Source organism: Melioribacter sulfuriphilus (assembly GCF_052656625.1).
Genome location: NZ_JBQXXK010000001.1, coordinates 113,168 through 167,332, shown reverse-complemented (window position 1 = coordinate 167,332; position 54,165 = coordinate 113,168). Strand labels below are relative to the sequence as shown.

Below are 54,165 nucleotides of genomic sequence, written 5' to 3'. Positions count from 1 at the left end.
TGAACGCCGCCGTAAGGTCGGTAAACAAAATTATAATTAATAAAAAATAAAATCAACATGGCAGATAACCTCGAACAAATAAATGCCTTAATCGACAGTATCAAAGAACGATTCCTTCCGAACCGCAAATTGATGACTGCAATTGCAGAAGAAATGTATGCCTCTGTTATAAATGAGTTTCGTACTCAAGGTGCTGGCAGCGGCGGCTGGAAAGCTCTCAAACCGGCAACTCTAAAACAGAAACGAAGAAAAGGTTTTGCCGAAGCAATTCTGCAGGCACGCGGCAATCTCTTGCGGTCAATTCAATCTTCAGCTACTGAGTCCACTGCTGTTGTATCAACAAATCTCCGTTATGCAGCTATTCATCACTTCGGAGGAACAATTTCAATTGCAGCAAGAACTCGTACTTTGTTCCATCGAACTGATAAAAAAGGAAATCTGCTTAAACAACAAACCAATAAAAATTTGCTAATCTTTGCTAAGAAAAGTCATAAACAAAAATCTGCTTATACATTTGGACAACATGCATACAACATCTCTATTCCTGCGCGTCCGTTCATGATTTTAACCGAGCCTTATAAAAACAATATTATCAACATAATAAAGAGGCATATAAACGGCGTTAAATGAGGATTAAACTGAATCATATATACCGCTGCAAGCGATGCGGCGCGCGATACGTTATAATGCGCGGACGCGGCTTTAGAAGTTATTTGCCCGTGGAGCTGAAAGACGGGTCGGAAATTTACGACAATCGATTCGACAGATATAAACACACGAGTCATTTAATAAATTGTCCGGGTCTCCAGGCGCAGTGGGAAGAAGTTAAATCGATGATATACGCCCAAGAGAAGGAAGAAGAAAAAAGATTGGCTAAAGAATCCTTAAGATAGCTATTTGGATTCATTATGATAATAGGATTCTGTAGGTTTACCGCTTATTCCCATTCCGGTCGCAGTTTTTCCATAAATTCGAATTCTTCGGCATATTTTTTCTGCTGTTCGATGTTAACGTAAGGATGTTTTGCGGCATGATCTTCCAGCATTTTTTTTGCATTTAAAAGGTCTTCCCGAATATGATTCATGGCGGTGCGATTGTCTCCCGTTGTTTTCTTTTTCTTATCCATGCAGGGTTCTCCCCCTTCCTTTTGTCTGTCAGGGAAATAATTTTGCATATTATCCGCCTTTCTTTTTAATTTTTAAGAACTTTGTTCTGTACTGCGCGTATTTTATGGCGTCGTATGTTGAATTCAAAGTGGCGAATAATCCGTATGAGAACAGCAGCGTGAACAACACAATAAATATTTTGCATTGGTCTTTATCCCCAAGGCTTAACATGTACGAAGTTGACGCCGATAATATAATTGAATAAATCAAAGCGACGAACAGAATCATCAATGAAAATTTGAAGGTTCCTATAATTGCGGTATAATCCCCTTCTTCATCAAGGAACCGGACGAAGTCGTCATCCGACGCGGATATTATTATTGCCATGGCGGCAAAGAATACAGAAAATACGATTGACAATACCGATATGCCTATATCATATAATTTAACGGCAAACTCGTTGGATATAGTCGAAGGGATAAGAGCAAATAATAATACCGACAGAGCTAAGGCGACAATTAAATCCCATGAAAATATTATATTTTTAATCTTCATGCTTAAACCTGCCGAATATTTCCTTTATTTTTGCCATCAATATCTCGAGCGCTTCAGCCGGCTTAAGATTGTCTCCCGGCGCTTTTGCCGTTACAGGATTGTCGCCTGTCTTGACGGTTTTTTTCTCTCCGTCCATTTCTCCTGTAACGGCAGCCTGGCCGTAACCGTCGTCCGCCATTGATATTTTACTGTTTATTTCCTCATCATCAGTTATGTTTAAGTTCCCATCTTCTTGCGCTTCGTAATATTCTTTATATTTTGACGCTCCTAATTTTTTAAGTCTATCGTCTGTTCTTTTCCATATATCGCGGTTATTGGGATTCGATGGATGAAGATATATTTGCAGCTTTAGTACCTTTTTGAATTTTTTAATCGCTTCGAATATTTTTTCTTCTTCATCTATCGATTGTATTTCGGCGCTGACGAACATACCTTCCAACGAATGTTCAAAAAGCTTACAAAAATTTTTCCTAAATATTTCTTTAGATATTATTACACCGACCGGATGATAAGTTATTAGCCCCGAGTTGATATGAAGAAAAAATCTGGATTTAGCAAGAACGTAATTATTTATTTGTTGTTCTTCTAAATTGTGAGTTTCCGGGTTGGCAACCTCTTCATTGTAATTTGGACTGTATTTTACCAAATAGCCGTGTATGAATGAACCATGTTCGCTGTCGATCTCCTCTATATCGAAAAAGCCCCAGTTAGTATCTTTATGTTTCCAGATAATATTAGACTTAAGCGCTTTTAGTAAGAATTCTCTTTTATTTTCATAATGGGCTATAAGGTTTAATCTTCCAAAATAATATGTTATATCTCTTATATTCGGAGGCATTGCCAAACCATAGAAGCTTTAATAATTTTGAAATAATATTCTCATACCCGGTGAGTTCATTGCGCCGCATTTTTATATGCGTTAATATACCGCTTATTCCCATTCCCGTCAACAGAAGTCAATCTTTTAACGCTCTGCCCGTTTGTTTGTACAAGCTTATATTCTGCTCTATCACGCGCGCTATGCCAAGGCATATCAGCAATACTATTACGCTCGTTATTACGGACGCAACGCCCATCGAGAATAGCGCCGGGTTCAATATCCGTTCGAAACGTTCGCCGTTGTAGACCCATTCGAACGCTCTGCCTATTAGAACGAATCCGCCAATGAAACTGAGCGCAAAATAGATCCATCCCATCGCTTTAAGCCAGATTGCAATCTCCGAGGAAAAAATTCTTTTTGCCGCCGTTATTTCCCGCCTTTCAGCCGCTCTTGCGCCTTCTAGGCTTTCGCCGCATTTTGCGCAGTCTTCCGCTTCCGCCGCATTTGCAGTTCTGCACACCGGGCATATTATTTTCTTGTCGGTCATGGATTTTAATATGTCCAATTATTTTACATAATCTCTAACAAACATCATAATATTATTAATATGTTTAGAGCTTAATTCCCTTTCTATTGATCTTGCAGCTCCTCTAATTTTTAATTTAACAACTTTTGCATTTGATATTTTCTCAAATAATTCTTTAGAGGCTTCATATATAGCAATCTCCTTTATAACAGGGCCAGTATAACCTTCGACTACCTCTCTATGATTGTTGCTGCCATATCCGTTTAGTTCCACTCTATCGCCGTCAATCAATAATATCAATGATGCTCCTTCGCGAATGAACAACCAATCTTTATCTGTGTATTCCGCATAGAATTGATATTTCTTATTACCATCCCTATCAATGAATATTTGCGGGTTAAACAATAAAGAGCTTGTAGGTATTATAGCATTATCCGGCAAATAATTCCCATGCATCCTTATTATCTTATATCCGTCAAATTCGTCTTCTATTGTATCCACGCCATAAGTGTAATAACTGCCAATCGACGCGCAGGCGCATATTATGATTGTAATGAATATAGATATTATACCCTTCATTTTCCCTCCATATAAATGATTTTATGTAGTCTTTGATTTTTTATAATCAAGAAAAGCGTCCAGTAACTTCTCAAGCTTTTCTATCTCTTCACGCAATTTGAGATTCTCTTCTTTTAATCTTTGATTTTCTTTTATTAGTTCTTTAATTCGTTTCATTATTGGATGGTCATCATTGCTATGGCGTGCTATTATCTTTACCATCTCCTGCGTCGTTTCTGCATATCTCCCAGTAAGTAACCATGAAAGGTCACATCCTAATTCATTCAATTTAAGTAATATATCCGCACCGGGTTTAGATTCATTTCTTAAATAATTATATAGACTTTGTGGCTTCATATTAAGTGATGCAGCTAATTCTTTTATTGCTCCTTTTTTACCCCATTTTTCTATTGCAAATATCCTCAAACGCTCTCCAATATTTTTATTTTCTGCATTCGGTAATTTATTTATTTTTTCTGTTGACATATATTATGAAATTTCCTACTTTTGTTTAGTCACTATATTATGATAAATAAAAATAAGCTTTTATAATGAATAAGCCTATTAAATATCACAACTTATATAACAAAGCTGAAATAGCACGTAGACTTAAAATAGATCGTGCTTTTGTATCACGCGTGATGCGCGGGAAACAGTATAATAAAGCTTTATTAGAGCGCATTAGAAAAATAATAAATGATGCTGCGAAACTATCTTAAATAAATTAACAAAAAATGTCTATTAAAATTTTAACCGGGCATGTAAAAATTTGACGAGGGAAATTATAATGTCAATCCCAAGGTCGTTAAAAGAAGCGCTTTACAACACAATACATCGTAACAAAAAATCCATTAATGAAATTGCAGAAGAATGCAGCTGCAGCGCGTCGGTTCTGTATCGCTATTGCGCAGACGAGGATACGACCAGCTACGCCGACTTTCCGCTGCGCCGGCTCATTCCGCTGCTCAACGCCACAAACGACGATTCAATCTTAGATTATCTCGAAGCCCGCCGCGGAAGAATAGCTTTCCGCATTCCCAAAGTTGCAATAAAAAAGATGGACGAAGGAGTAATTGTGGAAGAATACCAGAAAGCCACGATCGAAGCCGTTGCGGCATTGAGAAAGTTTTTGTCCGAACCAAATAAAAAAAATTTCGACATTGTCGAAGACGCATTGATTAACTGTATGAAGTCAACTGCGTCCTGCAAAAAATATTGCGACAAAAAAATGAGCGGTCAGCTCGAAATGAATTTGTGATATTTCACAAGGGACACAAATGAAAAATGTAAATATTTATTTACAAATGAAAAAAGGAGGATGATGCCATGAATACATTGCTTCCAAATTATTCCGACACACAGCTTTTTCTAGAAATAAATAGTACAAAAGCGGAAATTGATTCAATTGAAAAAGAGCTTTTGGTGTTATGTTCGCTTATTGGCACAAATATAGAAAGACTTAATCTCGCGAAATCAACATTGATCGATCTGGAATCAGAATTAGAACGACGATCTAAAAAGAAAAAATAACTAACAGATCGGGGATTTTTACAAAATGAATATGAATAGTAATATAACTTTAATAAGACGGGAAATGCCCGATAGAAAAGAACGCGCTCTGTCAATTATAAACGCAATCCGTCATAATATATACGATGCTTTTTATCAAATGCAGATCTTAAGGGATGAAGAATTATATAGAGATTTAGGATACAATTCTTTTCAGGAATGCCTTATAAACGAACTTAATGTAAAAAAGACGACATTTTATGATTATCAGAAAATAATCGATAAATTCTTGCCAGAAGCTACAAATTTAAACGATTCCGCCATAGCGGAATCTCATCGGGTACCGATAAAAAAGCTCATTCTTCTTTCCCGACTCCCAAAGCCTCAAACGTTACGTTTGTTTAAAGAAGGAAAAATAAGCATAAGAGGACGGGAATTTACCATAGCCGAAATAAATAAACTGCCGTATGAAAAATTAAAAGTTTTGGTAACGAAGAAACATAAATATATTGACGAACAAGAAGAAATTGCGGTTACGGTTGAAAGCATAAAAAAGATAGAAAAGAATTTAGAGAAGAAATTAAATTCTTTCTTGGCGGCCGTATATGCTTGCAATCTTATTTCAGAGGCATCCCAAGAAATGATACAAAATTTAGCAGACGAAATAAGCAAGATTATTACGAATAATCTTAACGCAAATAAACGATGAAAATTATTAAAAAATTTCCGGAATCAGTGAATTCTTTATTGCGCGCTAATAATAATTCGGTGCGCAGTTCACATTTCGAGGATGATATTAAATCTCACTCCCTTACAGACGAAGAAGAACTACAATGCAGCGCGTATGTGGGAGTAATTAAATTGTATCTTGAATACCTAAATAAAAACGGCAAAGGCAAGGAATCGAGGGAAAAGTTTGTTAATATCTACAACGGCGGGGCGTATCCGGAACTGATGAAATACACCGGAGCAATAGGCAGCTGGAAAACCATCGAACGCTGGAAAGTGGATTATAAACGCTCCGGAAACGACATGCGCATATTCATGAGAAGCAAACGCAAACGAGGGATGCAGGTTACTCCGGAACAATCGGCAATCCTTATCAAGTACGTCCTGAACCCAAACAAACCTATAATTTCCGAAGCGATACGAATGGCAATAGAAGAATTCAAAGCAAAAGATATTACTCCTATTCTGAGCTCCCAGACGTACAGGAGATATTTGGACAAATGGAAAGTTGAACATTACGCCGACTGGGTATTCTACCGCGAAGGCGAACAGGCTCTTGACGACAAAGTTTTGCCCTACCTGGAACGCGATTACGACAGGATAGAAGTCGGCGATATTATAGTAGCCGACGGTCATAAGCTGAATTTTGAGATTATAAATCCCTACACCGGCAAGCCCAAACGCATGATGCTTATACTCTACTTCGACATGAAAAGCTCGATGCCCCTCGGATGGGAAATAGACCCGAGCGAAAACACTCAGGCAATCAAATCCGCTCTGCGACGTTCGATTATACGGCTGGGCAAATATCCCAAAGTAGTTTATATGGACAACGGTCGCGCTTTCAATGCGGATTATTTTACAAAGCCTGTCGAGATGCTGAACATTGTAAGCACATTCGAACGTCTCGGTATAAAAACAATTACCGCGATTCCGTACCACGGGCAATCGAAAACAATCGAGAGATTTTTCCGTACGTTCGGGGAACTGGAACGCCTGGCGCCGACATACGTAGGAGCGTCGATAAGCTCTCAGCCGCCGAGGATGCACCGCGGCGAAAAACTGCACGTTAAGCTATACGAAAAATTAATGAGCGGCACGACCATCGACATCTTTGCGGCGCATAAAGCGATAGCGTGGTGGTTCGATCAATACGCCCACAGAGTTCAACAGAACGGACATCTTAAAGGATTGACGCCGGCGGAAGTGTTCGAAGCGGGCAAAGGACCCGGTGTGGACAAAGAAGAACTCGACTTTTTGATGATGAAAACCAGAATAACAACCGTATACCGGAACGGCATAAGGATGTTCAACGGTCACTACTGGAACGAAGCTTTATTCGGCAAAAAATGGGACGAAGTGCTCGTGCGCTACGACATTCAGAACACCGATTCGATTTACGTTTACGATAAAAACGATAATTTTATATGCAAAGCCGAACGCGTCGAAAAGGTTCATCCGGCGGCGGTAATACTCGGCGACGAAGAAGACGTACGTCGGTTCCGCGAACGAATTGAAATGAAAGCGCGGATGAAAAAACCGATTGTATCGGACGCTCGCGAATTTCTGAAACAAGAGGTTTACCCGGCGGTTAAAGAACAATTCGAAACGAACGTGCTTCAGATTGAAGCCGGCTCGGAACGGCAAAGCGCCGCGGATAACAAACCCGCAAAAATAAAAAAGAAAAAAAGAGATTTGATCGACAGCTGGTCGCTTCCGGAAGACGCAAAGATTAAAAACATAGATTTAATACCTAAAGCAGCGGAGGGCTGAGGATGAAGAAAAAATCCGGAATGGAAAAGTTTTTGGAGCGCGTTAAAAAACAAAAAGCGCTCGGCATCATCTACAACATTCCGAACGTGGACGCGGCGTTGCTGGTTAACCGTCTGCTCGACGAAAAGAAACACATTGTAATCAACGCCCGCGACGCTTACACGTCTGCAATGCTCAAATACCGTCTCGGTTCCAAACTTAAAGTGAAAGGGCTTTCGTTCAACATGCTGCCTGAACTCCTTCAGGGGAAAATTATTACGGTCAACAACGCGGATATGATTAAAGAAAGCTATGCGCGCGTGTTCGACGACTTCCGCCGCTACGGCGTTCCTCTTCTTCTTCTTATGCATTCGGATTCGGCAATGAAAGACTTGCGCAAATGGCCGTCTTATACGCGCGTGATGACCATAGAGGCGGACTTCAAACTGCTGAATTGAATTTTTTAATTAAGCCCGCGGCTGCTGAGCCGGCAAGCATAGCCAGCCGCGGGGATTAACCTCACTTCAGAGAAGGAGGACTTTAAAATATGTCAAATCTCTCAAACGAGCAAATCCGGGCAATCATCGACCGTCTGATTGAATTCCAGAAGAACAATCCCGCTTCAATCTCGTCGGACCGCGCAGTCGGAAACAACACCGGCTACAGCGCGACAACTATTAATCAATTCAAAAACGGGAAATATCCAGCAAGCGGATCGCTCAGCGAAATTGCGCTTAAAGTTGCAAATTATCTCGATAACGTTTCTGCGTCGCAGCAGGATTACCTCAATCGCGGCACGTTAAAATTTGCAATGACCACAGCCGCTTCCCACATTTTCAAAGCGGCTCATTATGCATTAACCCAGGGAACTATTTCCGTAATAACCGGCGTGCCGGGATGCGGCAAAACTCACGCAGTCAAGGAATTCAAACGACGCAACCCGACATCGGTTCTTATCGAAGTTACGCCGTTGGTAACAAGACGCAGTTTAATCGAAGACATCTGCAACGAAATCCGTATTCCCGTTTTCAATTACAAAGGGGACAGACCGGTTCCTGTTTCTTCGAACGAACTTTTCCGTTCGATAGTAAACGTGCTGGGCGGCACGAAACGTCTTCTTATAATTGACGAAGGCGAAAACCTTACGGTTCAATGCCTTGAAGTAATACGCCGCATTCAAGACTTTACAGAAATCGGTATGCTGCTGTCCGGAACAGGCAGACTGCTGGACCGTCTGCGCGGCACGCGCAAGGAATTGCAGCAGCTCTTCAGCCGCGTCGGTTATCAGAAAGAAATAAAAACTCTTGAACTCGACGACGTGCGCGCAATAATTGACGTTAATTATCCGGAAGCAAAAAAATTCGCCGCAACTTTCCTGTCGCTCTCAAAACATAACGGACGCTATTTACAACATCTTATTTCGCTCGTTAAGAAGACCTCTTACGAAACCGGCGAGCCTTTGAGCGACGATCTTATAGACAGCGCGGCAAGTTCGTTATTAACATAAGCGAGAATAAAATGAACATTGAATTCACAGAGCACAGCTGCCAGAGATTCTGCGAAAGGATTAATCCGAATCTGTTAAGTATAACGGATTATAATCAGCGATTAAGAGCGGCTAAACGCTCTCTTAAAACAATATTGAAAACGGCATATTATATAAGCGACAACGAACGCGGAGTTCTTTTGCGCAGCAATCTTTTCGGGTGTGACATTATTATTAAACATAAAAAACTTATTACCGTCTACGCTACTTACAAAAACGGAAAAAGGAGAAAAAAATGTCAGAATTATATGCGGCAGCGTTAAAGCGGCTGCACAATGACATAGAAGAACTACTTTCGCAGCTGAAAAAAGTGAAGAACGATAATTACATGCAGTTATACAAAAGCTTGCAGCTGCAGAGACTAACCGAAGCCGAATACGATCTTATCCGCTGCTCGATAAAGATAAAAGACCTTATAGACCTTGAAGAAAACGAACTGAACGGTGATGCATTATGATGCGCGTCAGCCCGGAAACAATAGAACGCGATTTGAAAGAGCTGCAGGAAGCTCACGGCAGCGATTTTATAAGGACCCTTTGCGCCGCGGTAATATACGAATATTGCTGGTGGAACTGGCGGCAGATGAAAGACGGCATTACTAACGATCCGGATTTCATTGAATTAATTAATAAGAGGAACGGTCATGAAAAAGAACAATCAATTGAAAGTTGAAATAAACGTTTCTGACATTCTAGACGCGGTCTCGCCGGTCGATCTGATAGACAGACTTGCTCAGGCTGTATACAAAAAAATGTATGACGTCCCGTGCGAGAGCGAACGCAAGGAAATAATAGCCGCATACTGCACGCTCAAAAAGCTGCACGGCAAATTGCTCGAAGGCTGCGTTTATAACGACAGACGTATGAGAACAATATCGGTGAATTGAGATGTCTTTTAAGCAAAACATGAGAAAGCTGGAACGCATACAGAGATTCGGCGTAACAGTAGATCTTCCTCTGTTCAATCAGAAGGACGTTCCGGAAAAGAAGAAGCTGCCGGCATGGATATGGGACGGCAAGGGAATAAGCCGCCGCGCTTACGACGCATTCAAATCGCAGTTTGCTCAAAAAGAAATAGAATACCTCCGCGCCGTTCTGGAACTCGGCGGCGAAGCTACTGATAACGAAATTGTAGAGATCCTCGGATGGCCGCCCGGATACGTAAGCGCCAGACGAAACGCTCTTAAAGAGCTCGGAGTTATAGTTTCTTATGGCAAAACAAAACTTGGACCAAGCGGAGTGCGGAACACCGTCTGGTCGATTAACTTTCAAAAACTTTATCTGATAATAGAGGAGGCGGAATGATAATAGCGGCAGCTTTTGCGTTGGGCTCTCTATTCGGTCTCATAATAGGCGGAATGCTCGCATCCGGGAAAGCCGAAGACCTGGTCAGAGAAAATTATATGCTTAAAAGGGAAATAGAAGAATTACATCATAAAAACAAAGAGGAATGCGATGCAACTGAGAAACTTTGACGACGTAAACAACGCTCTGCGAGAAATAGCCGAGTGCGATTCGTTCATTGCCGACCGCGAAATTAAGATGAACGAAAAAATTAACGAGCTGAAAAGCGCATACGAAGAAGAAACCTCCGAAGCGCGCGCGCGCAAACTTGCGCTCGAAAAAGAACTCGAAAAATTCTGCATCAAAAACAAAAACGAGTTCGGAAGCGCGCGAACCAAGAATCTCCTCTTCGGTAAAATATTCTTCCGCACCACGCCGCCTAAAGTGAGTTTTCTTAACCGCAAATACACTGTAGCAACGGCTGTAGAGCTCGCTTCAAAACTCTTTAAGAACAAATACGTGCGCATCAAGAAAGAGCTCGACAAAGACGCAATACTGGCTTCGTATGCCGCTAAGGAAATCGACGACGAACGACTCGCTGCCATAGGCTTGAAGATAGACCAGCAGGAAAAATTCGGGTACGAAATTAATTGGGAAAATCTGAAAGAGTCATGACGGCGGCAGGCAGAAATATCGAACCGGTTACCAGGACGCAAATAATCAAAATTCATATTGCGGCAAAACAATTGAATCTTTCGCGTCAGCAGTACGAAGACATTCTTTCCGGCTTCATCAAGCCGGACGGTTCGCCCTGCACGAGTTCGAAGGATTTGGACCGCAACCAGGCGGAATATCTTCTAAGGATATTCCGCAAACTCGGGTTCAAGGAAACGAAACGCGGCAGAGTTCTTAAATACGAAGAATATTCGCGCCGCGACTATCGCTTTGCCGAGCCGCGCCAAATGCGGCTTATAGACGCGCTCTGGCATACGTCGCCGAAGGTGCGTAACAAAACCGACGCCGCGCTTAATCACTTTATTAAACGAATAGCCGGAGTGGATCACATCGGTTTTCTGCTTAAGAAAGACGTTCAAAAAGTAATTAAAGCCATACGGGAACTATGACAAGAACGATATTAATATCATTCGTATTATCGATATTCTATATGATAATAACGCTTGCGGTAATGCTTGTTATGTTGATGTTTGCAAACGCGCTCAAGACAATAATCTCGAAGCTATACGAATCGATATGCAATGAGATATATAGATTCATTAGCGGAGCCGGCGATGAATAAATACGACTGGATCAAAGAAATCGAAAATTACAAAGACTACTTTACTCCCGATCAGCGCGATCTGATTGATCTGATCGGATTCGATAACTACATGAAAATCCATGAGCATTTTGAAAAGACTAGCATACACATATCTTCCGCGCCGATAATGATGTTGAAAAAAATCTATGCGCAAAAAAAACATTCCATCCCGTATAATATAATTGCTCGAATTCTCGGCGTATCCGAAAAAACCATCTACAACTGGCGCGAAGAAAAAAATTACGACAATTACGATCTGTTCGAAGACAAAGAATAGGAGCCGCGATGCTGTATCTTTTTTGGAAAACATTATGGAATTTATTCGCCAAAGACAAATTTATCGTAAACAAAGGCGGATTGACAATATATCTGTCGTCCAATCTGCCTTTCGGCGCACAGGGAGTTTTTACAGGGTTGAAGGGCGCTTTCGTAAAATTTGTATTCTACAAAAACACAAACATAATAGCCTCGGAATATACCGAGCGCGTAATTAAGCATGAATATACTCATTATCTTCAGCGCAAGCGGCTGGGCTTTGTCGGTTTCTGGGCTACGATTATCTGGGCATACATTTGTTTTTGGAAAACTCACGACGAAAAACCGCTGGAGCGCGAAGCCGAAGAAAACGAATTTAAATAGAGCCGCTAAGATGAGATTTGACAAATACGACATACAGTTAATAATAGCCTTATTCTTCTACGTTTTATATTGTTTCCTTCTGTTCATAGGGATATTATAAAGTTAACCGCGAGGGGCAAAGCGGTCCGCCTTAGCCGCAATGGGACATCCGCCGTCCCCGCCCCTCAATTAAATAAAGGAGTTATTATGAATGATATAAAAGGCATACATGAGAATGACGAAAAGCGATTAAATAAACTGCATAAGATAGATAATTACGAGGGGCTCTTGAATTTTATAATCGAGTATGTGTTTGAAAATCAAATTCACTTGAACGAATATGACGAAGTTACTATCCATTTCTATAAAGAGATAATAAATCAATATTATAGAATCAAGGAGAGTATCAATGAAACAGATGAAAATTAAAGAATATATCGATTTACTGCGCGCGAGGCACGGCGAAAAAATAGAAGATTGGAAAGTAATATGTCCAATATGCAAATGCGAGCAAACAGTTCAGGATTTCCTCGACGCCGGCATAGATATAAAAGACGTATTCAATTACTTCGGGTTCAGCTGCATCGGCAGATTTACCGAAGCGAAAGGATGCGACTATATCTGTAGAGCAGATAGAGTATTCTTAGCCGTAAAACATATTAACGACCATTTTTTTGAAACGCCATGGCAAAAACTACATAATGGTAATAAGCCCGTCCTTGATATTGATACAAATATCTATGGCGGAGGTTATGATGTCGGGAATGCATGGCTAAGAAGTGTTATATATTCAAACATCCTAGGCAAATATATAATGGCTTATGTAGGCGATAGTAATTATTGCTGCATAACAATAACATCCCGATTTGGGATCGTAAACGAGCGAAGAAAAGAGCCCGGAAGGAGAATAATTACGATAAATTTTTCTCCTGGGAACAGATTAATAATAACATAATGAGTCGTTATAACTCTGATTAAAAGCCTTTCCTAAGCATATCCCTACATTAATAAACTGCCATATTGACATAATCACACCGCTAATAATCGCAAATAATTACAAATTTCTGATGGATATGAGAATTTTCATAACTTATTGAAATCCAATTGGTTACATAGATACAATAAAAAATTCAATTTTGTGTGATTTGATTCGATGAAAAACTGTGATAAAACTGCCCTATAAAAGCCTTAGAACCACTTCAGAGAGCCTATTAAACGCGATTATAAGCCATTAAACGCTATTTTTAAATTGTTTTTATAAGCCGTATAATAGCTGATCATTTCTCATTTTATGTGCAAAAAAAGCCTTTTTTGTTGTAAAAAGTGTAGTTTTTCTCATTTTGTAATTTTTAGCGTTTATTTCTGTATCTTGTTTAATTATATGCACTTACATTTATTTTTTCTATCATTTCTATTTCTCATTTTACACTAAACTTTATAATTAGCCGGACTCTTTTTTAAAAGAAAATAAATTTTCTTCTTGACACCTGCACATTTGTTCACTATATTTGAAGTGTACAAACGAGCACTATAATGAAAAAAGAAAATATAACAGAGAGGCAAAAAGAGATTCTCGATTTCATCCAGGATTATGTTGATTTTAACGGATATCCGCCCACATACAGAGAAATCGGGAAACATTTCAACATCGCCAGTACATTTGGGGTCAAACGTCATATCGATGCTTTAATTAAAAAGGGATATTTGAGCAATGAAAGCGGTGCCAGCCGAACGCTATCAATTATAGTAGATAACACACGAGAAAAATTAAATTCGATAATTGATATACCAATTGTGGGTCGTGTAGCTGCCGGAGCCCCGATTCTTGCCGAGGAAAATATCGAGGGCAATTTATCCCTGGATAAGAATCTCGTAGGCAACCGAACTGAATGTTTCGGATTGAAAGTCCGGGGCGACAGTATGATTAATGCCGGAATTCTGGAGGGCGATCTGGTTATAATTCAACCACAGCGAGAAGCTCAAAACGGCGATATTATTGTCGCCTTGCTACACGACGAAGCAACGATGAAACGCTTTCACGTTGAAAACAATAAAATCTACCTGATACCAGAAAACGACAATTATGAACCTATTGTAGTCGATAACCCAGAAGAATTTACAATAATTGGAAAGGTAGTGGGCGTATTTCGCAGCTACCATTAAAAGAGGAGAATTTGATATGAAAACTTTATTGTTTTCTACTGCAATTTACAACAGAAACAAAATTTCATTTTTGTATGGACTTACTCCTTTCACCGTTGAACCGTATTATATTACTCGAAACCGTCGTGGTAAAAAAGTGCTCTACGGAAGGATTAATGGCACAAATGAAATAAGAAGTTTTGAATACGAAAAGATTTCGAATATAAAAATATTGGGCATGCAAAAATTTTCACCCATAATTCCAATAATTCCTCTGTGCAATTAATATGATAAAGCGAAATATGCATAGGGAACTGGTCGAACTCCTCGTAGACCAGATAAGAAGTCAAGGGTATATGATGATAAGCCGCAAATACGGCAAATACCTACCACCACCCTCTCCTATCGATCATCTTGAAATCGATGCAGTTGCCCGCTATAAAAAGAAAATTGCCATCGGAATTACTTTGACAGATGAAGAACTCGACAGTAAATCGCTGGAATCTAGAATTTCAACTCTTTTAAGAGGCAAAAGGTCGGCTGCACAAATTACACTTTTTATCGGTGTCCCAAAACTTTCGCTACCAAAAGCAAAGATTGCATTCTCAGCTTTGCCCGAAGAAATTAGAAAAAGAATTAGAGTGGTTCCGTTATCCGATTAATTTTTTTATTTTCCTTTCATTCATAATTTTTTTATAGCACCTGTATGAAAAAGAAGAAAGAACCCACAATCAAAAAAGCTCCTTTCTATTTCTGGATAATCATGCTTTCGATACCTATTATCTTTATTCTGCTACTTGAATATACACTTAGAATAACTGACTACGGCTACTCAACCGATATGTGGAGTGAAGTAGAAAAAGACTACTACACACTAAATCCCAACGTAGGCAGAAGGTATTTCACCAATATCAAGATTATACCTACTTCAATAGGAGACGTCTTCAAAAAAGAAAAATCCGATAATTCTTTAAGAATATTCGTACTTGGAGGCAGCAGTGCGGCAGGTTATCCTTACATGCCGATGGGCTCTTTTTCAAGGTATTTGAAACGCAGACTCGAACTGAATTATCCCAACAGCGACATTGAAGTAATAAATCTCAGCTTAACTGCAGTTAATTCGTATACAATCAAAGATTTTATCGAGGGAGTCCTGGAACAGAAGCCCGACTTAATTTTAATCTATGCCGGTCATAATGAATATTACGGAGCACTTGGCGTTGGCTCAGTAGAAAGTATTGGCAGTTCGACAACAGGCGCCGATATAATAATTTTTTTAAACAAATTAAAGATCACTCAGTTAATTCGGAATATTATTCAATACGTTTCAGAATTATTTATCGATAGCAAACCTAAAAGTAGTGGTACACTAATGTCACAAATTGCCAGAGAAAAAGTAATCCCATATAATTCGGACAAATACAAAGCGGGTTTATTGCAGTTTCATAAAAATCTTGAAAGAATAATAAAAGTTGTAAAAGCTAATAAAACTCCTCTTATTTTATCTACCGTAGTTTCGAATCTGAAGGATCAACCACCTTTCATATCAACTGACGAGCAAGGATTACCGAGAGCAGACAGTATTTATAATATTGCTTTTAATTTATTCAAAGAATCAAAATTCGATGAAGCCGATTCTTTATTCAGATTTGCAAAGGATCTGGATGCACTCCGCTTCAGGGCACCCGAGGAAATAAACCGAATCATTAAAAAACTTGCGAAAAAAAATAACGTTCCTTGTGTCGATTCGGATTCATTACTTGCTTCCCTGTCGCCCGGTAAAATAATTGGCAATAATTTAATGACAGACCATCTCCATCCTACTCTTGAAGGACAACAATTAATCGGTAATTTATTTTATGAACGAATAGCTAACTTAAAACTACTCCCAAAAATTCCTCCTAAATATCCCTTTGAAAAGCAGGATAGTATTACACGCTCTAATTTCTTTTTTTCAGAGCTCGATTCAGTAATTGCGAATTACAGAATCAAAATACTCAAAAACGATTGGCCATATAAAAAGACAAAAAAGAAATTGAACTATAAAGAAATATTAAGACCACTTACATTTATTGATTCTATGGCATATCGAGTAGTTGCTAACAAACTTACATGGGCTGAGGCTCAAGATATAACTGCCAGACATTTTTTAAGTACTGGTGATATAAAAAAATTTATCAATCATATTGGTTCTTTAATTTATCAATATCCATACATAAACGACAATTATAAATTACTTGAGGCACTAACAATCGATTTTCTTAAAACAAATCGGTTTGATGATGCTTTAAAAATATTGACTCTTCATTATAATCTGAAACCAAATGCATTTTGCACTAAATGGATTGGGCAAATAAAATTAAGCAATGGAGATATAAAAGAGTCAATTAAATACCTTGAAGAATCGTTTTCGTACGATGCAAACGATCAACAGGTAATTTATAACCTCTCTGGTGCCTATGCATTAAATAAGGAATATAAGAAGGCAATTAAATATGCAGAGATGCTTCTTCGAATTAATCCTGAGTATCCTGGCCTACAAAACTTATATTTCCAATTGATGAACAATCGAAAGTACCTTAAGGCATCATTAAGGAGTGGTTAATTATTGGTTGGAATTTGCTGCCCCGCAAGGATTCGAACCTTGAATTCTTGATCCAGAGTCAAGCGTGTTCCCATTACACCACGGGGCAAAATTAGCATGTCAAATTTATTAATTCGGAGTCTTCTATACAAATAAAATCCCCCGAATAACGGGGGATTTTTATTTTAATTTCCCTGTCCCTGTCGCTTATTCAGCCAGAATGGGACATCACCTACATCCCAAATAGTCTCATCCTCGTGATCTACTATCTTTATCCGACCTAAAGTTGAGAACGGTCCATTAACAGGGTCATATGGATAAAACCATTCGTAAGCTCCAGTTGATTTATAATCTCTTATAAGATTCGTCCACGAGTAACCGTTATCAAGACTGTAGTAGATATCAACAGAAGATACAGCGTAAGACGTCCATCTTATATCCATTGGGTAACGGTCGGGATTGTCCGTTGTAAAGTATTCTGTTTTATCGCTCGGGAATTCAACTCTTATCATTTTATTTTCTCTAATCGAGAAATAACCATCTGTAATATCACTTGCCGTAACGCCTGCATCGGCAGATGAAATCTTTATTTTGCAATTATCCGAACTGTCGGGTCGAGTAGAATCGAGTCTGCCCGGTGCCCAGATAAAACTTCCATCGTTTTCTGTGCTCTCGGCTCCTGGAACCGTATGCCAGGTACCTCCACCATTCGTTGACCATTCAATTCTGACTTTGTTAATATTATTCGCATTCCACCTAATTTCATAAGGATGATAATGCTGAACATCGGTAGTACTTACATGATACTTACTAACAAGCCACTGTTCTCCACCATTGGGCACAAGTACCTTTATTGTCGGTGGTTCTTTTACTTTGAATACACCATCGCAGTAATCAAGCGGCGATCCATCCACTGCATCGCTGATTCTGATAACATAATTATCTGATACAATCGAAAAACTTGCCTCATATGAACGGATACCACCACCTTCATCATATCCTGAGACACTGTCAACAAGAACTTTCCAGTCGAGCTCACTCGTAGTGTTATAAGGATTAAATTCTATCTTCACATATTCAATTCCCTGCGACTTCCATTGTATCTTAAATTTTTGTCCTGATAATATTTCTACTCCAGAAGTTGGATAAATCACTTCGATACTCTGGCTTGGTTGAATAGAAAATGTCCCATTGCTTTCATCGGCAGGAATTCCATCCTGACTATCTTTTATTCTTATTTTACACTGAGTAGAATTTACATTGACTACTGGATTCCATTCATATGAGCCCGAACTGGGATAATTACTTACAATGGTATGCCAGGTTAGTCCATTATTTATTGTATATTCAATGTCTACATTATTTACAGCTTTCGAGTCCCACTGAATATTTTGTGACGTTCCGGCCTGCCATTTTTCCCCGCCATTTGGCAAAATCACACGCATCGTTTGCTCAACTTGATTTGAAATCTGGAAATTATTGTCAGAGATATCAAATGGTACTCCATCCGACGCATCGCTTATTTTAATTCTGCACTGTAACGAATTTGTATTCGGAATACTGTTCCATACATAAGAGCCGATACTTTCGACTGAATTGGCTATCGTTACCCAATCTGCGCCTCCATTTAGCGTATACTGAATTTTAACATATTTTACATTTTCGGATGACCATCTTATTTCTACTGGAGTTCCGTAGAAAAGGCTCTCGCCACCGTTAGGTTCAAGAACTGTTATATTTGGTTCCGGCTCAATATTAAAGAAAGCGTCGCTTTCATCGCTTGGACTGCCGTCAGACGCATCGCTTATACGTATTTTGCAATTTGTGGATGCTGTGTTAGGTATTTTACTCCAGTTAAAAAATCCTGTACTTGGCGTACTTTCCACAATTGTATTCCAGCTTATTCCGTTATTAAACGTATATTCAATTTTTACGTTTTCAATTCCAGCAGCATTCCAGTGGATATTGTAACTGCCACCTGCAGTCAACGATTCGCCGCCATTTGGACTTGTAACCTTAATTAACTGATTTCCTCTATTCGTAATTGAAAATACTTCATCCGAGACATCTGATGGAATTCCATCGTTAGCATCGCTTATTCTGACTTTACACAATAATGAGTTTACATCAGGAATATTTTTCCATGCATAGAATCCCGTACTTGGAGTGCTTTCGACTATCGTCTTCCATGAGGCACCATTGTTAATCGAATATTCGATTTTAACATTTTCGATATTAGTCGATTTCCATAATATATTATCACTTGAACCGGTATACCACTGTTCTCCTCCGTTTGGAGTTAAAACAGTTACACTTGGTTCGGTCAGCACAATAAAAGTACCGTCGCTTTCGTCAATAGGCGAACCTCGGTCGTAATCGAATATTCTAATTTTATATTGATTCGATGGGACCGTAAAACTTGCCGGATATTTACCGCTTGAAGGTGTTTTTTCAACAAGTTTATCCCAGCTAATCCCATTATTAGAGCTATACATAATCGTTACATTTTCAACTCCAATTGAATTCCAGCGAATTGTATCGAGCACCCCGGCAGTCCATGCTTCGCCACCATTTGGATAAACTACTTCGATCTTGGGTTTAGGAACAATTTTAAATACTTTATTACTCTGGTCAACAGGGTTGCCGTCTTCAGCGTCTTTAATCCTAACAAGGCATTGTGTGGAAAGTCTATCAGGTACATTCCATTCGTATGCTCCTGAATTTGGAACATTCTCCGCAATTACATCCCACGTAAGTCCATTATTTGCCGAGAATTCAAGGCTTACTTTTTTAATGCCAACAGAAGACCACGTGATATTCTGAGCTGTTCCAGCCTGCCAGCTTTCACCACCGTTGGGACTTGTAATTTCAATTGCCTGACTGATTTGATTTGTTATCTGGAAGGTACTATCGGATACATCCCACGGTTCTCCATCGAGAGCATCATAAATTCTAATTTTGCATAATTTTGAATTCAGGTCCGGTATATTCTTCCATTCATAAAATCCCGTACTGGGAAGTGAATCCTCAATAGTAATCCATTCATAACCATTATTTACTGTATAAGCAATCTTTACATTCTTAATATTTTCAGAGAGCCATTCGATTTTTTGAGTTGAACCGGCAAGCCATATTTCACCACCATTTGGCTCCAGTACTTTAATTTGAGGTTCGGGTAAAATTGAAAATACATTATCGCTTTCGACGTAAGGAATTCCATCTTCAGCATCTTTAATACGTATTCTCGCTAATGTAGATGGTGTATTCGGCACAGGTTCCCAGAAATAAATTCCAGTATTTTTTCTATCTGTAGAAATATAATTCCAGTGATTTCCGTTATCGGTAGTATATTCGATAATAACCGAATCGATTCCTGTGCTGTACCATTTAATTTCCTTCGAAGTGCCTGCCTCCCATTCTTCGCCACCCACAGGACTAATAAGTTTAAGACTTTCGTTGCTGCTTCTAATTATACTAAAAGTAGTATCGCTTTCATCAAAAGCCGTTTCTTCTATATTTGTAATGCGAACTTTACATTGACTTGATACCAGACCTGGTACAGGAAACCAGATGTAGATGCCCGTATTCTGAATACTGTCGGCAATCATAGTCCATTTGTTGCCGTTATCTATTGAATAATAGAGGCTAATCAATGAAGAAGTAGTTCCGCTCCATTTGATTTCGTACGATGTACCCTCTACAATGACTTCCCCTCCGTTTGGGGCAATGATTTTCAAATTTTCTGAAACACTGCCTCCACCGGGACCTGTAATGTCAGATTCTTCTTTTAATTTACATGAGGAAAACACCAATAAAATTACAATTAAAATAAAAAATGATTTTTGCATTTTTTCCTCGGTAAGATAAATAATTATTACTGGTTTAATTTACTAAATTCATTTATTTTTATTAAGTAAAAACTCACATAATCCGTGCCTTTAAAAAATGTTAAATTCGGGCTTAAAAAATTGTTTAGTACATTTTTACATGTCATTTTTACTTTTCAATATTACCTTTATAAAAGCCCAGACCCCAGTTTTCAGTCATACAATTGGAAATTTTACATCTGCACGTTCATTTTCAATTGACCATGCCGGTTCAATTTACGTTGTAGACATTTCAACAAATGAATTGCTTAAAATCGATTCTGTCGGTACAATAATAAAAGTTGTCGGTGGATACGGCTGGGACAATTATACATTCGATTTCCCCGCAGATGTACATTCGACTCTATTGAACGTGTATGTTGCCGATAAATACAACGACAGGATTCAAATTTTCGATAAGGATTTGAATTACATCACAACTTTATCAACATATTCATCCGAGCCTTTCAGGCATCCAATCTCAGTAAGTGTATCGAATCAAGGTGATGTATTTCTCATCGATTCCGACAATAGTCGTCTCCTTAAATTTACATCCGACGGCCAGTACCTTCTGGAAGTTGGTGGAATTTTAGCAGGAAATTCAGTACTCGAAAATCCGGAAGCCTTCTCGATTATCGACAATAAAATCTTTGTACTCGATACACAAAGCCTTTTTATATTCGACCTGTGGGGAAATAACATCGCCCGAAAGGACTTCGACTTCGACCCGATAAATATTAATGCTACCCCAACCGGATTAACAATTAACACCTCAAAGAACATTTATTATGCTTTTAACAACCGGGATTTACTAAATCTAGAATTCAAAAATTTTTCCCCTAATATAAGTGAGCCCATTACCGACTCGATATTATTTGACCAAAAATTATATATTCTCACACCGAAAACAATTTATGTCTATAAGTTAGTAAAATAGCGTGAAATTAATCTATCGTTTAATATTAACTCTCAGCCTTTTTATCTGGTTTCTCTTATTATTATCGGAATTTTGGATTTATAATTTACCTGAGTTTATATACCTATTACCTTTCGTAAAAAAAACATTTTCGGTTGTTTGTCACCAAAATCCTGATAGAACTATAATCTTTGAAGGTCATTCTATATTGGTCTGCGCTCGATGCAGTGGTATTTATGCAGGAGCTTTAATTTCCTCGCTTGCGACTCTTTTATACGGAAAGATCTTACTAAAATCAAATAAACCGTTATATATTTTTTCTCTCCCAATTATAATTGACTGGTTACTGGTATTACTTGGCGTAAAAGCATACTCCAGAACTGTGGCGGTCATTACCGGCTTTCTTTTTGGTTCGGTAATATTTTTATATTTTTACAGCTCATTAAACAAGAAAAACAGTGATACATGAGAAAACATCTACCCGCAATAGTCAGCGGATTTGGCGCCGGGGTGCTTTCGATAGTTCCTCTTGCCAAAGGATTGACATGCTGTGTTATAATTCCTGTTGCGTCATACTTAGCACTCGTTCTTGACAGAAAATCCACCAGAGATAGAGGTAGGATACCAGCTTCAAGAGGATTTATAATCGGAATTATGACTGGAGTTTTTGCTGCCATTTTTGGTTCAGCATTCGACTTAATGATTACATTTATTACACGTAGTAACGATATTGTAGCCTCGTTTCCTGAATTTCAAAAAATGATCAATTCTTTTCCTGTGAGTGAAGACATACGAAAAGAGATTACTCGGATGTTTCAAAATTTACGCAATGATATAGTTACAACCGGCTTCTCATTTGTTTATACTATTTCGGTTCTTATAAATAATTTTGTGATAAATACATTGTTCGGAGCTATAGGTGGACTTACCGGAGCACAAATTATCAACAACAGAATAGGGAATATAGAGGAATGATAGCTGCATTATTAATGACACTCCATTTAATTTTTGTAACCTATATTTTCGTAATGAAATATCAGGAGGAGTCTCTCGGCTCGGCTTTTCTGAATGTTGCTTTGATAATCATATTATTTACTGTTGGCTGGTCGATATCTAGTAGCATTGTCAAAATATTTTTTAATAGTGAAGGGATAAGTCTGGAATTAAATGCCGACACACTCTCGTTAATTTTATTGACAATAGGTGAATACTTTTTTTATCGATTTTACTACGGCCATAAGTCTACTGCAACCGATAGGGAAATGTAATTATTGCCGTTTGTTCTGTTTGTTTTGCATTCTGGGGTAGGGGTTCAAAACGCCACTGACGGAGGGAGTTGATTGCCGCCATTTCAAGTTTAGCATCGGCTTTTATAAGTGGAATAATTTTACCAACAGTACCGTCGGGCAAAATTGTAAATTTCAGTTTCACGTCGATTTCTTTTGAAACGCCTTCGGGATAATCTGGTAAAATGTAGCTATAAATTTTCCTGATTCCTTTGCCGCCGAAGTCGAGTTCAAAACCAAAGCCTCCTACTCCCTCGCCCGTAACTTCGGTTCCACTGTATTTATTTTCCTCTGTAACTTTGCCATCGTTCTCAATCTCTTTCGTTTTTTCTTCGTTCTTTTTATCCGCTCGTTTCACAATATTATCTTTATCTTCAGTGCTCGATTTGGGCAGCTCAACTTTCTTCTCATCTTTTTTTGATTCTACCTTCTGCTCTTTTGACTCTTCATTGACTTCGTTTTTTGTAACTGGACCTCTGCTACCTGCAAAAGTACCCGTACCAAATCCAACTGTTATGTAATCTTCCTCTTCAAGATTAACAGGCAAATGAATAAAAGCAAAGAGAACAATTAAAACTACATGGAGCAAAAAGGAAGCTAAAAAGGAATTTTGACGTAATTTATCATTCATACTCTGCTTTCTCTGTCTCGATTGTAAATTTATCGATGCCAACACCTTTAGCTGCATCGATTATACTAATAATAATGTCAATATTTACTGATTTATCGGCTCTTATAATAAGATTACTTTCGTTAGTTTCTCTTCTCAGAATATCAAGACGACCTGCAATTCTTTCAATTGAAATTTCTTCGTTTCCGAGAAATATTTGATTACCTTCCGTGATGGTAACAATTAATTTGGCCGGGGCAACCTGTTCGTTATTTTTTGCTGATGGTAATTTAATTTTCACTCCGGTTTGAATGACGAACTGCGAGGTCAACAGGAAGAATATCAAAAGAAGCATAACAATATCTGTAAGCGAGGAATAGGCAAATATACTCAACGGTTTATTATTGGTTTCGAATTTCATGGTTAGCCTCAGAGATTAATTTCTTCGTCGTCATCAACAATTCCTTTTCCAGTATCTTCGAGAATATCGATGACGTCAGTAGTAACGAGTTCAATGTCCATAACTAATTTGCTAATAGCGCTTACGAAATAGTTATAAAAAGCGAGTGCCGGAATGCCCACAATAAGACCAAAAGCTGTTGTGATTAACGCTTCCCAGATACCGCCTGCAAGGTCGGCAGGATTAGCTGAACCCTGCAATTCCTGAATCTTCATAAATGCTGTAATCATACCGGTAACCGTACCCAAAAATCCGAGTAAAGGCGCAATGCCCGATATCGACGCCAATATCGGTAATCCTTTTTCAAGTTTAGCTATCTCCTGCCTTCCAGCGCTTTCGATTGCTTCGACAACACGTTGATGACCGTGTCTGTACTTTTTTAATCCTTTTTTGACGATATTCGACACCGGAGTTCTTTCCGCAATACAAATTGCTATTGCACCTTCTATATCTTTCTTTTTTAACATCGTCCTTATTTTAACCAAGAATGCCGGGACATTTACTTTAGCTTTTTTTAGGACGATAAATTTTTCAATTATAATTGCAACTGCAATCAACGAGCAAGCTAGGATTAAATACATTACCCAGCCACCTTTTAGAAAAATTGAGAGTAAATCCATAATTTCCTTCCGTTATATTATTGAAAATTTTGCTCGTAAAATTTACGCGCTTCGGCTTCACTATTAAAAGGGCCGACTCGCACCCGAAACCATAACCCTCCCTTTTCTGGAATATTTACTTTCATAATAAAGGAACTATATCCTTTGCGCTTCCAATTTCCTACTTCGTCTATTGCTTTAGATTCGTTCCTCCAGGAAGAGGTCTGAACATAATATTTTGCTCCATCCGAGAAAATAGTTTTATATACATGGATATCATTTTCAGGACTTATATATAAAGCATCATCATCTACAGTCTGGCTTGTTGGGGTACTTGTTTTTTTGTTTAATTTATCTTCCAGTTTAGCAACCCGCGGAAAATCGTCCTCAACTACAGACAGATTTTCATCGCTTATATTTTCGTTCTGTTCTTTTTCAAGCGATGCAATTTCATTTTTATCCTGATTTTGCGTAATCGAAGCACTCTGTTGTTCGACAGGAGTTTCCAGATTTGATTCCTTGTTACCTTGAAAAAATAAATAAACTACACCGACAAACATTACCAAAATAAACAAACCAAGTATTCCATATTTAAAATATCCATGTTTCTCTTCATCCTCAATTTCCTGTTCGTGATCATACGTATCCTTAGCTGGAGTGCTTTTGTAACTTTCTTCTTTTTGCTCAATGAATTCATACTTTGTAGAAACTTTTGCTTCCTGCAGTTCCTCTTTAATTGTTGTTTCGAGTTTTTTAAACAGATCTTCAGAAACTGGCCGAGTCGATTTCAGGATATCTTCCTCCTTAACATCTTCCATTTCTTCATCAAATTTAGAGTCGTCGTAATTTTCCAATTCGTCTCTTAGCTCATCTCCCCAGTTCCATTCTGTATTTTCCTGAATTCTTTTTCTAAGCCCAAGAAATTCTTCCTCTTCTTCATCGACCTCTACATCAAGTATCTCCTCAGTGTTTTCAATTTCAATTCGTTCTTCCAGATTTTTATAACGATGTTTACCCAATTCAATTTCAATTTCGGTCGTAGAATCTTTCTCGTCATTTTCCGTCGACTCAATTTCTAATTCATCTTTCGATTCTTGCTCTTCGTTGTCCTCTTCCTGTTTTTCTTTCTCATCCTCTGGATTTATTCCCTCATCCTCTTCTTCCAGCTGATTACCAACTATTTTCTCCAGTTCTATATTATCATCAATCTGTTTTTTTTCGCCCTCAATCAATTCTTCTAAGTTTTTGGTAGTATCATCAATTTTGTCCTTTCCATTTAGTTGCGACTCGCTTTCTGGTTCAATATTTCCTTCAGGTATTTCAGTACTTAGATTTTCGAGCAGATATTCCAGACCGAACGCATCTTCTTTTTCATCGTCGGTTTCAGTCGAAATATTATTTTCTGAAACGTTAAATGAATCATAGTCTTCCAGTAATTTGCTCGGTGTTAAATCGCTATCTTCAAAATTTTCGGGGTTTGTATCCTTATCTTTATAATCGATAATGTTATTAACTACTTCTTGTGTAAAATGTTCTTCATCAAAATTAAGGTCGGCAGTAAGTTCCGATAATTCAGTTTTGATATCGCTATTTGTTCCAGATATTTCACTTTTGTAATATTCATCCCAAATATTTATATCAGGTATACGTTCCGATTCAGATAGGAGATCGTTGATGCGCTCTCCTATTAATTTTTTGAATACGATATATGAAGCATCGGCATCCTGCCCCGCATCTTCACCAATTGGGATTATTGGCTTGCCTACACCAATGCTAAACGTTTCCGTATCCTCGTTTGATTCATCGTAAAAATCCATAGGGATATCGATAGAAAGAAATATAACTTTATCTGAAATACTTTCTCTCAATGGGGAAAATAGAATTTCCTCAAATTTATCGACCGTTTCGTTATTCTTCAGCTGGAAGAATCCCAAACCGGGTATTTTAATGGTTAATCCGGGTGCAAGCTGCTCACCAAGTTTCTTGATAAAAATCGTAAAAGCAAGTTCTCTTTCACTCGAGGAAACACCAAGCAAAGTAGATATTTTCTTTTTCAGTTCGTCAATTGTCATAATAAATTCGTTCTTACCATCTATAAGTTGCACCCCCGATCAAATCAAACGGCTTTTCACGATAATTCGGATACACAAAATTACTTTTATTCAGGATGTTTTGAAAATCGATCCAGAGATATAAATTATCAAACAATTCGTAATCTATCTTAATTGACAAATTATGATAATCGGGAAGAATATTATTATTGTCAATATCAGTAAAAGCTCCCTTCATAAATAGATATGACAGAAAAATATTTAAATTGCCGATAATTTCTTTGATGTATGTGGCGCTTAATTTTAGCTTTGGCTGGAATGGAATTTCCATATCGGCTGAATTGGTAATTTTATAGTAACCCACTTTAAGATTGATATATCCAGGGAGCCTGGAATTTAAGATAAATTCGGCTCCTCCTGAAAAAGTATTAACGTCGTTCTCGGTTATAAGATCATAAAAGCCAGTTTGCGTTCTATCGAGAAAGTAATAGAAATTATCTGACGACTTAAATTCCGTCCAAAGACCCGCCGTAAAAATATTCTCGATCCCATAATTGAGTCCGGCCTTAAATGCAAACTTGTTGTCAAGAAAGATATTATTGGTTGAGATATTCTTTAAATACGGATTCTGTTTATAAAGGGAGTGAAGATCAATAAATTCGGCTTGCGGTTTATATTCGGCAAATGCTGACATTCTTTCATTCAGTTTGTAATTCAAAATCACAAACGGATAGAGTACAGAATTATCTTTATCGGATGTGTATGTAATTCCTCCTGTTAAAATCAGGTTGGAAAGAGAATATAATTTTATAAAACCTGTAAAGGAATAAAAATTTTCGCGATAATTTAGATTTGTATGGTCTGCCAGTTGTCTCTTTAGAACGGCACTACCACCTAAAGAAAAAAGGGAAAAGTTAACAGACATTTCAGCTTTGCCAGAAAATAACTTTTCGTTCAGGTCGTAATTGTTATGTCTGAATTGTTGACCATTAAAATCAAAGTCGAAATTAATATTTCGAATAAATTTGTTTTTAATGCTCAAGTCGAATTTTATTAAATCGTTTTTGCTTAAAGAATCTGGCGTAACGGCTCCGAAATATTTATACGAAAATCGTTCATATAATCCACCGAGTCTGAGAGATGTTCCTGGTAAAAATTCGGAATTCGGACTCACGAAGAAATCATTTTTCAGAGAGATGCCGGAAGTATTGTAATATGCATAATCAGTATATTCTTTGATATTTTTACCCCACACGTCGAGTCCAAACAAATAATTGTCAAAAGGAGCCGACAAATTCAATTCACCGGTTGGATAAGTATACAAACCCAGACCTACTTTCAATCTTCCGATATAATAATTATTGGTGTTTATTTGGGGTACTTTTTTAACAGGAACGGTTTCAATAAGTACGGGTATAAATTCGGGTGAATAATTAGGCAATAGAAAATCTTTAGTGATAATTGGAATTAATTCCGGTTTGGCTTTTTCAGCTTTTGGTATTTGAATTGATTGACTTCCGGTAATTACAAAGTCTGGCAATTCGATACTCTTTTGCTCTTCCTGAGCCATTAAAAAAGTCGATATAACAAATAATAAGAAAATAATACGTTTCATAGCAGCTTCAATTTTTTATTTGCTTCGTCCGCATAATCTCCGGAGTTGTGTCTTCTTAAAACCGCTCTGTACATTTCTCTGGCTAATTTTTTATCGTTTAATTTGAGATAGCAGTCCCCAAGTCGGAGCAAAGACTTTGTAAACCACTCGTCATAAGCAGCAAACACAGACCTGATGCGAACAAAAGCAGTTATTGCCTCATTAAACTCTCCTTGCTCCATATAAGCTAATCCCAGCTGATATTGAGCTTCAGCCCCAATATCGTCTAATCGTTTTTCCGCAACCTCCTTTAATAAAGGTATTGCGTTTGCATATCTTTTTTGTTTCAGTTCCAGCTTTGCCACTTCTACTTTAGCTTTGTCAGCAAAGAGCGTACCATCATAATAATTTATCACCTTCTCAAATGTCTGGTACGCTTTATCCAGAGAATTGCTCTTTGCTTCGATTAATGCTAGAGTAAAAAGCAATTCGGGCATTCTTTTCGATTCGCCAGCATTAGTAATTACTTTGTTCAACACTTCAATAGCTTTATTGAATTGATTCCGTGTTGAATAAAGGTTCGACAATTCTAAAGCTGCCGAGATTGAAATGTCCGATGTCAGAGATAAGTTAAGCACCTGGTTGAAAGCGTCTATGGCGAGTGTATCATTTTTTGTATTAACAGCGCTTTTACCCAGCCAGTAATATGCGTTTTTTAAAATGTTGCTCTTCTGGTATTTATTTATAAAGTCGTAGTATGCATTAATGGCTTTGTTGTAATCGCCTATGCTGTAATAAATATCACCCTTCTTCAAATAAAACTGGTCGCTATATTTTTGATCCGGGTATTGTTTTATAAAATCATCAATTACTTTTATGGCTTTTTCTATTTCGTTTTTGGCGATGTAAGCATATTGTATGCCATTGACTGCGTCGATTATGTATGACGTATTGGGGTACTTGTTGAGTACTTTGCCATAATAAACCAGTGCCGAGTCATACTGCCCCATATTGTAGTACGAGTCGCCTATTGAATAATAAGCAATCGGGATCAGTGTTGAGTTTGGATATTCCTTAATAAGCCTCAAATAATTATCGATTGCCCAGTCGTACTGGTTCTGCTGGAAATAAATCCATCCGATAACATATTGAGCGTCGTCGTTATAATTTGAATGTGGAAATAATTTTTGCAGGTTGGAAAATTCGATTATAGCTTGAGCTGTTTTGCCCGCCTTATAGAGTGCCTGGCAATATTGATAATAATTTTGAGCATTAGTAATGACATTTTCTTTTTTGAATAAGTCCTCGTATATCTCACTGGCTTTTGTAAAATTCTTCATACCGAAATAGCTATCGGCCAGTCTCAGTTTAACTTCTCTGCTTATTTTTTCGTTGCCGTATCTTTTTAAATAGTTATTAAAATAATAGACAGAATTGGGAAAATCCTTTTTGTTGAAATAAGCGTAGGCTTTACCTATCATTACTTGCTTATGTAACAATGGATCGTCGCTTGATACAAGATTATAATGTTTGATAGCTTGTTCGTAATCACCCAGAGACATATAAATTTCGGCTATGTAAAAGTTTACTTTGTCCTTCTCGAAATCTCTAAATTTATTATACAAAAAAATGATGTCGTCAAGGGCTTCGCGGTATTTATTTAAATAAAATTCAGAAATGCCTTTTCCCAGTTTAGCGCGTTTATATGAATCGTTGTGGTTATTGTTAATTCTCAATGTCTCGCTGAAATAATTTCTTGCATCGTTATATTTTTTTTCATTCAACTTAAGTTCGCCGAGCATAGTTAGCGCGCGGCTTTTAGTTTCGATGTCGTTTGACGCTGCCGCATTTATTAATACCGATTCGGCATCTTTTTGTGTTGCGAATTCAAATAATAAAGCTCCTTTACTCAAATTTACTTTTGAAGCCAGAGGATGATTCGGATAATTTTCAATAAACTCTCGATAGAGCTGTTCGGCTGATTCCCTGTCGTTCATATATCTTTTAGATTCGGCACTCCAGAACAAGGAAAAAACGGAAATTGTATCATTGCCTGTTTTATTTAAATTGTTGAATATCTCATAGGCGCCTTTATAGTCTTTGGTTTGAAATTTTATCCATCCGATGTTATAAAAAATTTTTCGTTTTGTCTCTTCCGAAATATCAGTAGCAATTAAGCTCGACATTATTTTTTCTGCTTTATCGTATTCACCCAATCTCATAAAAGCATTGGAGAGATAATAATCTTTTTCAACTTTCAATTGGTCGCTTAAATTACCGAGGAGAGGATTAGTCAATTCGAGAGTGGCGGTGGAATAATCGCCTATCTTAAAATAACAGATACCGATACGTAATTGTGCCAGTGGAGCCAGTTCGCTATTATTGTAGTACGACAATAGTTCGTCGTAATTGGAAATGGCTTCCTGATAATCGCCCAATTTTTCGTAGACTGTGCCCAACGAATAGATGGCATTCACGAGATGTTTGTTTGTCTGGGCATTCGATATGCTTAAGTTGAAGTGCTCTACTGCTTCATAGAATTTATTTTCTGCAGCATATGATTCGCCAAGCCAGAAATAGGCTGTACCCTTATGACTGCTTTCAGGATACTTTTCGATGAAATAAAAAAGTCGTTCCCTGCATTTTCGATAGGCTCCAGTATGATAGTAGATTTCACCAAGACGTAGAAGTGAGAGTTCATGATAATTTGAGAATGGGTAATCGGAAATAAGAGTTTCAAATTGAGTTGCAGCCGCCGCGTAATCAGATGTTTTTATTAAACTTTCTCCAGCATAGTATAAAGCTACCGCTTTTAATCTGTCGTTTGCTCCTTCAGAATGGATGATTAATGAGTAGTAGCGATATGAGTCGGAATAATTTTTTTGATTGTAAAGCTCTGTTGCTCTATCAAGAATTTCTTCTAACGACTGTGCCTTAACAGTTGCGAGGCAAAACGTCAATAAAGATAATAATATTATTTTTTGTTTCATTTAATCCGAACTTTTTATAAGAACTATTAAATATGCCTCGAGAAAATTAATCACAATTGTATAAAAAATAATGATAATATGCTTATAATTTAGTTTCTTATACAAACTCCTGTTAGCTACGTTCCTGATTTAAATAAAAAAAAGCCGGCTCAAGGAGCCGACTTTTTATTAGTTTATTTTCAATTATCTCAGGAACTTCAATTCGTATTCGGCGAGTTTTTTGTATTGCGGGTCTTTTTTAGCTAGTTCAAAATATTCTTTAGCTTTTTCTGTATCCTGCTTTTGTTTTAAGGCAAGACCTTTGTAGTAATAAGCTGCGCCTTTGAGTTTGGAATTCATTGAAATTACTTTATCGGCAGCTTTGATTGCCTCGTCGTAATCACCGTTTTCGTATAATGTATTAGCCAGTAATACGTAAGCAGCATCGAATTCATTAAACTTAATTGCTTCTCGAAGCTGCTCGATAGCTTTCTGATAATTACCGTCTTTTTTGGATGTTTCGGCTAATTTTACATATGCTCTTGCAATATTTTCATTAGCCTGATCCTTAAGAGATTTTTTATTTGTAAGTTCTGCAAACTTTTTGAATGCTTCGACGGCTTCCTGATATTTTCCTTCGAGAAAATATGTACCGCCTAATCCGTTATAAGCGAGATTGAATTCGGAATTACTTTTGATGGAATTTTTGAATGCCTCTTCTGCTTCGGATAATTTATTTTGTTTTTTATAAGCAACTCCTAACTGATAGAATATTCTGTAATCTTTAGAGAATTGAAGAGCTTCATGGTATTTTTTTATAGCATTTTCGTAATTGCCGGCTTTAAGAAATTGATTTCCTTCGTTGTAAGCCTTAGCTGCTTCCTTTGGCATCTCCTGAGCATAAAGTGAAAAAGCAATTAAAACTAATGCCAGTGACAAAACAAAAGAGCGGGTTTTTTTCATGATGTCATCCTCATCTTATTATAAAAAGAGCTTGTGCGGAAGGCGGGACTCGAACCCGCACGCCCTAACGGGCACTACCCCCTCAAAGTAGCGTGTATACCAATTTCACCACTTCCGCATATTAACGGGTCAAAAAATAATTTCATATTATCAAAAATGCAACCCAATTTTAAAAGAACTGGAAATTTTTATCTACCCCGCTTCATCAGTTTTCGAGCCATATCTCGCCGAAACGTGTATTCAAAAACAATCAATCTGGCAATTTCTTCTGCGTCAAGAATTTCTTCCAGACTACGGTAAAATTTTTGTTTTTCCTCGTTGATTTTCACATCAATAGAATTAATTTCGGCGACAGCTTTTTTGTAATAGTTTTTATCCTGATTCTTTTTTTCGAGATTAGTTTCCAAATCCTGAACCAAGTCGTTTCTTTTTTCCAGTAGTTTTCTAACCTCATTTCTATATTCATTCCTCTTTGCAAAAAATCGGACAGACTCTTCCTCGTTCAGATCGAGAATTTCGATGATCTTAGCTTTTTCGAACTGATCAAATTTTTTATACTCTTCCCACCCTTTGCGCTGTTGCCATTCGTCTTGTGCATATAAAGCAAAGCTTGTAAGTATGATAAGCATAATGATTTTTTTCATGATTTCACCTTTTGTTTTATCATTGTTCATTAAGCAGCAAATCAGTATCAATATAAAGTTCTGTAATCAAATTATCGTCCGACAAAAGATAATCAACCAGCTGGTTGTCTTCAACATCTACTGTTTGAATATCTATCGTATAATCATCTGTAAAATTATCTACAGTTAGATAATCAGTTACCAAGTTTCTTATGATTTCTTCCTGCTCTAAAGAATAGTTCATTTCAGTGTTCAATGGGGCGTTGAGAAATGAAATAATTAATGTGAATGCTACAAATACGGAGATAGAAAGAGCATATGCAATTTTTTCGAAAACAACTCGCCCCTTACGTATATTAAGCCTTTCTCTTACCCTGGGAAGAAGATTAATAAAATAGCTTTCGTCCACCTCAATATTGGAGCAATCCCTTAAGCGTTCTATTAATTTTCCGGCTTTATCGAACTCCTCTTTCATACTGGGGAGATCGGATATTTTTTTCTCCAGCAATTTCTTTTCTTCTTCGGTCATTAAATCCGAATAATACCTTAATATTTCTTCACTTATTTTCATTGTTCATCAGCTCCATTATTTTTTTTATTGCATGGAAATATGTTGCTTTCAGTCCACCTACGCTCGTTCCTGTTATCTGTGAAATTTCTTCATAAGAAAGTTCATCAAAATTGCGCATAACAAAAACCTGCTTTTGTTTTGGTGGTAATTTTTTTATTACTTTTTGAAGACGTTCCAATTTTTGTTTATTGTCGACATCTTTAACAATATCAACCTCCGATTTTAAATCGAAATCTATGTTGTCGTCATCTATCGAGAAAAATCTTTTTATATTTTTTCTTTTCAAAAGATTGAGACTTCTTGTAGTAACAATTCTGTATATCCACGTAAAGAGCGACGATTGAAAGTTGAAAGTATTTAACTTTTCATATATCACAATCAGCACTTGTTGTGTCACTTCGTCGGCATCGAGATGATCTCCCAGCATTTGTCGTGCATGCCAGTAAATCCTTTTCTGGTACTTTCTGACAATTTCATTGAAAGCAGTTTCATCCCCTGCCTTAAATCTATTTACCAGTTCAAAATCGTTATCTTTATTCATAGCATAAGTATTGACTATTTAATAGACATTTTAGCCGTCATTAAGGTTTAATTAAACCTACCGAAAGAAGCTGATGTCAAATGATCGAATTCAAAATTAATCAAGGAGACAACAAAATGAAAAAATTATTTTCACTCGTATTGGTACTTTTGCTTGTAGTGCCGGCCTTAAACATTGCCCAGCCTTTTGATGGAAAAGGTCGAATGCCCCTTTGCGATAAATTGAATCTGACAGAAGAACAACAAAAACGGATTGACGAATTAAGATACGAATTAAGAGAAAAACTAATCGATCTTAAAGCCGAACTCCAAAAGAATCGTCTTGAATTGAGAAAAATGAAATCTCAAAGTCAGATTGACGAAAAACAATATATGCAGCTTGTCGAAAAGTCCAATACTTTACGTTCAAATATAAGAACCGAAACCGCAAAGCACTGGCTGGCTGTTTATAATTTACTCGACGACAACCAGAAAGAATTATGGGCAAAATACAGAAACGATTATTACGGGTTTGGTAAAAGATTCAACAATAATTATTGCGAAGGCCAACCGCGCTTCAATAGATGGCGCAGATAATCGTGAGCATAAAAGGTACCCTTTAAGAGAAGGGTACCTTTTTCATTTCAGTTTAGTGGGTCTAATTTCAATTTCACTTACGAGAGCATTTCCAGGTAAGTTGATAATCAAAGCTACTGTTTCTGCCACTTCTTCGGGTTTTAAAGCTCTAAAAATCTCCTTAGGCGCAACAGGCGTATCAATAATCATATCTGTCTGTACAGAGCCTGGACATACAGCAGCAACGCGTATATTAAATTCTCTCAATTCGAGCATTAAGGATTTTGTAAAACCCATTAAGGCATGTTTTGTAGCCGAGTAAGTAGTGCCGTAGACAAATGGATTCTTTCCCGCTAAAGAAGAAATATTAACGATGGTTCCCCTTTTATTCTCTATCATAAAAGGAACTACGAGTTTAGTAAAATTGAAAACTGCATACATATTAACATTCATCTGGAGCATAAAGTCGTCAAAAGAAGTGTCGACAAATTTTTTAAATATTGCTACACCTGCATTATTAATCAAATTGTCCACTTTACCGAATTTATCGATAACGTCTTTCACAGTATATTCAATAAAACTTTTATTCGAAACATCTCCCACATAAGAAACAGCTACTGCTCCCTGATCCGACACAATTTTTACTGTTTCCTCAAGTTTATTTTTATCCCTGCCAATTAAGACCAGTTTACCGCCGTCTTTTGCCAACCTAATTGCAATTGCTCTACCAATTCCCCTTGAGGCACCAGTTACAATAGTAACTTCATCTTTCATTCCAGATCGCCTTCCTTAGGTCTGAGAATTATTTCTTCTGTTACAATATTACTTTTTAATATAGATAGGTCATAAATAAGATTTGCAATTTCCCGGGGAGGCATCATTCTGTGCGAATATTTTTCAAGAATTGAACTGTCCCATATTGGCGTTTTTGTTGCACCCGGAATTACATTAATAATCCTGATGTTATACTTTCTCACTTCTTCGCGGAGAACATTAAGATAGGCATACAATCCACTTTTTGATGCAGAATAAGCACTACTGTTTTTAAAAATTTTCTTAGTAACTACCGAAAGGATGTTGATAATGGTTCCTTCTTTTCTTTGAATCATATCGGGCAATATCGATTTGATTGTATAGATTGATCCGAGCAGATTTACTTCGATAATTTTCTTAATAGTGTCAATCGAATCATTCTCTGCCTTTTCAAAGGAAGTAAGGCCTGCATTGTTTATTAAAACATTGATTTTATAGTTGGAGGAAAATTCCCTGTAAAAATTGTTTACCTCTGTGTAATCCGAAACGTCGAGTTTTGAAGGGACAATTAATGGATTTTCGGAAGTTAGGGCTTCGAGTAAATGAAGCCTTCTGCCAGTAGCAATCACTGTATGATTTTTGCTGGCAAATGTGAGAGCCAATTCTTTCCCGATGCCGGAACTTGCACCGGTAATCCATACAGCTTCTTTTAATTCTTTCATCATATCCTCTTTTGAGCAATGAGATTAAGAAATTCTGAACGAGTGCGAGTATCTTCTGAAAATAATCCGTGCATAGCACTTGTGGTAGTGATAGAATTTTGTTTTTCTACTCCGCGCATCATCATACACATGTGATAAGCTTCAATTACAACGGCTACGCCTGCGGGATTTAGATACTCATCAATTGTATCAGCAATTTGTTGAGTCATTCTCTCCTGAACCTGTAACCTTCTTGCAAAAGCATCTACAATTCTCGGAAGTTTACTCAGCCCTACAATCTTTCCATTAGGAATGTATGCTATATGAACTTTACCGAAGAAAGGAAGCATGTGATGCTCACACATACTGTAAAAGTCGATATCTTTAACAATGACCATCTCATCGTATTTTTCTTCGAAAATGGCACCGTTAAGTATCTCCTCGATTTTTTTGTTGTAACCCTGCATCAGGAATTCATAGGCTTTAGCTACGCGGTGAGGTGTGCGTTTGAGTCCTTCCCGCGAAGGATCTTCACCAATTTCATTTAGTATTGCAAGGACTGCATTTTCCACCACTTTTCTATCCAACTTATTCTCCTCTATATTCAATATAGTTGTTCTCTGTTTCATAAAGTTTAACTGAGTAGAGTTTGCCCTCTGGTATTTTGTCGACAAGCTGTTTCCATATTTCGGACACGATTGTTTCTGAAGTTGGAATTTTATTCTTCAAAAACTCGACATCTAAGTTGAGATTTTTATGGTCGAGCAGGTCGATTACATTTTCACGTATTATCGACTTCAATTTTTTCAGGTCAATTAAATAACCGGTTTTAGGATTTACTTCGCCCGCAATTGTTACTTCGAGAATGTAATTATGTCCGTGTCCGTTTGGATTGCTGCATTTGCCATAAAGACGATAATTTTCTTCGTCACTCAGCTCTGGATTATAAATACGGTGTGAAGCCGAAAATACTTCTCTTCTTGTAATGTAAATCATTTCCCGTAATCTTGAATTGCTTTTAATACTTCTTCCGAATGTCCGTTTACTTTTACTTTCGGAAAGATCTTAATTATTTTTCCGTTTTCATCAATAATTACGGTTGTTCTTTCAACTCCCATATATTTCTTTCCGTAGAGCGACTTTTCCTTCCAGACCCCATACTTTTCAAGTACTTCTTTTTTTTCGTCGCTCAATAGAATAAAGGGGAGTTTATATTTGTCAGCAAACTTTCTGTGGGATTCTACCGAATCTGGACTAATACCAATTACGACAGCGTCTATTTTCTGAAAATCCGGGAAAGCATCCCTGAAGTCGCATGCTTCTTTTGTACAGCCGCTGGTATTATCTTTTGGATAAAAGTAAAGCACTACTTTTTTACCGTTAAAATCTTTCAAGGATATCTTTTTGCCGTTTTGGTCGGGCAGAGTAAAAGCTGGGGCTTTTTTACCTTCCTCAATCATTTTTTACCCTCAATTACTAAATTTTGTTTAATGTTTCTTTTATAGCATTGTAATTCGGTTCTTCGCCTGCATTTTCTAATACTTCGGCGTACTGAATGATGCCGTTTTTATCAATTACAAATGCGGCTCTTTTTGAAACTCCATTCAGGTCGAATTTGCCGGGCAACCATACGTCGTAATAAGCGTCATATAGTTTTGATACTTCTTTATTGAAGTCACTGAGCAGAGGGAAGTTGAACTGGTGTTTATCTGCCCAGAGTTTCTGGGCAAATGGACCATCAACACTTATAGCAAATACCTGTGCGTCAAGACTTTCATAATCTTTCATGCTGTCGCGTGTCGAGCAAAGTTCTTTTTCGCATACCGAAGTGCCGACAGCAGGGAAAAAGAGCAATACGACGTTTTTCTTCCCCTTATATTCTGAAAGTCTGTATGTTGTACCGTCTGCATTTTTTAATGCAAAGTCTGGTGCTCTGTCACCTATATTTAAAGCCATATTTATACCTTTCTTTTTATGATTTACGTCCAATTTTAATTTTCACTTGAAATTCCACATTGCCGTCTGAAGTCATTCTTCCCCTTTGTTCAACTACTTCAAACCAGGCGACGGGCTTTTCTTCATTAGCTTCTTTAAGAACGTTTTTGATTGCGTCGGAAATGCTCTCATTCGAAATTCCGACTCTTTCAATAACTTCAAATGATTTACTCATATAAACTCCCTCATTTTATTTTTAGTTCAAAATTAAGAATAATTATTTGCCGCCATTAATTGTATGTAATAAATAATCAATTATCAACCTTACTCCGAAACCTGTATTGTATTTTTCAGTATATGAACTTGATTTATGTTTTATTGCAGGTCCTGCAATATCGATATGGGCCCATGGGATGTCGGGTTCGACAAATGTTTGCAAGAATTTAGCAGCGGTGATCGCCCCGCCCCAGCGTGGGCCCAGATTTGCTACGTCTGCAATTTCACTTTCAATCATTTTTTCGTATTCACTCCAGAATGGCAACTGCCAGAGTCTTTCAAATGTCGTTTCGGATGCTTTCAATAGTCCACTTGCCAATTCATTGCTTTCAGTAAACAGACCTGCTGCGATTTCACCCAGAGCGACCACGCAGGCACCCGTTAAAGTCGCTAAATCAATTATCTCTTGCGGCTTTAGTTTTGAAGCGTAATAGAGAGCATCTGCAAGAATTATTCTTCCTTCGGCGTCCGTATCTTTAACTTCGATGGTTTTACCAGAAGCAGATTCAATTATATCTCCTGGTTTATATGAATTTCCACCAACCATATTTTCGACAGCGGGAATTATTCCGATTAACTCAACGGGAAGTTTTAATAATGCGGCTGCTTTTATTGCTCCAATTACTGCTGCACCGCCTGCCATGTCAGCTTTCATATCAAGCATACCAGACGTTGGCTTGATCGATAGGCCACCTGAATCGTAAGTTACACCTTTCCCTACCAGCGCAATTTTTTTCTTGATTGTCTTCTCCGGTTTATAATGAATTATAATCATACAGGGGGGATTGCTGCTTCCGCCTCCTACAGCTAAGATTGCATTCATTTTCTTCTTTTCGAGTTCCTTCTTATCCCATACAGCAACTTTTACACCTGGCAGTGCAAGTTCTTTTTTCGTGCGCAAAGCCAGTTCCGACGGCGTTAATTTAATTGCAGGTTCATTAACCAGATCCCGTGCAAGATAAACCGCATTCATTATATAATTCGTTTCATTCAATACCTGTTTGAGTAAATTCTTATCTCGATAATGAAGATTAACTTCAAGCTGTGTAGACTTTTTAGCATTAGTTTTGTAACGATCGAATGAATAATTGCCAAGGTGTAAACCTTCTGCCAGAGTACGAAGAAAGTGTTTTTCTCCGATATAATATTTTTCAAAATCTGTAAATTGTGGAACAATTATAGTAATTGAATCTATCGGTTCATTCTTTAGTTTGGGTATTAAACCTGCAAGATAATCACGAAAAAAATCGGAATTTAATTTTTTGTCCTTTTTTATTTTTTTAAGAATAACAGCCACAGGTTCGTCTTTAGCGGAATGAAAAGTAATTTCGCTGGTTTCTTCCTCGAGAAATTTTTCTTTATAAAGGGGATGAATATTCAAATCCAGAAGTTGAAAGAAACTATTCAGTTGGTTATTCAATCTTGGTGTATCGATAAAGAATTTCAGAAGGAGTGATTTTTTGCCAAATTTAATTTCGTCATCTTTTGCATTGATTTTAAGGTCAAATAACATTTAACCTCCAATATATTTTTGAGCTTTCAGTATAACATCATTTACTACTTTATTCATATCTTTATCGTAAAGTCTGGCACCGGCAGCATTTATATGTCCACCACCTCCGAATTCAGCAGCCAATTTATTTACTTTAATATCTCCTTTAGAACGGAAACTAATTTTAATACCATCGTCCAATTCCAGAAAAAGTAGACCAATTACTACATTTTTAATGGACATACAATATGTAACAAAGCCGTCTACATCGCTCTCATTGACTCCGTACTGATTTAGGTCGTCTTTTGTTATGATCATATATGCCAGACTGCCTTTCAAATTGGTATTTATATTACTAATTGATTTGCCGAGCAAGCGCAAAATATTAAGGTCAGTTTGATTATAAATTTTGTCATAAACTTCGGTAGGATTAACACCTTTTTGAATAAGCTCGCCAGCAATTGTGTGGATCTTTGGTGAAGTCCTTTCGTAACGGAAAGAACCTGTATCGGTCATAATAGCACTGTAGAGCTGTAATGCTATCCGATAGTCGATTTCGGAAATTTTAGTAGATTTAATAAAATCGTATAATATTTCACCAGTGGCAGCGGCATTCGTATCCACCAACAATAAATCAAAAGAATTTTCGGGTTCCTGATGATGATCGATGCATACCTTCCTGGCTTTCGAATTTCGCAAAACGTTTTCCATCCTTTTTGTTCTGCTTATACTATTCAAATCGAGGAACAAAATTACTTCGCAGCTTAAAATGTAATTGTCGTGTTTTTCGGGATCATATTGCTCCACATCCCCGTTTGCATCCAGAAACTTAAGGTTGTTTGGTGTTGGGCTATAATTAATAATTCTAACTCTTTTATTTAATTTTTGTAAAAGGAAGAAGCATGCAAGTTCGGAACAGATTGCATCCGCATCGGGATTAACATGCGAGGTAATTGTAAAAGATTCGTAAGAATCCAGAATATTTTTCAATTCGGTAAAATAGTTCATAACAGAAATTCTTTTAAGAAATAAAAATATTGAAATGGTGAGAAATAAAAAAAGTGGGGGCTGCAAACTCTGCAGCCCCCTATTTTATTTTTGTTAAACTTCCCAGGTGTTCACACTAAACATTAAATTATTGTAGTCGCCTGCGCCTTTTTTTGATTTGACATAATCAACCTGCTTCCAGTATTCCTCATCGTAAGTAGGTTTGTTAATCTGACGGAATACTCCAACGGGAGTTGGCATATTTTCGATATCGATAAATCTTGCCAGTATGAAGCCTCTTGTGGGATTTGTGTCGAATTCGTCGTGTACCCAACAATCGTTAACAGAATGTTTTCCATCATTAAGATTAATAACCACAGGGTTCAGTCCATCCAGCTTAATTCCTTTGTCCTTATTTTTACCGAATACCAACGGTTTCCCGTGTTCGAGATAGAGGACATAGTCTTCTTTAGTATTTTTGTCAGTAAGAGGTGCATAAGCGCCGTCGTTAAAGATCGGGCAATTTTGATAGACTTCAATAAAAGCAAGACCTTTATGCGAGGCAGCTCTTTTCAACATTTCCTGCATATGTTTGGGTTCTCTGTCGATAGTTCTGGCAATAAATGTTGCACCGGCAGCATCAGCAAGTTTAATTGCATTAAATGGAAAATCAACTGTACCATAAGGAGAAGATTTAGTAATCTTTCCTTTTTCAGACGTAGGAGAATACTGCCCTTTTGTCAGTCCGTAAATCTTATTATTAAAAAGGACAATTTTGATATCGATGTTTTTTCTGCAGGCATGTATGAAATGATTTCCACCGATACTCAATGAATCGCCGTCGCCTGTAGCAACCCAGACCTGCAATTTTGGATTAGCCAGTTTTACACCCGTCGCAATTGCAGCAGCTCTGCCATGTATGCCGTGGAAGCCATAAGTATTCATATAATATGGAAAGCGGCTCGAACAGCCGATACCCGAAACCCAAACTATATTTTCTTTCAGTTCACCGAAATCAGGAGCTGTTCTCTGAACCTGTGCTAATATCGAATAATCGCCACAGCCTGGACACCATTTAACATCTACATCAGATGCAAAATCTTTGGCAGTATATTTTGGTTTTATCTCAATATTCTTAGTTTCCATTAGTACCTCCAAGTACTTCATATATTTTACTTTCAATTTCGGCAACTTTGAAAGGACGTCCTTTTATTTTGTTTAATTGAATGACGTCTTTCAAAAAGCGACCTTTAATCAATAATGCAAGGTGGCCTGTATTAAGTTCTGGAATTAGTACCTTGTTATATCTATTGAGTACATCTTTAATATTTCGTGGGAATGGATTCAGATAAGTCAAATGAGCATGAGCTACCTTATAACCTTTTTTACGAACATTACGAATTGCTTCCTTAATAGCTCCGTATGTACTGCCCCAACTAAGGATCAATAAATCGTCAGTTTCGTTACCATCTACTTCAAGTTCAGGAATATCATTTGCGATATTATCAATTTTCTGTTTTCTGATTTTTACCATTTCTTCGTGGTTATCCGGTTCGTAGCTGATTGACCCGTAGATGTTTTGTTTTTCTAAACCACCGATGCGGTGTTCCAGGCCTGGGGTACCTGGTATTGCCCAGGGTCTGCTCAATTTTTCGTCTCTCAGATAAGGATAAAAACCTTCAGGGTCGGTACGGAATTTAACATCGATATTCGGTAATTCATCATATTCCGGAATTCTGAGGGGTTCAGAGCCCAATGCCAGATATCCATCTGTTAAAAGAATAACTGGCGTCATGTATTTAATCGCAATTCTGGAAGCCTCAATTGCAGAGAAGAAACAATCCGCCGGACTTTTTGCTGCTAAGACTGCCACAGGTGCTTCGCCGTGCCTTCCAAAGAATGCCTGTAATAAATCGGCCTGTTCGGTTTTTGTGGGCAAGCCTGTGCTGGGTCCACCTCTTTGAACGTCAACTACAACCAGCGGTAATTCAGTCATGACAGCAAGTCCAAGGGCTTCACTTTTCAAAGAAAAGCCAGGTCCTGAAGTAGTTGTAATACCAAGTGCACCTGCAAAAGAGGCGCCAAGTGCAGAACTAATTCCGGCAATTTCATCTTCAGCCTGGAATGTAATGACATCATAATTTTTGTACTTACTTAATTCATGCAAAATTTCTGAAGCCGGCGTTATTGGATAAGAACCAAGGAATAATTTTAAACCACTTTTTAGTGCAGCCGTGATAAAGCCTAGGGCAGTAGCCTCGTTACCCGAAATATTTCGATATTTTCCTTTAGGTAACTCTGCAGCTTTAACTTCATATCTTGTTGTAAAAATTTCTGTAGTCTCACCGAAATGATACCCAGCCATAAGAACTTTTTTATTGGCTTCCATAATTTCGGGTTTATTCTTGAATTTTGTTTCAAGCCAGTTAAGAGTTACCTCGATGGGTCGATTGTACATCCAATACATTAAACCGAGAGCAAAAAAGTTCTTACACTTCTCCTTATCTTTTACTGAAAGGTCCATATCTTTCAGTGTTTCCATAGTCATCTGTGTCAAGGGGATCTGAATCACATTATAATTACTTAATGATCCGTCTTCGAGAGGATTTGAATTATACTTTGCAAGGCGTAAGTTTTTATCGTCGAATGAATCGATATTAACTATAATAGTGCCGCCTGGTTTTAGATCAGGCAAATTAACTTTAAGCGCAGCTGGATTCATGGCCACAAGGACGTCAGGAGAATCTCCTGGCGTTTGAATATCACTACTACTGAAATGAAGTTGAAATCCACTTACACCCGAAAGCGAGCCTGCAGGTGCTCGGATTTCAGCGGGAAAGTCGGGCAGTGTGCTTAAATCGTTACCTGCTATTGCTGTAGTTTCTGTAAACTGTGTCCCGGTTAATTGCATACCGTCGCCGGAATCACCAGCGAATCGCACTGTTACATCTTCAACTATTTTACTTTCTTTTGCCATTTTTCTTTCTCCTAAATAAGTTAATTTATCTTTTTGTCGATTATTAAAATATGAAAACTATATTCAAAATTAAATGCCTATTTTTATTCAACTAAATTTATAATTTCAAAAAATTCTTCCGGCTCTAAAAAACCTGTCAATCTTTTTATTTCCCTGCCGCTTGAATCGATAATTAATATGGTAGGCATACCAAGAATATTAAATCTGTTCCTGAGTCTTTCAGTTTCGGCAGACATTGTTTGTGTCATATCTACTTTAAAAAGTCTGAATTCTTTCATCTTCTCGGCAACTTTACTATCTGCAAAAGTAATAGCCTCCAATTCTTTGCAGGGGATGCACCAATCGGCATAAAAATCGATGATGATTTTCTCTCTATTATCAAGCGATGCCTGATATTTTTCATCGGAAAAACTTTCCCATGGCAATTCAGGTTTGGAGGAAGGCACCAATGAATAAATCGACACTGCAAGCACAGCCAAAGAAAAAATAACTTTAAAGATTTTAAAACCCCTGATGTTATTTGCAGTCTTATCGAAAACCAATAATATCAATGCCGCCACAATACCAAAAACTGGCAGGAAGTAAGTATTGATATCTTTTGGGAACAAGGGGGCAATAAAATAGACAGCCATTCCGAGGAGCAATAATCCGAATATATGTTTGACACCTTCCATCCAGTCGCCTGCACGTGGTAATTTTTTAATCTTACCAGAAAAGAGTGCCAAGAAGAGATAAGGTAGCCCGAGACCCAGAGCCATTACAAAAAAGAGCCAGAATCCGTATAAAGGGTCGCCTTTTGCTGCAACGTATGTAACCAGTCCCAATACAAAAGGACCAATACACGGAGCCGCAACAATACCCATCGTTAGTCCCATAAAAAATGCCCCGAAAAATCCTGCCTTTGCTCCTCCAGCTTTCATCACCAAAGAATCAGGTAGCTTGAATTCATAGACACCAAACTGGCTCAATGATAGTGCAACGAAAACTAATGCTATCCCAATAATAATTATTGTATTCTGTAAAAGGCTTCCAAACACTGCCCCGCTAAGTGCTGTAATTACACCAATTACTGAATAAGTTATAGCCATACCGAGTACATACAAAACTCCAAGAAGGAACAGCCTTCCTGTTCTGCCTTCGCTCTGACCTCCAAAATAACCAACAGTTATTGGTATTAATGGATAAACACAGGGCGTAAGGTTCAATGCCAATCCTCCCAAAAAAACAAACAAGAGACTCAGCAGTAGACCACTCGATTCCAGTGTAGATGCAATAGTATTCTCATTATTCTGATCTATGTTCGTCTTACCAAAATCGATAGTTCCCATTATCTCCGAATTTAATTCAGTTATAGGCGTATCTTCATTGACAACTTTTATAAGCAAAGTATCGGTCAAACTCGTTGGTGGCAAACAACTTTGGTTATTGCATGCCTGATATGTAATATTTATTGGGATTTGATAATCGCCTTCTTTAAGACCGGCATCTATTCTTAAAAGAACACCGATATATAGAGTGCCGTCGAACACTGAAACAGGTTTTTCTGAAAATTCAAATTTCAGATCTTTTGAAGTGGGATACACAATCTCAGCAAACTGGAATCGTGGATCCACACTTACAAGATTTGTTGGTATAAGAAAATCTTCCTTAGGCTTATCAGAATTGATATGCCATCCTTCGGAAATTTCGAGTTTAACAGCAAATTTATAATTTGAATTAGGATAAGCTATATCCTGACCTTCCACCAATTCCATCTTTACAATATTTTTTTGCAAACCGAATTGTGCTGATATAATGAGTGGAAGGAAAAGAACTAAAAGAAGTTTTATTTTCATAGAGCTACCATTTTTTATGTAAACGATTCGATCAATCTTAAAAGTTCATATATTATTTTCTCCAACCCTGCACGATTGGATACCGCCTACCGTAACCGAATGCTTTGGTTGATACTCTTAATACCGGCGGAGCCTGTTTACGTTTAAATTCATTCAAGTCGACCATTCTCAATACTTTATAGACTGTATCATAATCGTTAATCTCTTCGTTAATTTCATTAATTTCATTTTGTTCTTCCAGATATAGCTGCAGTATACGGTCGAGGATTTCATAGGGTGGGAGTGTATCCTGGTCTTTTTGGTTTGGTCTTAATTCAGCAGAAGGTGCTTTTGAAATTATTTTTTCAGGAATAATTTCCTCATTTCTATTTATATATTTTGCAAGTTTATAGACTTGCGTTTTATAAACATCGCCGATGACTTCTATTGCGCCACACATATCGCCATACAGAGTTGAATATCCCACTGCTAATTCGGATTTATTGCCGGTTGAACAAAGTAGATAACCGAACTTGTTCGCAATCGCCATTAAATAAATTCCTCTAATTCTTGCCTGTATGTTTTCTTCCGTAACATCATACGGTTTGCCTTCGAAGATCACGTTTAGCATTTCCAAAATTTTTTCGTATACAGGCTGAATTGAAATTATGTTGTGTGAGATGCCCAAATTTTCGATTAGTTTCAGAGAATCGTCAATACTGCCGCGACTTGAAAATTGTGAAGGCATAAGTACAACATGAACATTTTCTTTTCCAAAAGACTGAACTGCGATATAGGTCACAAGAGCAGAGTCGATACCTCCGCTTAAACCGACCAGTGCTTTATTAAAACCAGTTTTTTTACCGTACTCGCGCAATCCCATAATCAAGGCATCGAGTATTTCTTTTTCAAATGATGACTCGATTTGAGTAACTTCCTCGTAATTAGCTGTAGTATCGTAGATAAAGTAATCTTCCTCGTAGGTTTTACCCATCATACATAATCGACCAGTAGAGTCAAAACACATGCTAGCGCCGTCGAAAATCAAATCTGTCTGTGCACCCACACAACATACATAAACCAACGGTATTCTGTCGTTTTTTGTCAAGAGATTTAGCATATCATATTTTTGTTTTCTCTTACCATACGCATATGGACTTGCTGAGATATTAATAAGTAAACTGGCACCTAAATCCACCTGTCGTTGTACAGGGTCGATTTCATATCTTCTTTTTTTCCAGTAGTCAGCATCGTTCCATATATCCTCGCAAATGGAAATACCAAGTATTTCATTTTTAAATGGGTGTACCTGAATTTTCTTTGCGGGCTCGAAATATCGAACTTCGTCAAATACATCATAGTTGGGAATCAATGATTTACTCTGGACAAATTGTATTTTCCCTTCGTAGCAGAGTAATGCAGAATTATAAACTCCTGTACCGACTACTTCCTGATAATCTTCCGTTATCGAACCGAAAATTAATCCAGTGCTATTGGTTAATGAAGCAATACTATAAGCGTATTCAGAAACTGCACTTCGAAATTCTTTTTTTTCAACCAGATCGAGCGGAGGATAACCGGGGAGAAATAACTCAGGAAAGACTACAAGGTCAGCGCCATCTTCTGTTGCTTTTTTATATCCTCTTACAATTTTTTCTTTGTTCCCTTGTAAATCTCCAATAATCGGATTAGCTTGAAAAACGGCAATTTTCATAATGTTATCATATTGTTGTACTAAAATTAGTAACTCCTGAATAGAATTCAAACTTTTGGTTAATTCGATCGTCTTAATAATCGAAATTAACCCAAAGGAGGTCGTCATGCGGAAACAATTATATCGCTCCAGAAAACATCGAATCTTTGGAGGTGTAGCCGGCGGTTTGGCAGAATATTTTGAGCTCGATCCGGTTCTCATAAGGGTTATATTTGTTATAGTAGCATTAATTAGCGGATTTGGTTTTCTTTTGTATATCATTCTCTGGATTGTTATTCCCGAAGAACCTTTCGAGTTGACTTACAACATCAACAAAGAAGACGTCGATGCCGAGAACCTGCAGGAAAGTTACCCGCAATCGGGTGGCAAAGGCAGAACAATTCTTGGAATAATTCTTATCATTATCGGTTTACTGCTTCTGGCAGAACAGTATATTGCAGCATTCGATTTCGAAGATTTACTTCCAATTGCTCTGATTGTAATAGGCATATTTCTAATTTGGAATTCTACGCGTAAATAGACGAGGTGAATTATGAAAAGTAGACAATTATTTTGGGGTTTCTTCTTTCTTACAATCGGTGCGCTTACTTTTTCATACAAATACGATTGGATTCAATCAAACTATGATTTTATCTGGAATATCTGGCCATTAATTTTTGTTTTCTGGGGCAGTCTTATAATTTTCAAAGATTCTTTCATACGTCATTTAATTAATCTTCTCTTCGGCATCTTTATGGCTGTGTTATTGTTCGGATTTATTATCAATATTTTCAATGGATGTGAAATTTATACTGACAGTACTGATGATTACACCGAATACAAACAAGATCAATTGCCTGAAGTCAAGTATGCCAGTTTGAATTTTAATTCGGGCGCAGGATATTTTGAAATTGATAACTTAACTGACAAATTTTATGAAACTGAAGTCCAGGGCGCACTTGCAGATTATAACATTCATTCTTATACAGATGACTCGACTGCATATCTCGATATCGAACTGGATGGAGAACATGATATTGTTATTGACGGGAAGAAGTTCAAAAACAATCTACTCCTGCACTTGAACAATAAACCAGTTTGGGATTTCAACCTCAATTTTGGAGCCGCAAAAGGTCGTTTCGATTTAAGGAATCTCAAAACACGTAGTATTAGCATTAAGACAGGAGCTTCGGACGTTGTTGTTAAATTAGGCGATAAATATGAGACTACTTTAATGGATGTCGAAATGGGCGCTGCAAAACTTACCCTATACATTCCTGAAAATTCTGCGTGCAGTATGAAAAGTGATTTATTTCTTGTATCGCGCAATCTCGAAGGAATTGAAAAAGTTAATCCTGGTTACTATAAATCGGCGAATTACGACACTGCAAAGAAAAAAATTGACATCTTTATTAAAGGGGGAATTTCTTCGTTTAATCTAAAAAGGTATTGAAACTATTTATTTTCTTTAGGGTGCCAGAAATATTTCGACATAATTACACAATTGTCCTCGTCGAATTCGACGCCTTCGGAACGGAGTAGGTTTTCCATCAAATTCGGGTCGCCAAAGTGAATTTTACCAGTGAGTGCTCCGAACCTGTTTACAACTCTGTGACAGGGTAAGGAAGAATTTTTTGCACTGTTCAAAGCCCAGCCTACAGTGCGTGCAGATGATTTAATGCCACATGCTTCGGCAATTGCCCCGTAGGTCGTAACTTTGCCTTTGGGTATTTTTTCCACAATAGAATAAACTTTATCGAAAAAATCTTTTTTTCTTTTCACTTGGATTCTTATTCGCCAATTATTTTAATAATTACCCTTTTACGTCTTTGCCCGTCGAACTCGGCATAATAAACCTGCTGCCACGGACCAAAATCAAGACGCCCCTCGGTAACAGGAATAATAACTTCGTGATGAACTAATAAACTTTTCAAATGAGCATCACCATTATCCTCGCCAGTACGATGATGCTTGTAATTGGGGTTATAAGGAGCCAGATGTTCGAGCCACTCGTCGATATCCTGAATCAGTCCACTTTCAGCATCGTTGACGTAAACTCCAGCGGTTATATGCATTGCCGAAACAAGAACCATCCCTTCGCGAATGCCGCTTTTTACAAGAGCTTTTTCTACTTCTGATGTTATGTTGATATACTCCCTTTTTTTACTTGTATTAAACCAGAGGTATTCGGTGTAACTTTTCATTTCCCTTACCAATTTATTGCTAAATATTTTCGGTAGCTTTTGCCAGCCTTTCTGCTAGGCTGACAAGTATTTTTTTTGTAATATCGGGATAGAGTTTTATTATATCGTCGATTTGACCTTCAACAGCCAACAGTTTTGAATCTTCAAGCGCAACAATTGATGCAGTACGTTCTTTTTTTAGTATAAGACTCATTTCGCCTACGACTGTTCCTTCTTTATCGAATTCAGCAACCTTCTTGTTTCCTTTAAATATTCCAATTTTCCCATCGACAAGGATAAAAAGTCCTCGCGGCTTTTCTCCCTCGTGGGCAATTGTTTCTCCTTTCAGATATTTTTTTAATTTTGACATCAATTCTGCGAATACATTAACAAGTACTGCTTAATAAATTCATTAATTTCGCCGTCCATTACAGCTTGCGTATCGGAAGTTTCATAACCAGTACGGTGGTCTTTAACCAGATTATATGGATGAAAAACATAGGAACGAATTTGACTTCCCCATTCGATTTTCATTTTATTTTTTTCAATCTCGTTCATTTCTGCCTGTTGTTTTTCAAGCTCCAGTTGATATAACTTCGCTTTCAACAATTTCATAGCATTTGTTTTATTTTGCAACTGCGATCGTTCTGACTGACAAGCAGCAACAAGACCTGTTGGAATATGCGTAATTCTAACGGCAGTTTCAACTTTATTAACGTTTTGTCCGCCTTTGCCGCCTGATCGATAAGTATCGATGCGAAGATCAGCGGGATTTATTTCGATATCTATTGAATCGTCGACTTCAGGAATGACAAATACAGAAGCAAAAGAAGTATGACGTCTTTTATTTGCATCGAAAGGAGAGATTCTAACAAGGCGATGAACGCCAGTTTCTGCTTTCAGGTAACCGTAAGCGTAGGGTCCTTCTACTTCGATAGTAACACTTTTAATTCCCGCGCCGTCACCTTCGAGAAAATCGATAATCGACATTTTATAACCGTTTTGCTCGCCCCATCTCATATACATACGCATTAGCATTTCTGCCCAATCCTGTGCTTCGGTTCCACCGGCTCCTGAATGTATTGTGAGTATACAATTTTTATCGTCGTCTTTTCCGCTTAACATACTTTTCATTTCAAGTTGACTGTAAAGCTTTTCTGCTTCAGCAAGCTCTTTGTTAATTTCCGGAATAAACGAGTCGTCTTCTTCGGCTTTAACAAGTTCAGTAAATTCCTTGATGTGATCGACTTTTTCTTTTAGCTCGTTCCACATATCGATCCAATTTTGCAAAGATTTACTTTTTTGTAATAATGACTGGGCTCTTTTTTGATCGTTCCAGAAATCTGGGGCTTCGCTTAATTTTTGTATTTCGTCAATTTCCTTTTGTTTTTCTTCTAATTTAAAGATACCCCCTTAGATTCTCGGTCTTCTCCTTTAAATCTCTCACCTGACGTAGTTGTTCATCAACCATTAGTTCTCCTGATATTTATACACAAATTTAATCAACTTATTTTTAGAATGAAATTCTTATCAGATTTTTGATAAGATATAATTCAGGTGATTATCAATATCTTCGCTTTTTTCAACCTTCAGCCATTCGATTCTTTCGTCTTTCCTGAACCAGGTCATCTGTCTTTTGGCATAGCGTCTTGTATTTCTTTTAATTAATCTGATGGCATCTTCAAATGATAATTTATTGTTCAGATAACTGATAATTTCTTTATATCCAACCGTATTTAACGAATTGAGTTCTTCGCTGTATCCCATATTAAGAATTCTTTTGACTTCATTAACCAATCCTCGATTTATCATTTCGTCCACACGTTTTTCGATGTTTTCATATAGAATGCTACGTTCCCAGAGCAATCCAAACTGAAGGAATTCAAAATCTGTTTCCCTTTCGTATTCCTTTTGGAGTTTTACAATCGATTTTCCTGTTATATGGAAAACTTCGAGAGCTCTCATCACTCTTTTCCAGTTCTGAGGTAGCATTTTCCGTGCACTCAGAGGGTCAATCATTTCGAGCATTTTGTATAAATATTCATTTCCAAATCTCGTCCTTATCTCTTTTAGATATGCTCTGTATTCTTCATCTGTATCAGCTGTATCAAAAATTCCATCCACAATTGCCTTGATGTAGAGCCCTGAACCACCGACAACGATGGGAATTTTATTCTTATAAATCAAATTTGTTATTATATGTAAACTTTCCTTTTCATACTTGCTAACATTGTAAGTAGCATCAGGTTCGAGATAATCGATAAAATGATGTCTGATTGATTTCAATTCTTCTTCAGACGGTTTTGCTGTGCCAATATTAAGATACTTGTAAATTTGCCTGCTATCGGCAGAAATTATTTCTGTATTTAGAATTTTTGCAAGTTTCAAACTTAATTTAGTTTTACCAGAGCATGTTGGCCCAACAATTAAAATTACTTTTCCCGCCATCCTTCTTTTCCAATTAAGGGGACAAAAGCAAAGTAAGGGATCTCCTGAACTTCAAACTTGTCTTCTGAAATTTTGTTCAACACATTAAGCACTTGCGAAGTTCTGTCGCCTACAGGTATAACAAGTTTTCCGCCTATTTTTAATTGTTTTTTTAGTTGAGTAGGAACAGAGGGGCTGCCAGCTGTAACTATAATACGGTCATAAGGTGAATATTCTTCCCAACCTAAGGTACCGTCGCTACATCTTGCAGCAATCTTCAGGTTTAGTTCATCAAATATTTTAAGGGCTCTATTATAAAGATTGTGATTTCTTTCTATAGTAAATACTCTTGCACCCAAATAATTTAATATAGCCGCCTGGTAACCCGATCCAGTGCCAATTTCAAGAATTTTCTGAGAAGGTTGGACATCAAGTGTTTCGGTCATAATGGCAACCGTATAAGGTTGGGATATTGTCTGACCGTAACCAATTGGCAAAGCCACATCGTTATAAGCATGAGGTGCTACTATTTCTGGTACAAACCGATGCCGCTCTACATTAAAGATTGCTTCGAGTACCTTTTCGTCTTTTATACCCTTTTTCTTTAAATTTTCTACTAATTCTTTTCTTTCTTCTTCGTACATTACCATTAAAATTTTTTTATACTACAAAAGTAAAATAAAAAAAGATATTTATGGAATTCTCTATTTCTTGGGAAATAATATTTGGAGCAGTAATTATAATGCTAATGCGCATTTGCGACGTCACACTTGGTACATTAAGAACTATGCTCGTTGTTCAAGCTAAAAAATACCACGCCGCAGTAACTGGTTTTTTCGAAGTATTAATCTGGATTTTTGCGATGAGATATATTGTGGCTCATATGGATAACACAGTTAATTTAATCGGATACGCAGCTGGTTTTTCTATCGGTAATATAATGGGCATAACCCTTGAAGAAAAAATTGCAGTTGGTTATGTTCAGATTAATATCATATCTCTGTACTACACCGATAAAATTGCAGATGCATTAAGGAAAGCGAAGTTTGGTGTAACTATTTTACCCGCAGAAGGTAGTTCGGGCGGCGTTTCAATATTAATAGCAATTATTAAAAGAAAACAACTAAAACAAATAATGAAAATCGTGGAAACAATTGATAAGCACGCATTCATAACAATTCAACATTCTCGTCCATTCAGAGGATATACTCACGGACCAAGAGTTTAAAAAGCTATTGCGTGATATCAATTAGAGTGTTATATTTACGCACAAAATTTTAGTAAGCTCGTTCTTATAAAAGTTGAGAAAAAGCAGAAATTAAGAGTTATAGCAAATAATGCTTAATCTCTTAATAGCATTTTGCGGGAATAGCTCAGTTGGTAGAGCGCAACCTTGCCAAGGTTGATGTCGCGGGTTCGAGTCCCGTTTCCCGCTCAAGCAAATCCCGATTATATCGGGATTTCTTTTTTATGTAATACAATTTTCAATTTGTTGGCAGCTACTGGTGGTTTAACTAAAATTGTGTAACCCGCCTTAGGCGGGCGAATCCGACCGCCAGTAAATTTGTTCTTCTAATTTTTTTAATTGGGCGGCGTAGCCAAGTGGTCTAAGGCGAAGGTCTGCAACCCGCCTTAGGCGGGCGAATCCGACCACCAGTAAATTTGTTCTTCTAATTTTTTTAATTGGGCGGCGTAGCCAAGTGGTCTAAGGCGAAGGTCTGCAACCCGCCTTAGGCGGGCAATCCGACCGCCAGTAAATTTGTTCTTCTAATTTTTTTAATTGGGCGGCGTAGCCAAGTGGTCTAAGGCGAAGGTCTGCAAAACCTTTATTCGTCGGTTCGAATCCGACCGCCGCCTCTCCATTTTAAGCATAACATTGTTATGTTTTACGTTTACGTCTTAAGAAGTCTAAAAGACAATAAAAGGTATATTGGACTCACTAACGATATCGCTCGTCGATTCTCTGAACATCAACGTGGCCTTGTAAAATCCACTCGCAATCGTCGTCCTTTTGAATTGACTTACTATGAATCCTTTTCACAAAAGTCCGACGCCATGAAAAGAGAAAAGTTCTTCAAAACTGGCAAAGGACGAGAATTCTTAGACTCAATTTCCCAATAAGGCGAAGGTCTGCAACCCGCCTTAGGCGGGCGAATCCGACCGCCGCCTCTCCATTTTAAGCATAACATTGTTATGTTTTACGTTTACGTCTTAAGAAGTCTAAAAGACAATAAAAGGTATATTGGACTCACTAACGATATCGCTCGTCGATTCTCTG

At 37.5% G+C, this 54,165-nt stretch carries 71 protein-coding genes and 4 tRNA genes; 37 read left to right on the top strand and 38 right to left on the bottom strand.

Annotation, left to right across the window (positions count from 1 at the left end; translation table 11 throughout):
• The first annotated feature begins 57 nt into the window (after nucleotides 1–57).
• Complete coding sequence (locus ACUN8G_RS00835; protein ID WP_437347877.1) at nucleotides 58–630, top strand: phage virion morphogenesis protein; 573 nt, start codon at nucleotides 58–60, stop codon at nucleotides 628–630.
• Entirely contained in the window at nucleotides 627–893 is a 267-nt protein-coding gene (locus ACUN8G_RS00830) for a hypothetical protein (RefSeq protein WP_437347876.1), read from the top strand. The genes ACUN8G_RS00835 and ACUN8G_RS00830 overlap by 4 nt, the downstream gene beginning before the upstream one ends.
• 44 nt (nucleotides 894–937) lie before the next feature.
• Here the strand turns inward: ACUN8G_RS00830 and ACUN8G_RS00825 are convergent, their stop codons facing one another.
• From ACUN8G_RS00825 to ACUN8G_RS00800, 6 genes are all read right to left on the bottom strand, one after another.
• Nucleotides 938–1,126: a hypothetical protein gene (locus ACUN8G_RS00825; RefSeq protein ID WP_445480887.1), complete on the bottom strand. Its 189-nt coding sequence runs from the start codon at nucleotides 1,124–1,126 to the stop codon at nucleotides 938–940.
• A gap of 49 nt (nucleotides 1,127–1,175) precedes the next feature.
• A complete protein-coding gene (locus ACUN8G_RS00820; protein WP_437347874.1) occupies nucleotides 1,176–1,661 on the bottom strand; it encodes a hypothetical protein in 486 nt (161 codons plus the stop codon).
• Complete coding sequence (locus tag ACUN8G_RS00815; RefSeq protein ID WP_437347873.1) at nucleotides 1,651–2,499, bottom strand: DUF4747 family protein; 849 nt, start codon at nucleotides 2,497–2,499, stop codon at nucleotides 1,651–1,653. Before ACUN8G_RS00815 ends, ACUN8G_RS00820 begins: the two co-directional genes overlap by 11 nt.
• A 118-nt stretch (nucleotides 2,500–2,617) precedes the next feature.
• On the bottom strand, nucleotides 2,618–3,001 hold the full coding sequence (locus ACUN8G_RS00810) for a hypothetical protein (protein WP_437347872.1): 384 nt from the start codon (nucleotides 2,999–3,001) through the stop codon (nucleotides 2,618–2,620).
• Nucleotides 3,002–3,046: 45 nt separating this feature from the next.
• Complete coding sequence (locus ACUN8G_RS00805; RefSeq protein WP_437347871.1) at nucleotides 3,047–3,586, bottom strand: hypothetical protein; 540 nt, start codon at nucleotides 3,584–3,586, stop codon at nucleotides 3,047–3,049.
• Nucleotides 3,587–3,607: 21 nt separating this feature from the next.
• Nucleotides 3,608–4,051 (bottom strand): helix-turn-helix domain-containing protein, encoded by a 444-nt coding sequence (locus tag ACUN8G_RS00800; RefSeq protein ID WP_437347870.1) that lies wholly within the window; start codon nucleotides 4,049–4,051, stop codon nucleotides 3,608–3,610.
• Between the two features lie 301 nt (nucleotides 4,052–4,352).
• On the opposite strand from ACUN8G_RS00800, the gene ACUN8G_RS00795 reads away from it, so the two are divergent.
• From ACUN8G_RS00795 to ACUN8G_RS00685, 23 genes are all read left to right on the top strand, one after another.
• Entirely contained in the window at nucleotides 4,353–4,823 is a 471-nt protein-coding gene (locus tag ACUN8G_RS00795; protein WP_437347869.1) for a phage regulatory CII family protein, read from the top strand.
• A 68-nt stretch (nucleotides 4,824–4,891) separates the two neighbouring features.
• Entirely contained in the window at nucleotides 4,892–5,095 is a 204-nt protein-coding gene (locus tag ACUN8G_RS00790) for a hypothetical protein (RefSeq protein ID WP_437347868.1), read from the top strand.
• A 25-nt stretch (nucleotides 5,096–5,120) separates the two neighbouring features.
• Nucleotides 5,121–5,783 carry a hypothetical protein gene (locus ACUN8G_RS00785; RefSeq protein WP_445480886.1) on the top strand — a complete coding sequence of 221 codons (663 nt, stop codon included), beginning with the start codon at nucleotides 5,121–5,123 and terminating at the stop codon, nucleotides 5,781–5,783.
• Nucleotides 5,780–7,576: a Mu transposase C-terminal domain-containing protein gene (locus ACUN8G_RS00780; protein ID WP_437347866.1), complete on the top strand. Its 1,797-nt coding sequence runs from the start codon at nucleotides 5,780–5,782 to the stop codon at nucleotides 7,574–7,576. The genes ACUN8G_RS00785 and ACUN8G_RS00780 overlap by 4 nt, the downstream gene beginning before the upstream one ends.
• Before the next feature lie 2 nt (nucleotides 7,577–7,578).
• Nucleotides 7,579–8,013: a hypothetical protein gene (locus ACUN8G_RS00775; RefSeq protein ID WP_437347865.1), complete on the top strand. Its 435-nt coding sequence runs from the start codon at nucleotides 7,579–7,581 to the stop codon at nucleotides 8,011–8,013.
• Between the two features lie 89 nt (nucleotides 8,014–8,102).
• Complete coding sequence (locus tag ACUN8G_RS00770) at nucleotides 8,103–9,062, top strand: AAA family ATPase (protein WP_437347864.1); 960 nt, start codon at nucleotides 8,103–8,105, stop codon at nucleotides 9,060–9,062.
• 11 nt (nucleotides 9,063–9,073) lie between these two features.
• Nucleotides 9,074–9,364, top strand: coding sequence for a hypothetical protein (locus tag ACUN8G_RS00765; RefSeq protein WP_437347863.1), 291 nt, complete (start codon nucleotides 9,074–9,076; stop codon nucleotides 9,362–9,364).
• Nucleotides 9,337–9,558: a hypothetical protein gene (locus ACUN8G_RS00760; protein ID WP_437347862.1), complete on the top strand. Its 222-nt coding sequence runs from the start codon at nucleotides 9,337–9,339 to the stop codon at nucleotides 9,556–9,558. The genes ACUN8G_RS00765 and ACUN8G_RS00760 overlap by 28 nt, the downstream gene beginning before the upstream one ends.
• Nucleotides 9,555–9,773 carry a hypothetical protein gene (locus ACUN8G_RS00755; protein ID WP_437347861.1) on the top strand — a complete coding sequence of 73 codons (219 nt, stop codon included), beginning with the start codon at nucleotides 9,555–9,557 and terminating at the stop codon, nucleotides 9,771–9,773. The genes ACUN8G_RS00760 and ACUN8G_RS00755 overlap by 4 nt, the downstream gene beginning before the upstream one ends.
• On the top strand, nucleotides 9,745–9,987 hold the full coding sequence (locus ACUN8G_RS00750; RefSeq protein WP_437347860.1) for a hypothetical protein: 243 nt from the start codon (nucleotides 9,745–9,747) through the stop codon (nucleotides 9,985–9,987). The genes ACUN8G_RS00755 and ACUN8G_RS00750 overlap by 29 nt, the downstream gene beginning before the upstream one ends.
• A 1-nt stretch (nucleotide 9,988) precedes the next feature.
• Entirely contained in the window at nucleotides 9,989–10,405 is a 417-nt protein-coding gene (locus ACUN8G_RS00745) for a hypothetical protein (RefSeq protein WP_437347859.1), read from the top strand.
• Entirely contained in the window at nucleotides 10,402–10,575 is a 174-nt protein-coding gene (locus ACUN8G_RS00740) for a hypothetical protein (protein WP_437347858.1), read from the top strand. Before ACUN8G_RS00745 ends, ACUN8G_RS00740 begins: the two co-directional genes overlap by 4 nt.
• Complete coding sequence (locus ACUN8G_RS00735) at nucleotides 10,556–11,059, top strand: host-nuclease inhibitor Gam family protein (RefSeq protein ID WP_437347857.1); 504 nt, start codon at nucleotides 10,556–10,558, stop codon at nucleotides 11,057–11,059. The genes ACUN8G_RS00740 and ACUN8G_RS00735 overlap by 20 nt, the downstream gene beginning before the upstream one ends.
• Nucleotides 11,056–11,508, top strand: a complete 453-nt coding sequence (locus tag ACUN8G_RS00730; protein ID WP_437347856.1) for a regulatory protein GemA — start codon at nucleotides 11,056–11,058, stop codon at nucleotides 11,506–11,508. The genes ACUN8G_RS00735 and ACUN8G_RS00730 overlap by 4 nt, the downstream gene beginning before the upstream one ends.
• A complete protein-coding gene (locus ACUN8G_RS00725; RefSeq protein WP_437347855.1) occupies nucleotides 11,505–11,681 on the top strand; it encodes a hypothetical protein in 177 nt (58 codons plus the stop codon). Before ACUN8G_RS00730 ends, ACUN8G_RS00725 begins: the two co-directional genes overlap by 4 nt.
• Nucleotides 11,674–11,979 (top strand): helix-turn-helix domain-containing protein, encoded by a 306-nt coding sequence (locus ACUN8G_RS00720; protein WP_437347854.1) that lies wholly within the window; start codon nucleotides 11,674–11,676, stop codon nucleotides 11,977–11,979. The genes ACUN8G_RS00725 and ACUN8G_RS00720 overlap by 8 nt, the downstream gene beginning before the upstream one ends.
• An 8-nt stretch (nucleotides 11,980–11,987) precedes the next feature.
• Nucleotides 11,988–12,341, top strand: coding sequence for a hypothetical protein (locus ACUN8G_RS00715; RefSeq protein ID WP_437347853.1), 354 nt, complete (start codon nucleotides 11,988–11,990; stop codon nucleotides 12,339–12,341).
• A 186-nt stretch (nucleotides 12,342–12,527) separates the two neighbouring features.
• The gene (locus tag ACUN8G_RS00710) at nucleotides 12,528–12,749 is read left to right on the top strand and encodes a hypothetical protein (RefSeq protein ID WP_437347852.1); all 222 of its coding nucleotides are present in this window, start codon (nucleotides 12,528–12,530) and stop codon (nucleotides 12,747–12,749) included.
• Entirely contained in the window at nucleotides 12,730–13,275 is a 546-nt protein-coding gene (locus ACUN8G_RS00705) for a VVA0879 family protein (RefSeq protein ID WP_437347851.1), read from the top strand. Before ACUN8G_RS00710 ends, ACUN8G_RS00705 begins: the two co-directional genes overlap by 20 nt.
• Nucleotides 13,276–13,853: 578 nt before the next feature.
• Complete coding sequence (gene lexA / locus ACUN8G_RS00700; RefSeq protein ID WP_437347850.1) at nucleotides 13,854–14,483, top strand: transcriptional repressor LexA; 630 nt, start codon at nucleotides 13,854–13,856, stop codon at nucleotides 14,481–14,483.
• Between the two features lie 16 nt (nucleotides 14,484–14,499).
• On the top strand, nucleotides 14,500–14,748 hold the full coding sequence (locus tag ACUN8G_RS00695; RefSeq protein ID WP_437347849.1) for a hypothetical protein: 249 nt from the start codon (nucleotides 14,500–14,502) through the stop codon (nucleotides 14,746–14,748).
• 1 nt (nucleotide 14,749) lies between these two features.
• Nucleotides 14,750–15,124: a hypothetical protein gene (locus tag ACUN8G_RS00690; protein WP_445480885.1), complete on the top strand. Its 375-nt coding sequence runs from the start codon at nucleotides 14,750–14,752 to the stop codon at nucleotides 15,122–15,124.
• 44 nt (nucleotides 15,125–15,168) lie between these two features.
• Nucleotides 15,169–17,067, top strand: a complete 1,899-nt coding sequence (locus tag ACUN8G_RS00685) for an SGNH/GDSL hydrolase family protein (RefSeq protein ID WP_437347847.1) — start codon at nucleotides 15,169–15,171, stop codon at nucleotides 17,065–17,067.
• A gap of 17 nt (nucleotides 17,068–17,084) precedes the next feature.
• Here ACUN8G_RS00685 and ACUN8G_RS00680 read toward each other — a convergent pair.
• Nucleotides 17,085–17,155, bottom strand: a tRNA-Gln gene (locus ACUN8G_RS00680).
• Between the two features lie 76 nt (nucleotides 17,156–17,231).
• The gene (locus ACUN8G_RS00675; RefSeq protein ID WP_437347846.1) at nucleotides 17,232–20,894 is read right to left on the bottom strand and encodes a Ser-Thr-rich GPI-anchored membrane family protein; all 3,663 of its coding nucleotides are present in this window, start codon (nucleotides 20,892–20,894) and stop codon (nucleotides 17,232–17,234) included.
• A gap of 139 nt (nucleotides 20,895–21,033) precedes the next feature.
• On the opposite strand from ACUN8G_RS00675, the gene ACUN8G_RS00670 reads away from it, so the two are divergent.
• The 4 genes from ACUN8G_RS00670 to ACUN8G_RS00655 are packed head-to-tail and all read left to right on the top strand — an operon-like array spanning nucleotide 21,034 to nucleotide 23,096.
• Nucleotides 21,034–21,849: an NHL repeat-containing protein gene (locus tag ACUN8G_RS00670; RefSeq protein WP_437347845.1), complete on the top strand. Its 816-nt coding sequence runs from the start codon at nucleotides 21,034–21,036 to the stop codon at nucleotides 21,847–21,849.
• A 1-nt stretch (nucleotide 21,850) separates the two neighbouring features.
• Nucleotides 21,851–22,297, top strand: a complete 447-nt coding sequence (locus ACUN8G_RS00665; RefSeq protein ID WP_437347844.1) for a DUF2085 domain-containing protein — start codon at nucleotides 21,851–21,853, stop codon at nucleotides 22,295–22,297.
• Complete coding sequence (locus tag ACUN8G_RS00660) at nucleotides 22,294–22,803, top strand: hypothetical protein (RefSeq protein WP_437347843.1); 510 nt, start codon at nucleotides 22,294–22,296, stop codon at nucleotides 22,801–22,803. The genes ACUN8G_RS00665 and ACUN8G_RS00660 overlap by 4 nt, the downstream gene beginning before the upstream one ends.
• Nucleotides 22,800–23,096 (top strand): hypothetical protein, encoded by a 297-nt coding sequence (locus ACUN8G_RS00655; RefSeq protein ID WP_437347842.1) that lies wholly within the window; start codon nucleotides 22,800–22,802, stop codon nucleotides 23,094–23,096. The genes ACUN8G_RS00660 and ACUN8G_RS00655 overlap by 4 nt, the downstream gene beginning before the upstream one ends.
• On the opposite strand, the gene ACUN8G_RS00650 is transcribed toward ACUN8G_RS00655, so the two are convergent.
• The 11 genes from ACUN8G_RS00650 to ACUN8G_RS00600 all read right to left on the bottom strand — a co-directional run bounded on the left by ACUN8G_RS00650 (nucleotide 23,071) and on the right by ACUN8G_RS00600 (nucleotide 34,095).
• Entirely contained in the window at nucleotides 23,071–23,745 is a 675-nt protein-coding gene (locus ACUN8G_RS00650) for an energy transducer TonB (RefSeq protein WP_437347841.1), read from the bottom strand. The two genes, ACUN8G_RS00655 and ACUN8G_RS00650, sit on opposite strands and share 26 nt — an antisense overlap.
• Entirely contained in the window at nucleotides 23,738–24,145 is a 408-nt protein-coding gene (locus tag ACUN8G_RS00645; protein ID WP_437347840.1) for an ExbD/TolR family protein, read from the bottom strand. Before ACUN8G_RS00645 ends, ACUN8G_RS00650 begins: the two co-directional genes overlap by 8 nt.
• An 8-nt stretch (nucleotides 24,146–24,153) precedes the next feature.
• Complete coding sequence (locus ACUN8G_RS00640) at nucleotides 24,154–24,804, bottom strand: MotA/TolQ/ExbB proton channel family protein (RefSeq protein WP_437347839.1); 651 nt, start codon at nucleotides 24,802–24,804, stop codon at nucleotides 24,154–24,156.
• A 17-nt stretch (nucleotides 24,805–24,821) separates the two neighbouring features.
• Nucleotides 24,822–26,855 carry an SPOR domain-containing protein gene (locus ACUN8G_RS00635; protein WP_437347838.1) on the bottom strand — a complete coding sequence of 678 codons (2,034 nt, stop codon included), beginning with the start codon at nucleotides 26,853–26,855 and terminating at the stop codon, nucleotides 24,822–24,824.
• A 13-nt stretch (nucleotides 26,856–26,868) separates the two neighbouring features.
• Nucleotides 26,869–28,449 (bottom strand): TonB-dependent receptor, encoded by a 1,581-nt coding sequence (locus ACUN8G_RS00630; protein ID WP_437347837.1) that lies wholly within the window; start codon nucleotides 28,447–28,449, stop codon nucleotides 26,869–26,871.
• Nucleotides 28,446–31,418, bottom strand: a complete 2,973-nt coding sequence (locus ACUN8G_RS00625) for a tetratricopeptide repeat protein (RefSeq protein ID WP_437347836.1) — start codon at nucleotides 31,416–31,418, stop codon at nucleotides 28,446–28,448. Before ACUN8G_RS00625 ends, ACUN8G_RS00630 begins: the two co-directional genes overlap by 4 nt.
• A gap of 183 nt (nucleotides 31,419–31,601) precedes the next feature.
• Nucleotides 31,602–32,360, bottom strand: coding sequence for a tetratricopeptide repeat protein (locus ACUN8G_RS00620; protein WP_437347835.1), 759 nt, complete (start codon nucleotides 32,358–32,360; stop codon nucleotides 31,602–31,604).
• 34 nt (nucleotides 32,361–32,394) lie between these two features.
• Nucleotides 32,395–32,478 (bottom strand) — tRNA-Leu (locus tag ACUN8G_RS00615).
• Nucleotides 32,479–32,548: 70 nt separating this feature from the next.
• Nucleotides 32,549–33,004 (bottom strand): hypothetical protein, encoded by a 456-nt coding sequence (locus ACUN8G_RS00610; protein WP_437347834.1) that lies wholly within the window; start codon nucleotides 33,002–33,004, stop codon nucleotides 32,549–32,551.
• 19 nt (nucleotides 33,005–33,023) lie between these two features.
• Entirely contained in the window at nucleotides 33,024–33,554 is a 531-nt protein-coding gene (locus ACUN8G_RS00605) for a hypothetical protein (RefSeq protein ID WP_437347833.1), read from the bottom strand.
• Nucleotides 33,541–34,095: an RNA polymerase sigma factor gene (locus ACUN8G_RS00600; protein WP_437347832.1), complete on the bottom strand. Its 555-nt coding sequence runs from the start codon at nucleotides 34,093–34,095 to the stop codon at nucleotides 33,541–33,543. Before ACUN8G_RS00600 ends, ACUN8G_RS00605 begins: the two co-directional genes overlap by 14 nt.
• A gap of 116 nt (nucleotides 34,096–34,211) precedes the next feature.
• Between ACUN8G_RS00600 and ACUN8G_RS00595 the strand changes: the two genes are divergently transcribed.
• Nucleotides 34,212–34,670: a Spy/CpxP family protein refolding chaperone gene (locus ACUN8G_RS00595; protein ID WP_437347831.1), complete on the top strand. Its 459-nt coding sequence runs from the start codon at nucleotides 34,212–34,214 to the stop codon at nucleotides 34,668–34,670.
• A gap of 42 nt (nucleotides 34,671–34,712) precedes the next feature.
• Here ACUN8G_RS00595 and ACUN8G_RS00590 read toward each other — a convergent pair whose 3' ends face one another.
• The 13 genes from ACUN8G_RS00590 to ACUN8G_RS00530 all read right to left on the bottom strand — a co-directional run bounded on the left by ACUN8G_RS00590 (nucleotide 34,713) and on the right by ACUN8G_RS00530 (nucleotide 47,298).
• Nucleotides 34,713–35,423, bottom strand: coding sequence for an SDR family oxidoreductase (locus ACUN8G_RS00590; RefSeq protein ID WP_437347830.1), 711 nt, complete (start codon nucleotides 35,421–35,423; stop codon nucleotides 34,713–34,715).
• Nucleotides 35,420–36,124 carry an SDR family oxidoreductase gene (locus ACUN8G_RS00585; RefSeq protein ID WP_445480884.1) on the bottom strand — a complete coding sequence of 235 codons (705 nt, stop codon included), beginning with the start codon at nucleotides 36,122–36,124 and terminating at the stop codon, nucleotides 35,420–35,422. The genes ACUN8G_RS00590 and ACUN8G_RS00585 overlap by 4 nt, the downstream gene beginning before the upstream one ends.
• Nucleotides 36,124–36,732: a GTP cyclohydrolase I FolE gene (gene folE, locus ACUN8G_RS00580; RefSeq protein WP_437347828.1), complete on the bottom strand. Its 609-nt coding sequence runs from the start codon at nucleotides 36,730–36,732 to the stop codon at nucleotides 36,124–36,126. The genes ACUN8G_RS00585 and folE overlap by 1 nt, the downstream gene beginning before the upstream one ends.
• Nucleotides 36,692–37,099 (bottom strand): 6-carboxytetrahydropterin synthase, encoded by a 408-nt coding sequence (locus tag ACUN8G_RS00575; RefSeq protein WP_437347827.1) that lies wholly within the window; start codon nucleotides 37,097–37,099, stop codon nucleotides 36,692–36,694. The genes folE and ACUN8G_RS00575 overlap by 41 nt, the downstream gene beginning before the upstream one ends.
• Entirely contained in the window at nucleotides 37,096–37,563 is a 468-nt protein-coding gene (gene bcp, locus ACUN8G_RS00570) for a thioredoxin-dependent thiol peroxidase (RefSeq protein ID WP_437347826.1), read from the bottom strand. Before bcp ends, ACUN8G_RS00575 begins: the two co-directional genes overlap by 4 nt.
• Before the next feature lie 16 nt (nucleotides 37,564–37,579).
• Nucleotides 37,580–38,059, bottom strand: coding sequence for a peroxiredoxin (locus ACUN8G_RS00565; protein WP_437347825.1), 480 nt, complete (start codon nucleotides 38,057–38,059; stop codon nucleotides 37,580–37,582).
• A gap of 16 nt (nucleotides 38,060–38,075) precedes the next feature.
• Nucleotides 38,076–38,273 carry a dodecin family protein gene (locus ACUN8G_RS00560; protein WP_437347824.1) on the bottom strand — a complete coding sequence of 66 codons (198 nt, stop codon included), beginning with the start codon at nucleotides 38,271–38,273 and terminating at the stop codon, nucleotides 38,076–38,078.
• A gap of 42 nt (nucleotides 38,274–38,315) precedes the next feature.
• On the bottom strand, nucleotides 38,316–39,827 hold the full coding sequence (locus ACUN8G_RS00555; protein WP_437347823.1) for a leucyl aminopeptidase: 1,512 nt from the start codon (nucleotides 39,825–39,827) through the stop codon (nucleotides 38,316–38,318).
• A complete protein-coding gene (locus tag ACUN8G_RS00550; protein ID WP_437347822.1) occupies nucleotides 39,828–40,814 on the bottom strand; it encodes a DHH family phosphoesterase in 987 nt (328 codons plus the stop codon). It lies immediately after the preceding gene.
• A 93-nt stretch (nucleotides 40,815–40,907) separates the two neighbouring features.
• Nucleotides 40,908–41,939, bottom strand: a complete 1,032-nt coding sequence (locus ACUN8G_RS00545; RefSeq protein WP_437347821.1) for a 2-oxoacid:ferredoxin oxidoreductase subunit beta — start codon at nucleotides 41,937–41,939, stop codon at nucleotides 40,908–40,910.
• Nucleotides 41,929–43,770 (bottom strand): 2-oxoacid:acceptor oxidoreductase subunit alpha, encoded by a 1,842-nt coding sequence (locus ACUN8G_RS00540; protein WP_437347820.1) that lies wholly within the window; start codon nucleotides 43,768–43,770, stop codon nucleotides 41,929–41,931. Before ACUN8G_RS00540 ends, ACUN8G_RS00545 begins: the two co-directional genes overlap by 11 nt.
• Nucleotides 43,771–43,853: 83 nt before the next feature.
• Complete coding sequence (locus tag ACUN8G_RS00535) at nucleotides 43,854–45,605, bottom strand: protein-disulfide reductase DsbD family protein (RefSeq protein ID WP_437347819.1); 1,752 nt, start codon at nucleotides 45,603–45,605, stop codon at nucleotides 43,854–43,856.
• 52 nt (nucleotides 45,606–45,657) lie between these two features.
• On the bottom strand, nucleotides 45,658–47,298 hold the full coding sequence (locus ACUN8G_RS00530; RefSeq protein WP_437347818.1) for an NAD+ synthase: 1,641 nt from the start codon (nucleotides 47,296–47,298) through the stop codon (nucleotides 45,658–45,660).
• A gap of 106 nt (nucleotides 47,299–47,404) precedes the next feature.
• Here ACUN8G_RS00530 and ACUN8G_RS00525 point away from each other — a divergent pair, with 106 nt between their 5' ends.
• A complete protein-coding gene (locus ACUN8G_RS00525; protein WP_437347817.1) occupies nucleotides 47,405–47,818 on the top strand; it encodes a PspC domain-containing protein in 414 nt (137 codons plus the stop codon).
• A 12-nt stretch (nucleotides 47,819–47,830) separates the two neighbouring features.
• The gene (locus ACUN8G_RS00520) at nucleotides 47,831–48,730 is read left to right on the top strand and encodes a toast rack family protein (protein ID WP_437347816.1); all 900 of its coding nucleotides are present in this window, start codon (nucleotides 47,831–47,833) and stop codon (nucleotides 48,728–48,730) included.
• Between the two features lie 2 nt (nucleotides 48,731–48,732).
• Here ACUN8G_RS00520 and ACUN8G_RS00515 read toward each other — a convergent pair whose 3' ends face one another.
• The 6 genes from ACUN8G_RS00515 to ACUN8G_RS00490 form a co-directional block, all read right to left on the bottom strand.
• Nucleotides 48,733–49,059, bottom strand: a complete 327-nt coding sequence (locus tag ACUN8G_RS00515) for an MGMT family protein (RefSeq protein ID WP_437347815.1) — start codon at nucleotides 49,057–49,059, stop codon at nucleotides 48,733–48,735.
• Between the two features lie 8 nt (nucleotides 49,060–49,067).
• Nucleotides 49,068–49,481: a secondary thiamine-phosphate synthase enzyme YjbQ gene (locus ACUN8G_RS00510; RefSeq protein WP_437347814.1), complete on the bottom strand. Its 414-nt coding sequence runs from the start codon at nucleotides 49,479–49,481 to the stop codon at nucleotides 49,068–49,070.
• A 19-nt stretch (nucleotides 49,482–49,500) separates the two neighbouring features.
• Nucleotides 49,501–49,830 (bottom strand): Crp/Fnr family transcriptional regulator, encoded by a 330-nt coding sequence (locus ACUN8G_RS00505; RefSeq protein WP_437347813.1) that lies wholly within the window; start codon nucleotides 49,828–49,830, stop codon nucleotides 49,501–49,503.
• Nucleotides 49,830–50,931, bottom strand: a protein-coding gene (gene prfB / locus ACUN8G_RS00500) for a peptide chain release factor 2 (RefSeq protein WP_437347812.1) whose coding sequence is annotated in 2 segments (ribosomal slippage) — nucleotides 49,830–50,873 and nucleotides 50,875–50,931 — 1,101 coding nt in all. Because the reading frame shifts where the segments join, the coding sequence is not laid out codon by codon here. The genes ACUN8G_RS00505 and prfB overlap by 1 nt, the downstream gene beginning before the upstream one ends.
• Before the next feature lie 59 nt (nucleotides 50,932–50,990).
• Complete coding sequence (gene miaA, locus ACUN8G_RS00495) at nucleotides 50,991–51,908, bottom strand: tRNA (adenosine(37)-N6)-dimethylallyltransferase MiaA (RefSeq protein WP_437347811.1); 918 nt, start codon at nucleotides 51,906–51,908, stop codon at nucleotides 50,991–50,993.
• Nucleotides 51,893–52,537, bottom strand: coding sequence for a protein-L-isoaspartate(D-aspartate) O-methyltransferase (locus ACUN8G_RS00490; protein WP_437347810.1), 645 nt, complete (start codon nucleotides 52,535–52,537; stop codon nucleotides 51,893–51,895). The genes miaA and ACUN8G_RS00490 overlap by 16 nt, the downstream gene beginning before the upstream one ends.
• A gap of 44 nt (nucleotides 52,538–52,581) precedes the next feature.
• Between ACUN8G_RS00490 and ACUN8G_RS00485 the strand changes: the two genes are divergently transcribed.
• The 5 genes from ACUN8G_RS00485 to ACUN8G_RS00465 form a co-directional block, all read left to right on the top strand.
• Nucleotides 52,582–53,115, top strand: a complete 534-nt coding sequence (locus tag ACUN8G_RS00485; protein ID WP_437347809.1) for a DUF2179 domain-containing protein — start codon at nucleotides 52,582–52,584, stop codon at nucleotides 53,113–53,115.
• A 134-nt stretch (nucleotides 53,116–53,249) separates the two neighbouring features.
• Nucleotides 53,250–53,322: transfer RNA gene (locus ACUN8G_RS00480), tRNA-Gly, on the top strand.
• A 348-nt stretch (nucleotides 53,323–53,670) separates the two neighbouring features.
• Nucleotides 53,671–53,744: transfer RNA gene (locus ACUN8G_RS00475), tRNA-Cys, on the top strand.
• Between the two features lie 24 nt (nucleotides 53,745–53,768).
• Nucleotides 53,769–54,008, top strand: coding sequence for a GIY-YIG nuclease family protein (locus ACUN8G_RS00470; protein ID WP_437347990.1), 240 nt, complete (start codon nucleotides 53,769–53,771; stop codon nucleotides 54,006–54,008).
• Nucleotides 54,009–54,080: 72 nt separating this feature from the next.
• A partial coding sequence (locus tag ACUN8G_RS00465) for a GIY-YIG nuclease family protein (protein ID WP_445480891.1) occupies nucleotides 54,081–54,165 on the top strand: 85 nt, incomplete at its 3' end.

Bases quoted from the DNA above. Each gene is read 5' to 3' on its own strand.
- ACUN8G_RS00835 (WP_437347877.1), top strand. From the start codon at position 58: ATGGCAGATAACCTCGAACAAATAAATGCCTTAATCGACAGTATCAAA.
- ACUN8G_RS00830 (WP_437347876.1), top strand. From the start codon at position 627: ATGAGGATTAAACTGAATCATATATACCGCTGCAAGCGATGCGGCGCG.
- ACUN8G_RS00825 (WP_445480887.1), bottom strand. From the start codon at position 1,126: ATGGATAAGAAAAAGAAAACAACGGGAGACAATCGCACCGCCATGAAT.
- ACUN8G_RS00820 (WP_437347874.1), bottom strand. From the start codon at position 1,661: ATGAAGATTAAAAATATAATATTTTCATGGGATTTAATTGTCGCCTTA.
- ACUN8G_RS00815 (WP_437347873.1), bottom strand. From the start codon at position 2,499: ATGCCTCCGAATATAAGAGATATAACATATTATTTTGGAAGATTAAAC.
- ACUN8G_RS00805 (WP_437347871.1), bottom strand. From the start codon at position 3,586: ATGAAGGGTATAATATCTATATTCATTACAATCATAATATGCGCCTGC.
- ACUN8G_RS00800 (WP_437347870.1), bottom strand. From the start codon at position 4,051: ATGTCAACAGAAAAAATAAATAAATTACCGAATGCAGAAAATAAAAAT.
- ACUN8G_RS00795 (WP_437347869.1), top strand. From the start codon at position 4,353: ATGTCAATCCCAAGGTCGTTAAAAGAAGCGCTTTACAACACAATACAT.
- ACUN8G_RS00790 (WP_437347868.1), top strand. From the start codon at position 4,892: ATGAATACATTGCTTCCAAATTATTCCGACACACAGCTTTTTCTAGAA.
- ACUN8G_RS00785 (WP_445480886.1), top strand. From the start codon at position 5,121: ATGAATATGAATAGTAATATAACTTTAATAAGACGGGAAATGCCCGAT.
- ACUN8G_RS00780 (WP_437347866.1), top strand. From the start codon at position 5,780: ATGAAAATTATTAAAAAATTTCCGGAATCAGTGAATTCTTTATTGCGC.
- ACUN8G_RS00775 (WP_437347865.1), top strand. From the start codon at position 7,579: ATGAAGAAAAAATCCGGAATGGAAAAGTTTTTGGAGCGCGTTAAAAAA.
- ACUN8G_RS00770 (WP_437347864.1), top strand. From the start codon at position 8,103: ATGTCAAATCTCTCAAACGAGCAAATCCGGGCAATCATCGACCGTCTG.
- ACUN8G_RS00765 (WP_437347863.1), top strand. From the start codon at position 9,074: ATGAACATTGAATTCACAGAGCACAGCTGCCAGAGATTCTGCGAAAGG.
- ACUN8G_RS00760 (WP_437347862.1), top strand. From the start codon at position 9,337: ATGTCAGAATTATATGCGGCAGCGTTAAAGCGGCTGCACAATGACATA.
- ACUN8G_RS00755 (WP_437347861.1), top strand. From the start codon at position 9,555: ATGATGCGCGTCAGCCCGGAAACAATAGAACGCGATTTGAAAGAGCTG.
- ACUN8G_RS00750 (WP_437347860.1), top strand. From the start codon at position 9,745: ATGAAAAAGAACAATCAATTGAAAGTTGAAATAAACGTTTCTGACATT.
- ACUN8G_RS00745 (WP_437347859.1), top strand. From the start codon at position 9,989: ATGTCTTTTAAGCAAAACATGAGAAAGCTGGAACGCATACAGAGATTC.
- ACUN8G_RS00740 (WP_437347858.1), top strand. From the start codon at position 10,402: ATGATAATAGCGGCAGCTTTTGCGTTGGGCTCTCTATTCGGTCTCATA.
- ACUN8G_RS00735 (WP_437347857.1), top strand. From the start codon at position 10,556: ATGCAACTGAGAAACTTTGACGACGTAAACAACGCTCTGCGAGAAATA.
- ACUN8G_RS00730 (WP_437347856.1), top strand. From the start codon at position 11,056: ATGACGGCGGCAGGCAGAAATATCGAACCGGTTACCAGGACGCAAATA.
- ACUN8G_RS00725 (WP_437347855.1), top strand. From the start codon at position 11,505: ATGACAAGAACGATATTAATATCATTCGTATTATCGATATTCTATATG.
- ACUN8G_RS00720 (WP_437347854.1), top strand. From the start codon at position 11,674: ATGAATAAATACGACTGGATCAAAGAAATCGAAAATTACAAAGACTAC.
- ACUN8G_RS00715 (WP_437347853.1), top strand. From the start codon at position 11,988: ATGCTGTATCTTTTTTGGAAAACATTATGGAATTTATTCGCCAAAGAC.
- ACUN8G_RS00710 (WP_437347852.1), top strand. From the start codon at position 12,528: ATGAATGATATAAAAGGCATACATGAGAATGACGAAAAGCGATTAAAT.
- ACUN8G_RS00705 (WP_437347851.1), top strand. From the start codon at position 12,730: ATGAAACAGATGAAAATTAAAGAATATATCGATTTACTGCGCGCGAGG.
- lexA (WP_437347850.1), top strand. From the start codon at position 13,854: ATGAAAAAAGAAAATATAACAGAGAGGCAAAAAGAGATTCTCGATTTC.
- ACUN8G_RS00695 (WP_437347849.1), top strand. From the start codon at position 14,500: ATGAAAACTTTATTGTTTTCTACTGCAATTTACAACAGAAACAAAATT.
- ACUN8G_RS00690 (WP_445480885.1), top strand. From the start codon at position 14,750: ATGATAAAGCGAAATATGCATAGGGAACTGGTCGAACTCCTCGTAGAC.
- ACUN8G_RS00685 (WP_437347847.1), top strand. From the start codon at position 15,169: ATGAAAAAGAAGAAAGAACCCACAATCAAAAAAGCTCCTTTCTATTTC.
- ACUN8G_RS00675 (WP_437347846.1), bottom strand. From the start codon at position 20,894: ATGCAAAAATCATTTTTTATTTTAATTGTAATTTTATTGGTGTTTTCC.
- ACUN8G_RS00670 (WP_437347845.1), top strand. From the start codon at position 21,034: ATGTCATTTTTACTTTTCAATATTACCTTTATAAAAGCCCAGACCCCA.
- ACUN8G_RS00660 (WP_437347843.1), top strand. From the start codon at position 22,294: ATGAGAAAACATCTACCCGCAATAGTCAGCGGATTTGGCGCCGGGGTG.
- ACUN8G_RS00655 (WP_437347842.1), top strand. From the start codon at position 22,800: ATGATAGCTGCATTATTAATGACACTCCATTTAATTTTTGTAACCTAT.
- ACUN8G_RS00650 (WP_437347841.1), bottom strand. From the start codon at position 23,745: ATGAATGATAAATTACGTCAAAATTCCTTTTTAGCTTCCTTTTTGCTC.
- ACUN8G_RS00645 (WP_437347840.1), bottom strand. From the start codon at position 24,145: ATGAAATTCGAAACCAATAATAAACCGTTGAGTATATTTGCCTATTCC.
- ACUN8G_RS00640 (WP_437347839.1), bottom strand. From the start codon at position 24,804: ATGGATTTACTCTCAATTTTTCTAAAAGGTGGCTGGGTAATGTATTTA.
- ACUN8G_RS00635 (WP_437347838.1), bottom strand. From the start codon at position 26,855: ATGACAATTGACGAACTGAAAAAGAAAATATCTACTTTGCTTGGTGTT.
- ACUN8G_RS00630 (WP_437347837.1), bottom strand. From the start codon at position 28,449: ATGAAACGTATTATTTTCTTATTATTTGTTATATCGACTTTTTTAATG.
- ACUN8G_RS00625 (WP_437347836.1), bottom strand. From the start codon at position 31,418: ATGAAACAAAAAATAATATTATTATCTTTATTGACGTTTTGCCTCGCA.
- ACUN8G_RS00620 (WP_437347835.1), bottom strand. From the start codon at position 32,360: ATGAAAAAAACCCGCTCTTTTGTTTTGTCACTGGCATTAGTTTTAATT.
- ACUN8G_RS00610 (WP_437347834.1), bottom strand. From the start codon at position 33,004: ATGAAAAAAATCATTATGCTTATCATACTTACAAGCTTTGCTTTATAT.
- ACUN8G_RS00605 (WP_437347833.1), bottom strand. From the start codon at position 33,554: ATGAAAATAAGTGAAGAAATATTAAGGTATTATTCGGATTTAATGACC.
- ACUN8G_RS00600 (WP_437347832.1), bottom strand. From the start codon at position 34,095: ATGAATAAAGATAACGATTTTGAACTGGTAAATAGATTTAAGGCAGGG.
- ACUN8G_RS00595 (WP_437347831.1), top strand. From the start codon at position 34,212: ATGAAAAAATTATTTTCACTCGTATTGGTACTTTTGCTTGTAGTGCCG.
- ACUN8G_RS00590 (WP_437347830.1), bottom strand. From the start codon at position 35,423: ATGAAAGATGAAGTTACTATTGTAACTGGTGCCTCAAGGGGAATTGGT.
- ACUN8G_RS00585 (WP_445480884.1), bottom strand. From the start codon at position 36,124: ATGAAAGAATTAAAAGAAGCTGTATGGATTACCGGTGCAAGTTCCGGC.
- folE (WP_437347828.1), bottom strand. From the start codon at position 36,732: ATGAAACAGAGAACAACTATATTGAATATAGAGGAGAATAAGTTGGAT.
- ACUN8G_RS00575 (WP_437347827.1), bottom strand. From the start codon at position 37,099: ATGATTTACATTACAAGAAGAGAAGTATTTTCGGCTTCACACCGTATT.
- bcp (WP_437347826.1), bottom strand. From the start codon at position 37,563: ATGATTGAGGAAGGTAAAAAAGCCCCAGCTTTTACTCTGCCCGACCAA.
- ACUN8G_RS00565 (WP_437347825.1), bottom strand. From the start codon at position 38,059: ATGGCTTTAAATATAGGTGACAGAGCACCAGACTTTGCATTAAAAAAT.
- ACUN8G_RS00560 (WP_437347824.1), bottom strand. From the start codon at position 38,273: ATGAGTAAATCATTTGAAGTTATTGAAAGAGTCGGAATTTCGAATGAG.
- ACUN8G_RS00555 (WP_437347823.1), bottom strand. From the start codon at position 39,827: ATGTTATTTGACCTTAAAATCAATGCAAAAGATGACGAAATTAAATTT.
- ACUN8G_RS00550 (WP_437347822.1), bottom strand. From the start codon at position 40,814: ATGAACTATTTTACCGAATTGAAAAATATTCTGGATTCTTACGAATCT.
- ACUN8G_RS00545 (WP_437347821.1), bottom strand. From the start codon at position 41,939: ATGGAAACTAAGAATATTGAGATAAAACCAAAATATACTGCCAAAGAT.
- ACUN8G_RS00540 (WP_437347820.1), bottom strand. From the start codon at position 43,770: ATGGCAAAAGAAAGTAAAATAGTTGAAGATGTAACAGTGCGATTCGCT.
- ACUN8G_RS00535 (WP_437347819.1), bottom strand. From the start codon at position 45,605: ATGAAAATAAAACTTCTTTTAGTTCTTTTCCTTCCACTCATTATATCA.
- ACUN8G_RS00530 (WP_437347818.1), bottom strand. From the start codon at position 47,298: ATGAAAATTGCCGTTTTTCAAGCTAATCCGATTATTGGAGATTTACAA.
- ACUN8G_RS00525 (WP_437347817.1), top strand. From the start codon at position 47,405: ATGCGGAAACAATTATATCGCTCCAGAAAACATCGAATCTTTGGAGGT.
- ACUN8G_RS00520 (WP_437347816.1), top strand. From the start codon at position 47,831: ATGAAAAGTAGACAATTATTTTGGGGTTTCTTCTTTCTTACAATCGGT.
- ACUN8G_RS00510 (WP_437347814.1), bottom strand. From the start codon at position 49,481: ATGAAAAGTTACACCGAATACCTCTGGTTTAATACAAGTAAAAAAAGG.
- ACUN8G_RS00505 (WP_437347813.1), bottom strand. From the start codon at position 49,830: ATGTCAAAATTAAAAAAATATCTGAAAGGAGAAACAATTGCCCACGAG.
- miaA (WP_437347811.1), bottom strand. From the start codon at position 51,908: ATGGCGGGAAAAGTAATTTTAATTGTTGGGCCAACATGCTCTGGTAAA.
- ACUN8G_RS00490 (WP_437347810.1), bottom strand. From the start codon at position 52,537: ATGGTAATGTACGAAGAAGAAAGAAAAGAATTAGTAGAAAATTTAAAG.
- ACUN8G_RS00485 (WP_437347809.1), top strand. From the start codon at position 52,582: ATGGAATTCTCTATTTCTTGGGAAATAATATTTGGAGCAGTAATTATA.
- ACUN8G_RS00470 (WP_437347990.1), top strand. From the start codon at position 53,769: ATGTTTTACGTTTACGTCTTAAGAAGTCTAAAAGACAATAAAAGGTAT.